This window comes from Microbacterium sp. NPDC056234 (assembly GCF_042267585.1).
In the GTDB taxonomy this organism is placed as follows: domain Bacteria; phylum Actinomycetota; class Actinomycetes; order Actinomycetales; family Microbacteriaceae; genus Microbacterium.
Genome location: NZ_JBHJTE010000004.1, coordinates 171,407 through 217,766 on the forward strand (window position 1 = coordinate 171,407; position 46,360 = coordinate 217,766).

Sequence of the window (46,360 nt, forward strand, 5' to 3'; positions counted from 1 at the left end):
GGATGTCGGCGAAGGGGCACGCGTTCGGACCGGACACCCCGTGGCAGCGCGAGCTGGAGGAGGCTTTCCCGTTCGCGGAGACGCCGGACCAGCTCCAGACGATCGACGAGATCAAGGCCGACATGGAGCGGCCGATCCCGATGGACCGCCTGCTCTCGGGCGATGTCGGGTTCGGCAAGACCGAGGTCGCCGTGCGCGCCGCGTTCAAGGCGATCCAGGACGGCAAGCAGGTCGCGATGCTGGTGCCGACGACGCTGCTCGTGAAGCAGCATCTCGAGACGTTCACCGAGCGCTTCGCCGGATTCCCGGTGAAGGTGCGTCCGCTGTCGCGCTTCCAGACCGACAAAGAGGCACGACTGACGCTGCAGGGTCTGATCGACGGCTCCGTCGACATGGTCATCGGCACGCACCGCATCCTCACCGATCAGGTCATGTTCAAGGACCTCGGCCTCATGATCATCGACGAGGAGCAGCGCTTCGGCGTCGAGCACAAGGATGCGCTGAAGAAGATGAAGACGAACGTCGACATCCTCGCGATGAGCGCGACGCCGATCCCGCGGACGCTCGAGATGGCGGTCACCGGCATCCGGGAGATGTCGACCCTGCAGACGCCTCCCGAGGACCGGCATCCGATCCTGTCGTTCGTCGGGGCCCGCAGCGACAAGCAGATCGCCGCGGCGATCCGGCGAGAGATCCTGCGCGAAGGGCAGATCTTCTTCGTGCACAACCGCGTGCAGTCGATCCAGCGGATCGCGAGCGAACTCGCCGAACTCGTGCCGGAGGCGCGCATCGCCGTCGCGCACGGCAAGATGGGCGAGCATCAGCTGGAGCAGGTCGTCGACGACTTCTGGGAGCGCAAGTACGACGTCCTCGTGTGCACGACGATCGTCGAGACCGGTCTGGACATCTCCAACGCCAACACGATCATCATCGACCGCGCGGACAAGTACGGTCTCAGTCAGCTGCACCAGCTGCGCGGTCGCGTCGGCAGAGGGCGCGAGCGCGCATACGCCTACTTCCTCTACGACGACGGCAAGGAGCTCTCTGAGACGGCGGCCGACCGGCTGCAGACCATCGCGATCAACAACGATCTCGGCTCGGGTATGCAGGTCGCCCTCAAGGACCTCGAGCTTCGCGGTGCCGGCAACCTGCTGGGCGCCGAGCAGGCAGGTCACATCGCGGGGGTCGGGTTCGATCTCTATCTGCGGATGATCGGCGAGGCCGTGGCGACCTTCCGCGGTGAGGAGACCGAGACCGGCGGCGAGCTGCGCATGGAGCTGCCGGTGGACGCCCGCATCCCCGAGACGTACATCGACAGCGAGCGTCTGCGCCTGGAGGCCTATCAGAAGCTCTCGGCGGCAGCGGCCGCGACGGCCAAGGACGACGCGATCGATCTCGTGCGCGAGGAGCTCGCGGACCGATACGGCACGCCGCCGGACGAGGTCGAGGGGCTGTTCGCCATCGCGCGCCTGCGTCGGAGGGCCGCCAAGGCCGGTCTGGCCGACGTCGTCGCGATGGGCTCGAACCTGCGCGTCGCACCCGCACGCCTGGAGGACTCGATGAAGGTGCGACTGCAGCGGCTGTATCCGAACGCGAAGCTCGTCGGCGGGGGAGAGGCGCTCGTCGTGCCTCTTCCGCGACCGGGCGGCGAAGCGCCGACGGACGCCGGGCTGCTGGAGTGGGTCGGTCAGCTGTTCACGGCGCTGTTCCCCGAGGCGGTGCCCGCGGCATCCTGAGCCCGGCCGGTCGCATCCGATTCGGCGCGGTCCGTCGCGCAGGGCGGATGCCGGAGTACGCTGACGGCATGCTGTACGAGCACCTCGGGGCTCGCCCCCGCATCGACGACACCGCCGTCATCGCGCCCACCGCCGTCATCTCCGGCGACGTGACGATCGGACCGGACTGCCAGGTGCTGCACGGCGCCGTGATCACGGCAGAGGGCGGATCGATCACGCTCGGCGAGAACGTGATCGTCATGGAGAACGCCATCGTCCGTGCGAGTTCGGCCAACCCGGTCCACATCGGCGATCATGTGCTGATCGGACCCGGCGCGTCGGTCTCGGGGGCGACGATCGGCGATGAGGTGTTCCTCGCGACCGGCACCAGGGTGTTCAACGGCGCGCACATCGGCGATCGAGCCGAGGTCCGCATCAACGCCGTCGTGCATCTGCGCACCACACTGCCGGAGGATTCCGTGGTGCCGATCGGGTGGGTGGCCGTCGGCGACCCACTCGTGGTCCTGCCGCCCGACCGGCACGAGGAGATCGCGGCCGCCCAGCAGGAGCTGGACTTCCCCGGGTACGTGTTCGGCGTGGACAGGGACACCCCGGACGTCATGGTCCAGCTCACCGAGCGCTACGCGCGGTCGCTCGCCAGGCACGCGGACGACGCGCCGGCGTGAGCGAGGCGGAGGACTAGGCGGTCGGCACCGCCGCCCACGCGATCATCACGCAGGTGAAGAGGCCGGCCAGCGCGATCGCGGCCATGGCGAGCATCAGCACGGCCAGCACCCTCAGGCGACGCGTGCGATCGCCGATCAGCACGCGCGCGGCGAGCAGACCGCCGTACAGCAGCACGATCGAGACCAGCGTCGCCCACGCGACGCCGGCAGCCCCGGCGGGGTCGGCCAGAATCATGATCAGCGGCACGGCGCACGCGATCGCGAACATGCCGGCCACGACCACCCAGACGGTGCCGTCCGAGGTCCGCAGCGCCGGTTGATTGCGCACCAGCGTCTCATCCTCCGTGTGGCGCCGGCGCGTACGATGCCGCGACGAGCCGGCGTGATCGGTCATCTCGGAGCTCCGCTCAGACACGGTCGACCAGTTGCGCTTCGCCCTGCAGGCGGGCGCAGTGCGCGCAGCAGAAGATCTGCGCGTCCGCTTCGACGCCGTGACCGATGATGCGGCATCCGCAGTGCGCACAGGTGGGCGCCATCGCCTGGATCGCGCACTCGAAGCTGTCGAATGTTCCGACGCGGTCGCCGCGGGCGACCGTGAACACCTTGTCGTAGACGTTCCCGCACGTGTCGCAGGTGGCCGTCATCGTCGCGGAACCGGGTACGGCGTTCATGAGAGTCTCCTTCGCCTCCAGGGGGACTCAGGATGCCGCAGCCAGGCGTGCGCGTCGAAGGGCTGGCGCGCGTGAGAACGGAGGCGTACCCTCGGACGCCGACTCGGACGTCAGCGCGATGCGAGACCGGCCAGCAGCTCGAGCACGCACAGCGCGGCCAGGCGGACGGTCCGCCCGTCCGCGGTGTCGGCGGTGGCGTCCACTTCGGCGATGTCGGCGCTGACGACGCGCGGATCGGATGCGACGGCGCGCGTGAGCGCGCGCAGCTCCCACGCGGCGAGTCCGCCGGGCACGCTCGCCGGGCACCCCGGGGCGACCGATCGGTCGCACACGTCGACGTCGATGTCGAGATGGATGCGCGCTGCGGCATCCGCCCCCGCCACATCCACGGCCTCGGCGACCACGTCGGCGATGCCGCGCCGGCGGAGCTCGTCCAGGGTGATCACGCGGATGCCCCAGTCGGCGGCCCGCTGGACGTACGCGGCCGAGTTCGCGAAGTCGGCGATGCCGATCTGCACGATGCGCGACCCGTCGATGCGCTCGCCGTCGGGGGCGTCCTGGATGAGGCGGCGTACGGGGGAGCCGTTGGAGACGCCGTCGCGCAGATCGAAGTGCGCATCGAACGTGATGAGTCCGCTCGCACCGGCGCCGCGCGCGACCGGGTAGGTGACGGAGTTGTCTCCGCCGAGCGCGATCGGGAACGCCGGTCGAAGGGCGCGCACACGTGCGACGACCCCCTCGACATCGGTGTCCGCGTCCGCGACGTCTCCGGCATCCGTGATCCGCAGCGCCTCGTTCAGATCCACCACCGTCGGACCGATCACGGTGGTGCTGTAGCGTCGCAGCGCCTCGCGGATCGCAGCCGGCGTCGCGTGGGCGCCGGTCGGTGAGAGGGACGTGCGCCACGCAGGGATGCCGATGATCGCGGCATCCGCTGCACCGTCCGGTGCGGGCCAGGAGCCGGCGCGGGGCCAGAGCGGATCGTGGGAGAGTGCCATGTCAGACTCCGGGGATCAGGTTGTGGGCGATGGTGAAGATGGCGAGTCCTGCGAGCGCACCGACGATCGTGCCGTTCAGTCGGATGTACTGCAGGTCCCGACCGACCATGAGCTCGATCTTCTCCGTCGTCTCCGCAGGGTCCCAGCGCTCGACGGTGTCGGTGATGATCGAGGCGATGTCGTGGCGATAGCGGTCGACGAGGAACACCGCCGCGTCCGTGATCCACGCATCGACGCGGCGCTGCAGCGATTCCTCGGTCGTCAGCCGCTCGCCGATCTCGCGGACCGCCTGCGCGGCTCGCTGACGCAGACCGCTCGCGGGGTCTGCCAGCGACGCCAGCAGCCCTGACTTGGCGGTGTGCCACGCGTCGGCGGCCAGAGCAGCGACGCGCGGACTGTCGAACAACGCCGACTTCGCGTTCTCGAGCTTCGCCCTCGTCGTCGGGTCGTGCTGCAGCCCGTCCGCGAGGCGGCCGAGATATCCGTCGATCGCGATGCGAGCCGGATGCCGGGGGTCGGACTGCACGGCACCGACGAACGTCACCGCCTCGCGATACACGGTGTCGTCGACGAAACGGTGCGCGAGCTTGGGCACCCACGACGGGAGCCGGCGGGAGACGAGTCCGGTGAAGGCCTCCGCGTTCGCGTCGAGCCAGGTCGCGATGCTGTCCACCGCGAGATCGACGGCGCCGAAGTGCGCGTCGGTCTCGACGATGCGCTGGAGCCAGACCCCCGCGGGCGTGCCCCAGTCCGGGTCGATCAGGTGCTCGCGGGCGAGGTCTCCGATGAGGTCGCGGACGTCGTCGTCGCTGAGCGCATTGAGCACCGCGGTCGCGACCGTGGCCCCCTCGGCGGCCACCCGGTCCGCATGCGCCGGAACGCGCAGCCACTCGCCGGCTCGTTCCGCGATGCGGGTCCGCGAGAGCTTCTCGCGGACGACGTCGGCTGCGAGGAAGTTCGTCTCGACGAACTCGCCGAGGGTGCGGCCGATCTCGTCCTTGCGGTTCGGGATGATCGCCGTGTGCGGGATCGGCAGCCCCAGGGGCCTGCGGAACAGCGCAGTGACCGCGAACCAGTCGGCGAGGGCGCCGACCATGCCGCCCTCGGCGGCTGCGCGCACGTACTGCAACCAGGTGTGGCGCTCCTGCAGCCAGAACGCGATCACGAACGCGATCGCCATCGCGATCAGTGCGCCGAGCGCGACGGCCTTCATCCGCCGAAGGGCTCTGGCGCGCTCCTGATCGGCTGGGGAGAGCAGAGCCATCGGTGTGCGCGCCATGTCGTCATCCTCGCACGCGAGCACCCACCTGTACGCGAGTACCCTCGGAAGGGTGATCGAAGACATCAAGAAGCGCGCCCTGCATCGCACCAGCATCCTCGAGGGGCAGCTGCGCGGCGTCGCGCGGATGATCGAGAACGAGGAGTACTGCATGGACATCATCACGCAGTCCCGCGCCATCCAGAAGTCGCTGGAATCCCTGAACCGGCTGCTGCTCGAGAACCACCTGCGCACGCATGTCACGCACATGTTCGAGCACGGCGGAGACGAGCGCGATCAGGCCGTCGCCGAGCTGCTCAAGGCGTTCGACTTCGACCGCAAGTAGGTCGTCTCAGCTCTCCAGCGGACCCAGCCACGCGCTCGCCGCGGTGGAATGCGCCGACTCGGGATCCGACGGGTGGAAAACACCGGCCAGCACGTCGCGGTACAGGCGCGACAGCTCGTTCGAGGAGAAGTACGCCCCGCCCCCGGCCGTCAGGATGGCGTCGTCGACGACGCTCTTCGCCATCGACACCGCTCGGTGCTTGACGCCGGACAGCAGCGTGAACCAGCATCCGCCGTGATCGACGAGGTCATCGACGTCGCGCGCGAGGGCCGCGATCTGCGGCGGCAGCGCGTCGTATGCGAGGCCCATGTCGGCGATGCGCCAGCGGATGTCCGGATCCTGGCTGTACGTCGTCCCGGTCTTCTTCGATCGACGCTTCTGCACGGTCTCGACGGCGAGATCCAGAGCGCGTCGCGCGATCCCGGTGTACACCGAGGCGAGCAGGATCTCGAACACGCTGAAGATCCCGAACACGATCGCGTCAGGGTTCGGTCCAGGCGCGATGCGCCGCACGATGTGCTCGGGCGTCGCGACCGCCCCGTTCAGCCGGGTCGTCCTGCTCTGCGTCCCGCGCATGCCCAGCGTGTCCCAGTCGTCGCTGGTCGTCACGGCATCCGTGCGATCGACGAAGGCGAACACGAGCCGGGGTGCGTCCGGCGAGGTGGTGTCGAGGCCGTGCAGACCCAGCTTCGTCCACACCGGAGCGAGCGAGGTGAAGATCTTGGTGCCGGTGAAGGCGTAGCCGCCGTCCGGCTGGGGCGCGGCATCCGTGTCGCTGCCGAACAGGACGAGATCGTTGCCGCCCTCGCTGATGCCGAAGGCGAACACCTCGCCGGCGACGGCGCCGTTCTGCACGAACTCGAGTCCTGGTACGCCGCGGTCGCTGAAGACCTTCGCGACGCCGGTCCACACCAGGTGCATGTTGATGGCCAGCGCGGTCGCCGGTGCGGCCGACGCGAGACGCTGCTGCAGCACGGCGGCCTGCTCCAGCCCGAGGCCGGCCCCGCCCCGCTCGGACGGAACCAGGATGCTGAGGTACCCCGCGTCGCGCAGCTCATCCAGGTCCTGTTGCGGGAATGTGTTCTCCCGGTCGTGGATCGGCGCCCGCTCGCGGATGCGCTCGAGGAGGTCGTCGGGGAGGTGTACGGCGGGGTCGAAGCTCACGAGAGGGCCTCCAGGATCTGCTGCATCGTGTCCTCCGGCTTATCGCGGTGCGGCGAGTGCCCTGCGCCGTCGACGATCGACATCGAGATGAGCGGGTTCGCCGAGAGCACGCCGTCGGCGACCGCACCGGTGAAGAGGCTGTAGACCGCGGGGTCTGCGCCGATGACGTGGGTCGGGATCGTCAGCCGCGACGCATCGACGCGGACATCCCAGGGCTGGTTCTGCGCGCTGGTCTCCTCGATGGCCCACCCGCTCGCGCGCGTCACCGCGTCGATCTTGAGCTCGAGATCCTGTTCGTGCCAGTGCGGATGCTCCTCACGGACCACCTCGATGCGGTTGTCGGCGAAGGCGCGCTCCTGGCTGCGTCGGACGATCGTCGCGTCGCGTCCGTCGACCAGGATCGCCGGGTCGATCAGGACCAGGCGCTTCGTCCAGGACGGATCGGATGCCGCGGCCACCGTGCTCGCGGCGCCGCCGAGAGAGTGGCCGATCACGGCATCCCACGACGCACGGCCATCGGGGCGGGTGAGCGCGAGATCCTCCGCGTACGCGCCCACCGTGTAGTCGAGGGTCCGAGGCGCATCGCCGTGACCCCGCAGATCGACGGCGACGGCATGCCAGCCCGCGTTCGCGAGGGCGTCGCCGACCCGCCACATGAGAGCGCCGGACGAGCCGAGGCCGTGCACGAGCAGGGCGGTCCTGGCGGAATCGGGGGCGCCCCAGGAGAGCCGGGGGAGAGTCACAGCAGCCACGCCCCTCAGCCTACTGACCGGTTCGCTCGCGTCTCAGGGGTGCGGCGGCATGTCCGCCGCGATGGTCAGCACGCGTGCGGCGGCCGCGTGACCGGCCGACAGCCGCTCCGCCAGGGGCAGACCATCGAGCGTTGCGGCCAGGAAGCCGGAGGCGAAGGCATCGCCTGCTCCGACGGGCTCCACGACGTCGACCACGGGAGCGGGGACGAACACCGGCTCGTCATCGCCCGCGTATGCGGTCGCCCCGACATCGCCGTCCTTCACGACGAGCAGGGCGCAGTTCGGCAGGAAGGTCCTGATGTCGTCGGCCGTGGCCGTGCCCCAGATGCGCTCGGCCTCGTCGCGTCCGACGAAGGCGATGTCCGTGGCATCCGCGAGCCGCGCGAGGGTCGCCGCTGCGTCCTCGAGAGACCAGAGCGCACGCCGGTCGTTGACATCGAAAGACACCAGGGCTCCGGCGGCACGAGCGTCGTCGAAGAGCCGATCGATCATCTCGCGGCACGAGGCCGACAGCGCCGGCGTGATGCCCGTGGTGTGCACGATGCGCACCCCTGCCAGCCGCTCGGCCGGCAGGAAGCCCGGCGCCATGCGGGACGCCGCCGAGCCGCGCCGGTAGTAATGCACGGTCGAGCCGTCGACCCCCGGGTCCTTGAACATGACGCCCGTCGGGGCCTCCGCATCGCGCTCGACCCACAGTTCGATGCCGCGGCGGGCCAGCTCCTCCGTGATGCGGGTGCCGAGCGGATCGTCTCCGACCCGCGACGCCCAGGCCACGCGGTGTCCTGCGGCGGCGATCCCCGCCGTCACGTTCGACTCGGCTCCGGCGAGTCCGACGGATGCTTCGGATGCCCAGGCGAGCGCGGCGTCCGTCGGGGTGATGAGGATCATCGTCTCGCCGACGCAGACGATCTCGGGGGATGCAGTGCTCATGAAGGGGTGACCGCCACAGGTTCGGTATCGGGGAAGGGGCTCGGATCGCGGTGACGCAGGTCGGGGAAGGACCGGACGAAGACGATCGCGACGACCACACCGACGATAGCGAACAGCGTCGCGGCCAGGTACGCGCCCTGCGGGCCTCCTGTGCTGTCGACGAGGAATCCGGCGATGGCCGAGCCCGCGGCGGCGCCGATCAGCTGCCCCGTGCCCGCCCAGCCGAACGCCTCGGCCGTCTCACTGAACTTCACGCTGGCGGTGGTGATGGCGAACAGCACAGCCAGTGCCGGCGCGATGCCGATGCCGGCGAGCAGGAGCGTCCCGCCGAGCCAGAAGATGTTCAGCGACACCATCGTGAGCGCGAGGCCCACCGCCACGATCACCAGTCGGCGCGCCATGGCCCACTGGCCGATCGGTATGTGGCCCATCGACAGGCCGCCCACGAGACTGCCGACCGCGAAGACCGCCAGCACGAGTCCCGCTTCCAGGCTGCCGTGCTCGAACGTCGCCACGACGCCGACCTCGACGGCCGAACAGGCGCCGATCAGGAGGAACCCGATCACGGTCGCCAGCAGCACCGGCGGCTTCAGCACGACGCGGCCGAACGCACGGCGGCTACGAGGGATGCGGACCCGTCCGACCTCGGGGGAGAGGATGAACCAGCCGCAGCCGACGACGAGGAATGCCGCGACGAGCAGAAGTCCCTGGGTCGTTCCGATCTGCGTGGACACGAGCGTGATGACCACCGGCGCGAGGATCCAGATGATCTCCTGCAGCGAGGCATCCAGGGAGAACAACGGCGTCAGCTGCGAGGAGTTGACGAGCTTCGGGTAGATCGTGCGCACGGCGGGGTGGACAGACCCGCGAGCAGCCCGAAGAACATGTAACCGGGCAGGTTCAGCGGCAGCGCCGCGAGGCAGAGCATGGCGCCGATGCACACCGCTGCTGTCAGGGTGAGCACGCGTCGCATGCCCCACGCGCCCATCCAGCGGCTGGTGACAGGGCCGGCGACCGCCTGGCCGACCGAGGTCGCGGCGAGTACGAGCCCTGCGGCGCCGTAGGAGCCGGTCTGCTGCTCGACGTGCAAGAGGATCGCGAGCGACGCCATGCCGTTGGGGAAGCGCGCCGTCAGCTGCGCCGCGATCATGCGCCCGACGCCAGGCGTGCGAAGAAGGTCCCGATATCCCGCCACCAGACAACGGTACCGGGGCGTCTCCCGACGGTCATCACGCGTGGTCCCGCGACACGCCGGGGACCTCTCTCCACAGGAAATCGGATGTCCGACCCCCGGCGTAACGTGCCGGCTGTGGATAGATTCTCGGCACTTGACCGCGAGGCGCGATTTGATGCGGTTCGAGGGCCTTCGAGAAAGGTCGCCGGCTGTGGATGAAACGGTGGACAACCTGTGTTGTATCAGTGGAGAGCGGTGGAAAACTACACGGATGTAACTACTATCCCTTGTGGTCGGTCCGAATGTCCGTCCCTATATGTAGTATTGAAGTCCCGGCGGGGGCCCTGCCGGAAAACCAGGATTTGAGGGGAAGCGATATGTCGATCACGGTCTACACCAAGCCTTCGTGCGTACAGTGCAATGCCACCTACCGGGCGCTGGATGCCAAGGGCATCGAGTACGAGATCCATGACCTCTCCGAGGACGCCGCGGCGCTCGAACAGGTCAAGGCGCTCGGCTACATGCAGGCTCCGGTCGTCGTGACCGACGAGGGCCACTGGTCGGGCTTCCGTCCCGACAAGATCGACGAGCTCGCCGCTCGCCTGGCGTAAGGAGAAGAAGTCATGAGCGCCGTCGCGACAGCAGCGCCGCTCCTGGTCTACTTCTCCAGCGTCTCAGGGAACACGGCGCGCTTCGTCGAGAAGCTGGGCCTCCGCTCTCGCCGCATACCTCTGCACCGCACCGAGGAGGATCTCGTCGTGGATGAGCCCTTCGTGCTCGTCACCCCGACGTACGGGGGCGGGCAGGGACGCGGAGAGGAGAAGGGCGCCGTACCCAAGCAGGTGATCCGGTTCCTCAACGACGAGCGCAACCGGCGCCACATCCGCGGGGTCATCTCCGCAGGGAACACGAATTTCGGCGACGCCTTCTGCGTCGCCGGCGACATCATCAGCCGCAAGTGCCACGTGCCTCACTTGTATCGGCTGGAAATCTTCGGCACACAAGACGATGTCGATCTGGTGACCGACGGATTGGAACGACGGTGGACTCTTCAGTGACCGAGACAGTGGCATTCAAGGCGAACCCCGCATACGAGGGTCTCGACTACCACGCGCTCAACGCGATGCTGAACCTCTACGACGCGAACGGCAAGATCCAGTTCGACGCCGACAAGCGCGCCGCGCGGGAGTACTTCCTGCAGCACGTGAACCAGAACACGGTGTTCTTCCACTCCCTCAAGGAGCGGCTGGACTACCTGGTGGAGAAGGAGTACTACGAGGGCGCCGTCATCGAGAAGTACTCGTTCGACTTCGTCCAGCGCCTCAACGATCTCGCCTACTCGAAGAAGTTCCGCTTCGAGACCTTCCTCGGCGCGTTCAAGTACTACACCAGCTACACGCTGAAGACATTCGACGGCAAGCGCTACCTCGAGCGCTTCGAGGATCGCGTCGTGATGACCGCTCTCGCCCTGGCTGACGGCGACGAGCAGGTCGCCATCGACCTCGTGGAGGAGATCATCTCCGGCCGCTTCCAGCCGGCGACCCCGACGTTCCTCAACGCGGGCAAGGCGCAGCGCGGCGAGCTCGTCAGCTGCTTCCTGCTGCGCATCGAGGACAACATGGAGTCGATCGCCCGTGGCATCAACTCCGCGCTGCAGCTGAGCAAGCGCGGCGGCGGCGTCGCACTGCTGCTGTCGAACATCCGTGAGGCGGGTGCGCCGATCAAGCAGATCGAGAACCAGTCCTCGGGCATCATCCCCGTGATGAAGCTCCTCGAAGACAGCTTCAGCTACGCCAACCAGCTCGGTGCCCGCCAGGGCGCCGGTGCGGTGTACCTCAACGCGCACCACCCGGACATCATGCGCTTCCTCGACACCAAGCGCGAGAACGCCGACGAGAAGATCCGCATCAAGACGCTGTCGCTCGGTGTCGTGGTGCCGGACATCACCTTCGAGCTCGCCAAGAACGACGAGGACATGTACCTGTTCTCGCCGTACGACGTCGAGAAGGTCTACGGAGTGCCGTTCGGTGATGTCTCGGTCACCGAGAAGTACCGCGAGATGGTCGACGACCCCCGCATCAAGAAGACGAAGATCAACGCGCGCGAGTTCTTCCAGACGATCGCCGAGATCCAGTTCGAGTCGGGCTACCCGTACATCATGTTCGAGGACACGGTGAACAAGGCCAACCCGATCAAGGGCCGCATCAACATGTCCAACCTCTGCAGCGAGATCTTGCAGGTGAACACGCCGACCACCTACAACGAGGACCTCTCGTACAAGGAGATCGGCAAGGACATCTCCTGCAACCTCGGTTCGATGAACATCGCCCTGGCGATGGACGGCGGCAATCTGGCCGCCACCGTCGAGACCGCGATCCGCGGCCTCACCGCGGTGAGCAACCAGAGCCACATCGCCTCGGTCCGCTCGATCGAGGACGGCAACGACCGTTCGCACGCGATCGGCCTCGGCCAGATGAACCTGCACGGCTACCTCGCCCGCGAGCACGTGTTCTACGGATCCGAAGAGGGTGTCGATTTCACGAACATCTACTTCTACACCGTGCTGTTCCACGCGCTGCGCGCGTCGAACAAGCTCGCGATCGAGCGCAGCCAGGCCTTCGACGGATTCGAGGACTCCACGTACGCGTCCGGCGAGTTCTTCGACAAGTACATCGATCAGGCCTGGGTACCCGCGACCGACAAGGTCAAGGAGATGTTCGCCGGCCACTTCATCCCGACGCAGGCCGACTGGGTCGAGCTGAAGGAGTCCATCCAGAAGCACGGCATCTACAACCAGAACCTGCAGGCGGTGCCGCCGACCGGCTCGATCTCGTACATCAACAACTCGACGTCGTCGATCCACCCGATCGCGTCGAAGGTCGAGATCCGCAAGGAAGGCAAGCTCGGCCGCGTGTACTACCCGGCGGCGTTCATGACGAACGACAACCTGGAGTACTACCAGGACGCGTACGAGATCGGCTACGAGAAGGTCATCGACACCTACGCCGCCGCCACCCAGCACGTCGACCAGGGTCTGTCGTTGACGCTGTTCTTCAAGGACACCGCCACCACGCGCGACATCAACCGGGCCCAGATCTACGCATGGCGCAAGGGCATCAAGACGATCTACTACATCCGTCTGCGTCAGCTGGCGCTCGAGGGCACCGACATGACCGAGTGCGTCTCGTGCATGCTCTGAGCCCGACCAGGAACCCGAGAGACGACGAAGAATGACCCCTCACGAACCGCTCAAGCTGGTCGACAGCGTCCAGGCGATCAACTGGAACCGCATCCAGGACGACAAGGATGTGGAGGTGTGGAATCGCCTCGTCAACAACTTCTGGTTGCCCGAGAAGATCCCGCTGTCCAACGACATCCAGTCGTGGAACACCCTCACCCCCGACGAGCAGCTGCTCACCATGCGCGTCTTCACCGGACTCACCCTGCTCGACACCGTGCAGGCCACGGTCGGTGCCGTCTCGCTGATCCCGGATGCGATCACTCCGCACGAGGAGGCCGTCTACACGAACATCGCGTTCATGGAGTCGGTGCATGCGAAGAGCTACTCGTCGATCTTCTCGACCCTGTGCTCGACGAAGGAGATCGACGAGGCGTTCCGCTGGTCGGTGGAGAACCCGAACCTTCAGAAGAAGGCTCAGATCGTCACGGACTACTACCGCGGCGACGACCCGCTCAAGCGCAAGGTCGCCTCGACCCTGCTCGAGAGCTTCCTGTTCTACTCCGGCTTCTACCTGCCCATGCACTGGTCCAGCCGGGCCAAGCTCACCAACACGGCTGATCTGATCCGTCTGATCATCCGCGACGAGGCCGTGCACGGCTACTACATCGGCTACAAGTTCCAGCGCGGTCTGGAGACGGTCGATCAGGCCAAGCGGGACGAGCTGAAGGACTACACCTTCTCGCTGCTGTACGAGCTCTACGACAACGAGGTGCAGTACACGCAGGACCTCTACGACGGCGTCGGCCTGACCGAGGACGTCAAGAAGTTCCTGCACTACAACGCCAACAAGGCGCTGATGAACCTCGGCTACGAAGCGATGTTCCCCTCCAGCGTCACCAACGTGAACCCGGCGATCCTGTCGGCGCTCTCGCCGAACGCGGACGAGAACCACGACTTCTTCTCGGGGTCCGGTTCGTCGTACGTCATCGGCAAGGCCGAGGCGACGGAAGACGACGACTGGGACTTCTGAGTCCGAGCACGAACGACGAAGGGCCTGCGAAGCGATTCGCAGGCCCTTCGTCGTGTCAGGTGTGACTGCTGGACGGACGGCGCAGCATGAACCACGCCGGGATCGAGCGAACGAACGCGACACCGCGCGCGGCGATGGCCTGTTGTCGCGCCGCTCGCGCGTCCAGCCGCTCCCATCGCATCTCCCGGATGCGGTCGCTGAACTCGCGGGCTTCGGCGGAGCTCATGATGTCGTTCCGCATGGCGGATCCTCTCGTCGGGGAAGGGCGGCATCGGCCGCCCTCGTCATCACCACGAACGACATCCGCACCTTTCGACACGGGCGTCCAGAAAAAGTTGCGACTTCTTTTCCCTCTCCTGTCGAATCGACGTGAACGTGTTCGTGGTGATGATGAGGATCGCCGCACGTGCGATCGAGAGGAGCGCCATGACCGCGCGACAGAAGTTCCTGGTCATCCACATGACAGATCCGGCGGGTGCCGAGTGGGATCCGGACCTCGACGGTGCCCGGCTGCAGCGCTGGCTGGATTTCCGCGACGGCCCCGACGGCTGGGAGCCCAACGGTCAGACGGTCTCAGGACCGGACCAGGCGCGACGCATCACGGCGCACGGTGGTGAGGTCGTGGTCACCGACGGCCCGTTCCCGGAGTTCACCGAGTGGTTCCTCGGCGTCGAATGGATCGAGGCCGCCGACATGGAAGAGGCGACGCGATTGCTCGCCGACCATTCGACAGCACGCATCGGTCGCATGTACGTCATCCCCGCGAGTGGCGACTGATGACCGGCAGGAGCGGGATGGTCGACGTCGACCACGCGATCTCCCGCACGCATCGCGAGGAATGGACCTTGATCGTGGCCGGGCTCGTCCGGCGCTACGGCGACCTGGACATCGCGGAGGAGACGGCCGCTGAGGCGTTCGCCACCGCCGTCGAGCGCTGGCCCGTCGACGGAGTGCCCCCGAATCCGGGCGCCTGGATCACCACCACCGCGCACCGCAAGGCGATCGATCGACTGCGCCGCGAGGCCAGACGAGACGACAAGCAGAGGGAAGCGTTCATGTTGCAGGGCGACTCGCCCGCCGAGCCCACGGGATACATCGACGACGATCGGCTGCGACTGATCTTCGCCTGCTGCCACCCCGTCCTCTCTATCCAGGACCGCATCGCGTTGACCCTGCGGATGGTCGGTGGTCTCACCGTCTCGGAGATCGCACGGGCGTTCCTGGTGCAGCAGGCGACGATGGGGCAGCGGATCAGCAGGGCCAAGGCCAGGATCAAGACTGCTGGGGTGCCCTTCACGGTCCCCGAGCGGGAGGACGTGCAGCCTCGTGTCGCCGGCGTGCTCGCGGTGCTGTACCTGATCTTCAACGAGGGGTACTTCGCATCCGGAGAGAATGTCGACCCGATCCGTCGCGATCTCACCGAGGAGGCGATCCGGCTGGCTCGGCTGGTCCGAGCGCTTCTTCCGAAGGACTCCGATGAGGATGCCGAGGCGACCGGGCTGCTGGTGCTGATGCTGCTCACGCAGGCGCGCTCGGATGCTCGGCTGTCCGCCGGGGGAGAGCTCGTTCGACTGGATGAGCAGGATCGCACCGCGTGGGATCGACTGCTGATCAACGAGGGCATCGCGCTCCTCGACGAGCGCCTCGAAGCCTGCGGGCGGGATATCCACGCTCTGGGGCGGTATCAGCTCCTCGCGGCGATCAATGCCGTCCATGCGTCGGCCCCTCGCGCGCAGGACACCGATTGGGCGCGGATCGTCGCTCTCTACGGCGCACTCGAGCGCATCGATCCGAGTCCGATCGTCCGCCTCAACCGAGCCATCGCGATCTCCGAGTACGACTCTCCGGACGTCGCGCTCGCGATCGTCGACCAGCTCGGCGATGACCTGGCCGGCCATCATGCCTTCCACGCGACGCGTGCGGAACTGCTGCGCCTGACGGGTCGGCCCGACGCCGCCCGCGGCGCTTACGACCGCGCGGTCGAGCTGGCGGTCAACGGCGCCGAAGCCGCCCACCTCATCCGTCGTCGGGACCAGATCCCGGCGACTCACGCAACCGATGGCACCACCACGCACGAAGGAGAGACCGCATGACCAGCACGTACCTCGTCATACACATGACCGATTCGCAGGGAACCGCCCTTCCCGAATCCGACGACCGCCAGAAGCTCGACGAGTGGGCCGAACGGGGCAAAGAGGCCGGAATGCTCGGCCCGGGCGCCCCGGTCGCCGGCCCCGAACAGGCGAAATCCGTCGCGATCCGCGACGGCGCGCTGCTCATCACGGACGGCCCGTTCCCGGAGTTCAAGGAGTGGTTCGCCGGTTACGACCTGATCGAGGCGGACTCGATCGAGCACGCCGCCGCGTACATGTCCGAGCATCCGACCGCGATCGCCGGGCGGATGTACATCCTCCCGGTCGTGACGCTGCCGTGGGAGCAGCCGCAGGATCCGGGTGCGGAGACATGATTCGAGCGCCGCGCGCGTAGTGTGCTCTTCATGGGAACCCTCGAGTACAACAGCGCACGCCCGGCGATCGGCGTGGACGACGAAACACTGGCGCATCTGAAGATCGTGATCGGAACGAAACTGCGCAGGCAGGAGAGCTTCATGATGACGTGGCTGCCCGAAGACCAGGACAAGGCACCGGGGCGGCTCACGATCTGGATGAATCCGAGCATCCCGCTGATCATCGCGTTCGACAGCCCGACGATGCCCGCGATCGATCCGGCGCGCGTGGAGCGCATGATGGAGAACCTGAACGTCCGAGGCGAACTCGTTCTCGACCAGCTCGGATAGCGCATGCGCCTCGTGCGAGGCAACCCCCTGAGCCCCATCGCCGAACGTGCGTATCGTGATGGTCGGAGTTGTTCGGGCGCTCTCGCGGGGGCGGGAGCACTTTCGGGTCTGAACTTCCGCGCGCCGGTGGCCCATCCATCCTGCCGATGGATGGGCCACCGGTCACTCGCGTGCGGGGCGCTCAGGCCAGGACGAACCAGACCGACGGCCTCACCCGATCGGATATCCCTGCCCGCGCAGCAGCCGAGCCAGATGCGCCGCGTTGGCTGCGGCGGTCGCGGTGGCCTGCGCGACCTTCTCGGGCGTCGCCGGCAGATCCTTGTAGTCGGTCTGCTGCATCGCCTCGCCGTTCCAGTACACCGAACCCTGGGCCGGGATGCTGAAGCCCACGTCATCCAGGGACTGGAAGAGGATCGCCGCGATGTGGTGCGCACCGTCCTCGTTGCCGACGATGCCGGCGATCGCCACCTTGTCGAAGAGAGTCGGGCGCCCGCGGGCGTCCGTCTCGCTCAGTTCCGCATCCAGCCGCTCGAGCACCCGCTGGGCGACGCTGGAATGCTGACCGAGCCAGGTCGGCGTCAGGAACACGAGGACGTCGGCCCCGAGCACCTTGGCGCGCAGGGCCGGCCATTCGTCGTCCTGCCCCATGTCCTTCCCGACTCCAGGAAGCAGCGTGTGATCGACGGCGCGGACCATCGTCCCGATGATGCCGTGCTCGGCGAGGGCCTTGAGGATCTGCCGACCGAGGACCTCCGAGCTCGAATCGGCGGGGGAGGGCTTGAGCGTGCAGTTGATCGCGAGTGCGGTGAGTTGTGCGTCCATGCCGGCACGATAGGCGCGGATCGCCTTCGCGCGGAGGGGGTTTCGTGCGTCGATCGCGTGCGCTACGCGGCGGCCGGTCGCGTCCCGGGTATCCTGGATGGAGCGAGATTTCCCGACGTCAGGAGCGCCCGATGATCCTCAGCTTCATCTTCTTCATGATCCTCTTCCTCGGAGGGTTCTGGCTGATGGGCATCTCGTTCGGCCTTCCCGAGTGGCAGGCGGCGGCGTTCCTCGGCGGCCTCGCGATGATCTGCATCGCTCTCGCGTTCATGATGCGCCAGGGGCGTTCGGGAGCGACGCGTCGCTCGAACAACTGGGATGGCGGCCCCGCCGCCAGCTGATCGCTCAGCCCCGCTTCGCGAGACGCATCTCCAGGTTCGCCTTCACAGCGGGCCATTCGGGCTCGATGACCGAGTACTCGACGCTGTCGCGCAGCGCGCCGTTGCGATGGCGCATCACCGCGCGCATCACGCCGTCCTGCTTGGCGCCGAGGCGTTCGATCGCCGTACGCGACTGGAAGTTGACCCACTGGGTCGTGAGCCCGACGCGGAACACACCGAGCGCTTCGAACGCGTGCCGCATGAGCAGGTACTTCGACTCCGCATTCGTTCCGGTCCCGTGTGCGGATGGACGATTCCAGGTGTAGCCGATGTGCAGTCGGGGGACGTCGGCCACGAGATCGTAGAACGACGTGAGGCCGATGATGCGCCCGGTCGCATCGAACGCGGTGAACGGGATCATCTCTCCGCGCTCGGCCTTCGACAGCCGCTCGTCGATCGCAGCGGCGACACCGTCGGGCGACGGCACCGACGTGTACCAGGCCGTCTTCCACAGCTCGCCCTCCTCGACGGCCTCGACGAGCCCGTCGTGGTGCGTCCGCTCGAGGGGGCGCAGTTCGACCAGGCGGCCGGTGAGAGTGAGCGGAGCAGGGGCGATGAGGAAGGCCATACGGCAATTCAACCAGTCTGCTGTCGCAGGTCCGCGCTAGCGTGGCATTCATGAAGACAGTGCCGTTCGCCACCGCATCCGCTCCCGCCGTCGTCGCCGGAATGATGCGCATCCATGACAAGGACGATGCCGAGATCCGCGGGCTGTACGATGCGGCGCGCGATGCCGGGATCGATTTCTTCGACCATGCCGACATCTACGGCGGTCGGATGCATCGATGCGAGGAGCGCTTCGCCGAGGCGCTGCAGCTCTCCTCCGCCGAACGCGACGAGATCACGCTGCAGACGAAGTGCGGCATCGTCCCGGCTGATGGCGCCTACGACTTCTCGTACGAGCACATCATGCGCCAGGTGGATGGTTCGCTCTCCGCGCTGCGCACCGACCGGATCGACGTCCTGCTGCTGCATCGCCCGGATGCCCTGGTCGAACCCGACGAGGTGGCCCGCGCCTTCGACGAGCTCCAGGCCTCGGGCAAGGTCCGTGCGTTCGGCGTCTCCAACCACACCCCGCGCCAGATCGATCTGCTGCGCACCGCGGTGACGCAGCCGTTCATCGCGAACCAGCTGCAGCTCTCGCTCACGCACGCGTCGATGATCGCCGGGCCCATCGCCGCCAACCGCGAGGCCACCCAGCAGAGCATCACCAGGGACGGCGGCGGCATCCTCGAGTACTGCCGCGCCCACGCGATCACGGTGCAGGCCTGGTCGCCCATGCAGGCGGGTGCCGGCCTCGGGCCGTTCATCGGCAGCCCCGACCATCCGGAGCTCAACGCGGCGCTCGACCGCATCGCCGAGGCGCATGACAGCACACCCATCGGCATCGCGGTGGCGTGGGTCACTCGGCATCCGGCGCAGATGCAGGTCGTCATGGGAACGACGACGCCCGAGCGACTCGTGGCGGCCGCGCACGGCTCGGACGTGCAGCTCTCGCGCGTCGAATGGTACGAGCTGTACAGGGCGGCCGGTCACCTGCTGCCCTGAGCCGAATCGTTTTCCGTCGTCTACCCTGTAGCCATGCCGTTCATCTTCATGCTGCTGACCGTCGCTCTGATGATCGGCGCCCTGATCGACATCATCACGCGCGACGATTCGCGAGTGCGCTTCCTGCCGAAGATGGTCTGGATCATCATCGTGATCCTGTTGCCGTTGATCGGCAGCATCCTCTGGTTCGCTCTCGGTCGTGAGCCCTCGTCCGAGGGCGTCTCGATGCCCAGGATGCCGCGACGCGAGCGTGCGCCCCGGCCGCCCTCCGGTCCGGTGTCGGCACCGCCGCGGCCTATGGACACGCGAAGCACCGAGCAGCAGATCGCCGACCTCGATCGAGAGATCGAGGAGTGGCGGCTGCGACAGGAGATCGAGAAGCGCAAGCAGGAGCGCGGCGAGGACTGACGGCGCTCAGCGTGCGGCTCGCTCGAGATCGAAGGACTCCCGCAGCGCCGGTTCGAGTGTCGGATAACGGAACTCATAGCCCGCCGCGATGAGCTTCTCGGGCAGCACCCAGCGGCTCTTGAGGATCAGCTCCGTCTCGGTGCGGATGCCGATGGCACCGAGCTCCAGCATCCAGCGCGGCATGGGCGGGCCGAACCGGACCCCGAGCAGCTCGCGCACCGTCGCCATGAACGTCGCGTTGTCGACCGGATTCGGCGACGCCGCGTTGACGGGGCCATCGATCTCGGGGTGCTCCTCGAGGAAGTCGATGATGCCGGCGACGTCGTCGACGTGCACCCAGCTGAACCGCTGCCGTCCGCGCCGAGCCCCGGGGAAGTGCGCCGTGCCGGCGTCACGGCGACGCCTCGTCACCGGCCACCGGCCGTCGTGCTGCGAGCCGCCGAGGCCGCGGCGCGCGAGTGAGCGCAAGGGACCGAGCACCCCGCCGTGGCCGAGGACGATCGCGCTGCGCAGCGCGACCCGTCGCGTGCGCGCGAGCTCGTCAGCGAAGAGCGCCCCCTCCCAGGCCTTCGCGACCTCGACGGAGAACCCCCTGCCGATCTCACCGGACGATTCGGTCATCGGACGATCCTCGGCGTGGCGATAGATCGTCGCGGTGGACGAATTCACCCACAGTGCGGGGGCATCGTCCGCACGGGCGATCGCCCGGCTCAGCGCGCTGGTCGTCTCCAGCCGAGAGGAGAAGATCTCGGCCCGATTGGCCGGGGTGTATCGGCAGTTCACGCTCTTGCCTGCGAGCCCGATCACGAGCTCGGATCCGTCGACGGCGGCATCGATGCCGTTCTGGTCCGTCCACGAGAGATCCGCGCCGGATCGTGAGATCGTGACGACCTCGCGTCCTGCGGCACGGTACTTCTCGACCAGATATCGCCCCATGAACCCGGATGAGCCGCCGATGATGGTGCGCCCGTTGCTCACGATTCCTCCTCGATCCGGTATGCGAAGGTGCCGGTGTACTCGTAGATGCGGCCGATCAGCGGAACGTCGATCGTCAATTCCACGCGCTGACGGCCGGAGTCCGCATCCAGTCCTTCGCGCAGGCGGATGCGAGGCACGAGCCGGCCGGAGATCCGCGGGCGAAGACGGCCGATGCGCATGCCGATCGCGTGGCTGGTGAGACGCAGCGCGCCACGATCAGTGCCGACATCGAAGCTCGCCGCGAACAGTGCCGGCTCGCCGAGCTCGTCGACCAGCCGTCCGTGGGGCTTCAGAGCGACGGCATCCCGCATCGTCCAAGCGCCGTCTGGCAGCGCCAGAGTGCGCTCGGCGATCGCGCGACCGGCCACGACGCGGTTCTCGATCCGGAAGGGCACGTCCGTGTACCATCCGGCGACCAGGATGCCGCGGCGATGCAGCGGACGCAGCAGCGGTGCGAGCCACCGCTGCCGTGTTCCGACGCCCGTGAACACGCCTTCGCCGATGCCCACGTGCCCCTCGGGGACACCCCGGAAGTACGTCTGCGTCGGGGGATCCAGCAACGGCATCCGCGATCCCAGAGCTCGGGCATACGGAGATATCGAGGGATGCCTCATGCTTCGAGCGTACTCGCGCGGACGGGTCGGTCCTGCCCGGTGCTGTTCGGTACTCCGCGGTGCTTCTCGGCCTAGAGTGAGAGAGCCGAGCGCGTGGCGCGGCGTGGACGGGAGCACCGATGCGCAGACACGAAGACGATCCGCACACGACCATGGTGCGGACGTGCTGACGCTGCCTGAGCCGTCCGTCGCACCGCTGCGCGGAGGCCCTGGACTGCGCTGGGGAGTGCTCGGGCCGGGCGGCATCGCGCACGACTGGGTGAGCACGTTGCACAGGAACACGGATCAGCGCGTCATCGCCGTCGCATCGCGGTCCATGGAACGCTCCAGGGCGTTCGCCGACCGTCACGCGATACCGCACGCGTTCGAAGGTCACGAGGCGCTGCTCGCCTCGGCGGATGTCGATGTCGTCTATGTCGCGGCCCCGCACGCGCAGCACCGTCCGCTCGCCCTCGCCGCGATCGCCGCCGGAAAGCACGTGCTGATCGAGAAGCCGATGGCGCTCGACGCCATTGAGGCCGAGCAGATCGCCGCGGCTGCGCGGGCCGCCGGTGTCTTCGCCATGGAGGCGATGTGGACCCGGTACCTGCCCCAGTCGGATCTGATCGCGCGACTGCTCGCTGACGGAGCTCTGGGCGACGTGCGCACGGTGACGGCTGATCTCGGGTGGCGGTGGGAGTTCGCGACGGGGGATCCGCGCTTCGACCCGATGGTCGGAGGCGGCGTGATGCTCGATGCCGGTGTCTACCCGCTCTGGTTCGCGCATTCCATCCTCGGATCCATCGATGGCGTGCATGCGATCGGCAGCATCGCGCCGACGACCGCGGAGGTCGAGGCGGTCATCTCGTTGCGCAGCGCGACCGGCGCATCGGCGTCGCTCACCGCATCCGCCACGGCGACGACGCCCGGACTGGCAGCGGTGTACGGGACGACCGGCAGCGTCCTGTTCGATTCGAGCTTCGTCTTCCCCGCGCGGCTGAGCGTCATCAGCGACGGGCGCGAGCACGAATGGGTCGATGACAGCGGGCTGGCCGGTCGCGACGGCCTCGCCTGGCAGGCTGCGGCGCTCGCCGCCTACGTGGCGGAGGGACGGATGCAATCGCCGCTGCATTCGCTCGACGACTCGATCGCGGTGCTGCGGGTGCTGGACGAGGTGCGTCGGCAGATCCGATCTCAGGCGGAATAGTCGGTCATCGCGCCCTCGGCGACGATCACACCGACCGGCCGGACACGATCAGGGCGCTGCCTCAGCGCTCGCGCAGCCGGACCAGCCGTTCGTGTCCGGTCTCCTCCAGCTCCGCGATGTCATCGCGGGACTTCAGGAAGTCCGAGAACGATCGATGGCCGAGGGCCTTCTCGCTGAACGACGGATCCATGCGGCGCATGTGCGTCTTGACGGCCGAGCTGTGCAGCCATTCGTCGGCGTCGGCCTTGTCATGGCCGAGGCGAAGGGCGCGCTCCAGCAGCTGGGTCGCCTCCTCCTGCTCGGTGAGCTGGGGGGCTTCCGGCTCGGCGGCCTTCGGCGCCTTCTTCGCGCGTGACCGAGGCGTCTTGGCCTTGACGGGGGTCTCGGCGACGGCATCCGGCTCCGGCTCCGGCTCGGGGGCGACGACGGCGGCCGGTGCTTTCGCGGTCGGACGCACCACGCCGGGAAGCGAGTCGTACGCCTCGAACTCGTCGCATGCGGCCGCCAGCGACTTCGCGGTGGAGCCGGCGACGCCGACGCCGATCACGTAGCGACCGAGGCGCTTGCAGCGCTGCGCGAGCGGTACGTAGTCGCTGTCGCCGGCCACGATCACGACGTGGGTGAGGTCCGGGAGGCGGAACATGTCCTCGACGGCATCCACGGCGAGGCGGATGTCTGCGCCGTTCTTGGCATATGCAGCCGCAGGGAACAGCTGCACGAGGTCCACGGCGCGGGCGACCAGCTGAGAGCGGTACACGGCGTTCACCGGCGACGACCAGTCCGCGTAAGCCCGTGTGAGCACGAGCGTGCCGAACGAGGCGGCATAGTCGATGATGGCGCCCACCTCGATCATCGCCCGCTTCAGGCGCTCGGCGACCTCCGGGTCGTTGGGATTCTCCGTGATGCGCTGACGGTCCTTGCCATAGGCGTTGCGCCCGTGGACGCGGTCGTACCAGGAGATGACGATGTTGTCGAAGTCCAAGTAGACGGCGACGCGGGTGTCCTGCGTTTCGGCCATGAAGTCATCCCTCGTTCGGGTACCGCACGCCGATCTGGGCGCGGATCTCATCCAGCGTCGCCATGATGGCGACGCTCTCGGCGATGGGCAGGATGTCGCCCTCGGGAGTGCCGCGGGCCACGAGTCGTTCGGCAGCCAGCGCCTGATACTGCATGCCGCGGCCGTCGATCGCGGATGCGTAGCTCTCGCGGACCGTGCCGTCGGGAGCCACCAGGCGGAACGAGGTCGGCGCGTACCAGACCCGGTCGATGTCGATGCGTCCCTCGGTGCCGATGACGGAGGCGCTGTTCGGCCCCACCGCTCGCGCGGAGGAGACGCTCGTGGACACGGCGCCGCCGGCGTGCGTCATCACGGTAGCGACCTCGGCATCCGCCCCCGTCTCGCCCAGGCGGGCGACGGCCTTGATCGTCTCCGGTTCGCCGAGGATGTCCCAGATGAACGAGATCGGATAGATGCCGAGGTCCAGCAGGGCACCGCCGCCGAGCTCGAGCGCGTTCAGCCGGTGAGCGGGGTCGGTCGTGATCTTCTGGGTGTGATCGGCGGTGACGGCGCGGATCTCACCGAGCGCGCCGTCGGCGATCAGCTCCCTGATGCGGACCATGTGGGGCAGGTAGCGCGTCCACATCGCCTCCATGACCAGCAGTCCCTTGTCCGCGGCGAGGCGCTGCAGGTCGTCGGCCTCGGCGCGGTTCACGGTGAACGCCTTCTCGACGAGGGCGTGCTTGCCGTTCTCCAGCGCGAGGCGGGCATCGGCATGGTGCATCGGGTGCGGGGTCGCGACGTAGATGATGTCGACGTCCGGGTCGGTTGCGAGCGCGTGATAAGAACCGTGCGCCCTGGGGATGTCGAACCGCTCGGCGAACGCGTCGGCGGAATCCTGCGAGCGCGACCCGACGGCGACGAGATCGAGTCCGGCGGTGCGCAGATCGGAGGCGAACGAGGCGGCGATGCCGCCGGTGGCGAGGATTCCCCAGCGCAGACCAGTCATGGTCTCAGCGTACCGGCCGCGCCGTCCGCGGATTCCGTCAGAGCAGGGCCAGCGCCTGGTTCAGGTCGGCGACGAGGTCGGCTGGGTCCTCCAGGCCCGCCGAGAAGCGGATCGTGTTCAGCGAGATGCCGGCCGCTGCGCGCTGCGCGGGGCTCAGGTGCGAATGGGTCATGGATGCCGGATGCGCCACCATGCTGCGGGCATCGCCGATGTTCGCGATCAGCCGGACCACCGTGAGATTGTCGATCACGCGCGCCGCGCGTGCGTGCGCCGCCGGGTCCTCGTCACCGTCGATGTCCCCGGCGAGGTCGAACGAGAACACCGAGGGCACGCCGCGCGGCAGGTAGCGCTGGGCGAGGGCGTTCCACGGGTTCCCCGTCAGACCGGGGTGGTGGACGGCGGCGACCTTCGGATGCTGCGCCAGGTGCTCGGCGATCGTCAGCGCCGTCGCGCTCTGACGCGCGACCCGCAGATCCAGCGTCTCGATGCCCTGCAGGATCTGCCACGCGTTGAAGGGAGACAGCGATGGTCCGAGATCGTGCACGTACTTGGACTTCACCAGCGCGCCGAATGCGAAGCCGATGCCGAAGCGCTCCCAGAGCACGAGCTCTCCGAACCGCGCGTACGGCGCGGTGAACTGCGGCCACCGCTGCGGCTCCGCTCCGAAGTCGAACGTGCCCTGGTCGACGACGACGCCTCCGAGGGAGGTGCCGTGGCCGGAGAGGAACTTGGTCGCCGAGTGGACGACGAAGTCGGCGCCGTGCTCGCCAGGGCGCACGAGATAGGGCGTGCCGACGGTGTTGTCGATCACGAGGGGGACGCCGGCCTCATGCGCGATGTCGGCGACGAGCCGGATGTCGAGCACCTGCGCGATCGGGTTCGCGACCGACTCTGCGAAGAGGACGCGCGTGTCGGGGCGGATCGCGGCGCGCCAGGCATCCGCGTCATCCTGGTTCACGAACGTCACCGGGATGCCGAAGTCGTCGAACGTCTCCTGCAGCAGGTCGACGGTTCCGCCGTAGAGCTGGTCGGCGGCGACGATGTGCCCGCCACGGCCTGCGAGCGCGAGCAGGGTCACCGCGACCGCGGCCTGCCCGGAGGCGACGGCGACCGCCGAGACGCCGCCCTCGAGAGCGGTGACGCGATCCTCGAGCACCTGCTGGGTCGGGCTCGCGTTGCGGCTGTACAGGTTTCCCGCCTTGCGCAGGGCGAACAGATCCGCGGCATCCGCCAAGGACGCGAACTGGAACGCCGCCGTCTGGTAGATCGGCGGGACAGCGCTGTTCTGCGGGGTGCCTGGCAGGTACCCCGCCTGGATCTGCCGGGTGGCGAAGGCGGTCGAGCCTGGGTCGGCGGAAGCGGTCATCCGTCCATTGTCACGGCGTGCGACACACGCACGCGTGCGTGTGTCGAAGTGTTGCGGGCCGTGCGCGTGCTTAAGAGGCCATGCTCACGGGACCAGGACGATCTTGCCCCTGGCGGCGTGCGCCTCGATCAGCTCGTGGGCGTGGGATGCCTCGGCGAGCGGGAGTTCGGGTCCGAGCTCGATCTGGAAGTCGCCGTCCGCGAGCAGTGCGATCGCGACCGGCACCGCCTCGGCGCGCCAGGCGAGCTCTTCGGCGGTCAGGGGCTGCGGGGCGCCGCCGCTGAAGGCACGGATGCCGAGCTCCGCCGCATCGGGGCCGCGGACGATCGTCGCGATGCGATCGTGATCGGCGACCAGCTGTTTGGATACCTCGATCGCCTCGTCGGTGCCGATGCAGTCCAGCGCCACGGTGATGCCGCCGGGGGCGGCCTCACGCACCCGGTCGGCGAGTCCTTCACCGTACGCCACCGGAATCGCGCCGAGATCACGCAGTTGCTCGTGACGCGACGGGCTGCCGGTGGCGATGACCGTGGCACCCCACGACACGGCGAACTGGATCGCGGCCTGCCCTACCGCGCCCGAGCCCGCGTGCACGAGCAGCGTGTCGCCCTGGCCGACTCCCAGGGAGCGGAGACACTGATACGCCGTACCGATCGGGATGCTGAGACTCGCGCCCTCGGCGGCGGTCACGGCATCCGGAAGCAGAGACAGTCGCTGAACCGGGACTGCCAGATGCGTCGCGTAGGTTCCCACGGTCTCGCGGATCGCGACGCGGTCGCCGACGGAGAAGCCCGTGACGTCGTCGCCGATGCTCTCGATGGTGCCCGCCCCATCGAATCCGACGCGGCGCGGCTCGGTGATCGGGGGAGAAGGGCGTGCGCCGCGGCGCAGCTTCGCATCGAGGGGGTTGACGCCGGCGGCTTCGATCCGCACGACCGCTTCGCCTGGTCCGGCGACGGGATCGGGGATCTCCACGAGCTGCAGGACGTCAGGGGTGCCGATTTCGGTGTAGACGATCGCGCGTGCCATGCAGCCAGGCTATCGCGCGCCGGCGAGCACCTTCTGGATCCGCTGCGGCGAGACCGGTTGCGCCGTCCCGAGGCGCTGCGCGAACACGCTGATCCGGTACTCCTCGAGCAGCCATCGGGTGTCGATGAGCGTCGGCGGCGCGTCCTCCGGCAGCGGGATCGTCCCGCCGGCGTCCTCGAACACGCGCGCCATCCGCTCGTACTCGGTCATCCGCGCACGATCCTTGCCCGGCTCGTTCGCGAGGATGTTGAGGCGGTCGAGCATCCCGTCGAGGTAGCGCGGCAGGTGCGCGAGGCGCTCCGTGCCGGTCGCCGAGATGAACCCAGGGCGCACGAGCCCGGCGAGCTGGGAGCGGATGTCGTTCAGCGGTCCGAGGAGGGCGAGCGAGTTCTGCGACTTGATGTCCCGTTCGATGTCACGGGCCTTCATCAGGATCTTCGCGACCAGCGACACGCAGGCGAAGAGCCGTTCGACGAGCCCGGCGTTGACCTCGTCGCGGACACGGGAGAACTCGGCTTCGGTGCGGACGATGCCGTCCGGTGCCGCGGCCTCGATCATGGCGCGGACGACGGCCGCTCTGGCGTCCTCGATCAGCGCTGCGACGTTCTGGTACGGAGAGGCGGCCAGCGCCAACTTCTCCTGGCTGGTCAGGTGCCCCTGGATGTACGACGACGGCGAAGGGACGTTCAGCAGCACCAGACGCAGGATGCCGTCGCGCGTCGCCTTCTCCGCGGCATCCGCCGTCGCCTCCACCCGGACGGACACGGTCTTGCCGGCATCGACGATCGCCGGGTACCCGCGCACGACGCCACCGGCGACGCGGGTGTCCAGGACCTGCGGCAGCGCGCCGAACGTCCAGGCGGTCAGGCCGTCCTGCTCGCGCACGGTCGGTGCGCTCGCGCTCTGCTCCGACGCCGGGCCTTCCGGAGAGCCCTGAGCCTGTCGAAGGGCCGCGGCCATCGCCGTCTCGGGGCGCCGTCCTCGTTCAGCCGCTGGACGCGCGATCGAACGGGCGACGCTGGCACGAGCCCGGTCGGCGAGCTCCTCCTGCAGGCGGGTGAGGTCGCGCGCGGAGCCGGCCACGCGGCCGCGCTCGTCGACGGCACGGAAGTTCATCCGCAGGTGCCCTGCGACGCGCTCATCGTCGAAGTCGGCGGCGGACACGGGCTGATTCGCCAGCGGCTGGATGAGCTTCGCCAGCGACTCCTTGAGAGACCGAGGCGGCAGGCCGTTGTGATGCTCCGGCCCGTCGGCAGCGAGAGCCTCGCCGAACTTGTCCGCCCAGTCGGCGGCAGGGACGACGTGTCGCCGGATTGCCTTCGGGAGCGCGCGCAGCAGGGCGGTGACGAGCTCGGCGCGCAGACCGGGCACCTGCCAGTCGAAGCCGCGGTCGTCGATCTGCGCGAGCAGGGCCAGCGGAACGACGACGCTCACGCCGTCGTCCGGGGCGCCCGGCTCGAAGCGGTAGGCGAGCCCGAGGACCTGATCCCCCTGGTTCCAGCGGGTCGGGAACTCGCTCTGGTCGGCACGGTCGGCGTCATCCAGCAGATCGCTCTCGCGCATGACGAGCATCTTCGGAGTCTTCTGCAGCGCCTCGCGCCACCAGCGCTCGAAGGATCGCACATCGAAGACGTCGGCGGGGATGCGCTCGTCGTAGAAGCGGTAGACGGCTTCGTCGCCGGCGAGGATATCGCGCCGTCGCTCGCGCTCTTCGAGTTTCTCGAGGCGCTTGCGCAGCTCGCCGTTGCTGCGCCAGAACGCGCTCACGCGCTTGTCGATCCGGCTCGGATCCCACTCGCCCTCGACGAGAGCGTGCCGAAGGAACAGCTCGCGGGCGGCCGCGCGATCGATGCGCGCGAACTGCACACGGCGACGGGGGATGATCTCGACGCCGAAGAGGATCACCTTCTCGAAGGCGACGGCCGCCCCGGCATCCTTGGACCAGTGCGGCTCCGAGACCTGACGCTTGGCGAGGTCGCCGGCGAGGGCCTCGGCCCACGCCGGGTCGATCGCGGCGGCCGTGCGGGCGAACAGGCGCGAGGTCTCGACGATCTCGGCGGCCATGACCGCGCTCGGGCTCTTCTTGCGCAGGGCGGAGCCGGGGAAGATCGAGAATCGGATGCCGCGGGCACCGCGATACTCCGTGACCCGCCGCTTGGCCTCTTTCGGTGGTGTCCTGTTCGTGCCCTTCACGGCCGCGGTGCGCTCGTCGAGGATGCCGATCTGCGACAGCAGCCCGGACAGCAGCGCGCGGTGCACGGCATCCGGGTCGGAGGCGGGGCGGCCGCCGACTTCCTTCTCGCGCACCAGAGAGCGCAGCTGGCGGTGCACGTCGAACCATTCCCGCACGCGTACATAGTTCAGGTGCTCGCTGCGGCACATCCGCCGGAAGGCGCTGGAGCCCAGCTCGCGCTGCTGTTCGCGCAGGTGGTTCCAGAGGTTCAGCACCGTCAGGAAGTCGCTGGTCGGGTCGGCGAAACGCGCGTGCGAGCGTTCGGCCTCGTCGCGTATTCCCTGCGGGGCATCCTGGGACGGGCGCTCCCGGACGTCCTGGATGGAGAGCCCTGCGACGATGGCGAGCACATCGGGGACGACGCCGGTCTTCGAGGCCTCGACCAGCATTCGAGCGAAGCGGGGGTCGATCGGCATCCGCGAGATGTCGCGACCGATGCGCGTGAGCCGTGGGGTGTCGTCGGTCAGCGTCACAGCGCCGAGCTCGGTCAGCAGATCGAACGCGGCCTTGATGCCACGCGAATCCGGCGGGGTCAGGAACGGGAAGGCCTGGATGTCACCGAATCCGAGGGAGAGCATCTGCAGCACGACCGAGGCGAGCGACGTCCGCAGGATCTCGGGTTCGGTGTATTCCGGACGTTTGTCGAAGTCCTCCTCGGAGTACAGCCGGATCGCGATGCCGTCGCTCGTGCGCCCGGCGCGGCCGGAGCGCTGGTTGGCCGAGGCCTGCGAGATCGGCTCGATCGGCAGACGCTGCACCTTCGAGCGATTGCTGTAGCGCGAGATACGAGCCGTGCCTACATCGATGACGTACTTGATGCCGGGGACCGTGAGGCTGGTCTCTGCGACGTTCGTGGCGAGGACGACGCGGCGTCGTACGCCGGCGACGCGGCTGCGCTCGAAGACGCGATGCTGCTCTGCGGCGGACAGCCGACCGTACAGCGGAAGGACCTCGGTGGGGGAGCGGTCCTTCGCGTACGCGGCACGGACCGCATCCGCAGCATCCCGGATCTCCGCCTCGCCGGGGAGGAAGACGAGCACGTCACCCTGCGCCTCGCGGTCGAGCTCGCGCAGGGCCGTGACGATCGCCGAGACCTCGTCGTCCGGTTCAGAGCTCCGAGGGGTCGGCTTCGCGCCGGCGGGTTTCGGCCGATTCGGCGTCGATCCGGGCGATTCCTGAGGCGTTGTGGACGCATCGACGAGCGGCCGGTACCGGATCTCGACCGGGAACGTCCGTCCGGACACCTCGATCACGGGGGCGGGAGTGCCGTCTGCGTCCGCGAAATGCCGAGCGAAGCTCTCCGGGTCGATCGTCGCCGAGGTGATGATGACCTTGAGATCCGGGCGCTCAGGCAGGATGCGCGTGAGGTAGCCGAGCAGGAAGTCGACGTTCAGCGATCGCTCGTGCGCTTCGTCGATGATGATCGTGTCGTAGCGGCGCAGCAGGCGATCACGATGGATCTCGTTCAGCAGGATGCCGTCCGTCATCAGCGCGATCTGCGTCGCGTCCGAGACCTGATCGGTGAAGCGGACCTTGTAGCCGACGAGCCCGCCGAGCTCCACGTGCAGCTCCTCGGCGACGCGCTCGGCGATGGTGCGCGCGGCCAGACGCCGCGGCTGGGTGTGCGCGATGCGCTCGCGCCCCAGCTCGACGCAGATCTTCGGCAACTGGGTCGTCTTGCCAGACCCGGTGGCACCGGCGACGATCACGACCTGATGCGCGCGGATGGCGTCGGCGATCTCCGCCCTGGCCGCGCTGACGGGCAGCTCGGCGGGATAGGCGATCACAGGGGAGGACATAGCCCTCCATCGTACGACGCGGAGCGTGTCCCTCGCCGCCGAGGTCTTGATATGCAAAGTACTTTGCGTTACAAAGTTAAACGTGCAGGAGCAGCGGAGGATCTCGGGGTGGGCCGTCGGCCTCCCATTGCTGCGGGTCGCGCTGGTCGCGACCGCCTCCGCCCTCACCTGGCTGGCGATCAACGGGATCGACCCCGGTGTCGTGTTCCCGCCGCCGCCGGTCATCGCCGTGATCGCGATGCTGCCGGTCAACCTCGTGTGCCTGATGATCGTCACCCGGCTGCTGCGCAGAGAAGGGCGCACGCTGCGCGAGCTGTTCGCGTACGAGCCTCGCCGCATCGCATCGGACCTGTGCTGGGGACTTCTCTGGGTGGTGGTGATGTACCTGCCCTTCGCCGGAGCGATCATCCTCGTCGTCTGGCTGCAGCACGGCGACCGGGTGTTCGCGGCCATGGAGACGGTGTTCTTCGACCCGGCGAGCATCCCGGCGCTCGACCCGGCCGTCTGGTCGGTCGTCGCCATCGTCGGCGTGCTCACCTTCGCGCCGTTGAACGCGCCGGTCGAGGAGCTCGTCTACCGCGGGTATGCGCAGGGGGCGCTGGCGCGGCGGGTGCCGACGTTCGTCGCGATCGTCGTCCCCGCGGCGATCTTCGCCCTGCAGCACGTCTGGTACGCACCGAGCCCCGGTGCCGTCGTCGCCTTCGTGTGCGCGTTCTTCGTGTGGGGCGTGGGGTCGGGGCTCATCTATCGATTCCAGCGGAGACTGATGCCGCTCGTGTTCGCGCACGGTCTGGTCAATCTCGTCTTCTCGCTTCCCGCCCTCGCGATCCCCGTCCTCGTTGCCTCGATCGGAGCCTGAAATGACCGAAGACGACTCTTCCCTCGATCCGGCAGCGATGCTGGAGCTGGCACGCGATCAGCAGCGCAGCGTGAACGGCAGGATGGGGGCCTTCGTGCCGTTCATCCTGCTCGCCTGGAGCCTCGCGTGGTTCGGCGGTTTCACCGCGCTGTGGCTGGCCGAAGGGCCGGCGGTGCTGCCGATGGCTGCGGCCGCGCCGATCTTCGTCGTGCTGATCGCCCTGGCCGGCGCTGCCTCGATCGTGCTGGCGGCCCGATCGAGCAGAGGAGTGCGCGCCGGCAAGGATGCGACGTTCGTCGGCGCCGTCTACGGCCAGGCCTGGTGGATCGGCAGCGTCGCGATCTTCGTCATCGGACAGGCGCTGGTCGTGAACGGAATGGATGCCGAGCTGCTCGGCATCCTCTATCCGTCCGCGTATGTGTTCTTCGTGGGACTCATGTACCTGGTCGGAGCGGCGCTGTGGCGTGCGATCCCGATGCTCGTCCTCGGCGTCTGGACCATCATCGTCAGTGCGGCCGCACCCTTCGCCGGTGCGCCGACCCACTACCTGGTCTTCGCGGTCGCCGGTGGCGGCGGATTCCTGATCGGTGCGGTCTGGACGCTCTGGTGGAGCGTCTCCGCGCGTCGTCGGGCGGGAAGGCGGAACAGCGCATGACCGAGCTCGACCCGGTCATCCACGCGGCGGCCCGCCTGCGGATCACGGCGGCACTGGCCACGCTGGCGGCGGACGAGAGCATCGCGTTCCCGCGCCTGCAGGACCTGCTGGACATGACGGCGGGCAACCTCTCGACGCACCTGCGCAAGCTCGAGGACGCCGAGTACGTCGTGGTGGAGAAGACGCATCGCGGACGCACTCCCGTCACGTACGTCGCGCTCTCCGTTCGGGGCCGTCGCGCGTTCGAGGACTACACGCAGGCGCTGCGCGAGGTGCTCGGCGGTGGCTCCTGAAACGTATCGTCGCGTCTGGTCATCCTGTCGTCACCGGTCCTAGGCTGGGTTCCATGACGATTCCCACGCTCTCCCTCAACGACGGCCACTCGATTCCCCAGCTCGGCTACGGCGTCTTCAAGGTCGACCCGGCCGACACCGAGCGTGCGGTCTCCGAAGCGCTCGAGGTCGGCTACCGCCACATCGACACCGCCGCGATCTACGGCAACGAGGAAGGCGTCGGCGCGGCGATCGCGTCCAGCGGCATCCCGCGCGACGAACTGTTCGTGACGACGAAGCTGTGGAACGACCGTCACGACGGCGACGACGCGCACGACGCGATCGCGGAGAGCCTCGACAAGCTCGGCCTCGATCGCGTCGACCTGTACCTCGTGCACTGGCCGACGCCCGCGAAGGAGAACTTCGTCAACGCGTGGGAGAAGCTGATCGAGATCCGCGAGAAGGGCCTGACCACCAGCATCGGGGTCTCCAACTTCCTCGTACCGCACCTCGAGCGGGTCGTCGCCTCGACTCAGGTGCTCCCCGCCGTCAACCAGATCGAACTGCACCCGGCGTACCAGCAGCGGGACGTCACCGCGTGGGCGGCCGACAAGGGCATCCGCATCGAGTCGTGGGGTCCTCTTGGTCAGGGCAAGTACGACCTGTTCGGAACGCCGGCGATCGCCGAAGCCGCGACCGCGCACGACAAGTCGCCGGCTCAGGTCGTGCTGCGCTGGCACCTGCAGAAGGGCTTCATCGTCTTCCCGAAGTCGGTGCGCATCGAGCGTCTCCGCGAGAACATCGACGTGTTCGACTTCACCCTGACAGATGCCGAGATGGCTGCCATCGACGGCATCGACCCGCTGGACGGAACGGGCCGCGTCGGCACGCACCCGAACGAATTCAACTGAGTCATCTTCCGTCACATGACGCCCCGTGTCGCCCCGTGCGTCACGGGGCGTCGTCGCGGGTACCGTCCTCAGACATGACAGCTCCTTATCGCATCGTGGCCGTGTCCGGTTCGCTCCACGAGCCCAGCAAGACGACCGCTCTCGTCCGTGCGATCGCGGATGCCGTGGCCGACCGGACGCCGGCCGAGATCACGGTCATCGAACTCACCGCGATCGGTCCGGCTTTCGCGGGCGCACTGCACCGCAAGGATCTCCCCGGCGACATCGAAGCGCACCTGGTCGCGATCGAGCAGGCGGATCTGCTGATCGTGGGAAGCCCGGTGTATCGCGCATCCTTCACGGGGCTGTTCAAGCACCTGTTCGATTTCATCGGCCAGTACGATCTGGTCGGCAAGCCCGTGCTGCTCGCCGCGACCGGCGGCGGTGAGCGGCACGCTCTCATCATCGAACACCAGCTGCGACCGCTGTTCGCGTTCTTCCAGTCGCTCACGCTGCCGATCGGCGTGTACGCAAGCGACACCGACTTCGACCGGTACACGATCACGTCGGAGATCCTGCAGAATCGGATCGCGCTCGCCGCCGACCGTGCACTGCCGCTGGTCGGCTACGCCGCCTCGCGTTCGGTCGAGGTGCTCGCCGGCTGAGGCGGGGCGCTGCACACGACAGAGGCGTACCGTGGGGTCATGACGAACAGGCTCGCCGACACCCTGAGCCCGTATCTGCGCTCGCACGCCGAGAACCCCGTCGATTGGTACCCGTGGGGTCCCGAGGCGTTCGCTGAGGCGCAGCGCCGTGACGTTCCGATCCTGCTGAGCATCGGCTACTCGACCTGCCACTGGTGCCACGTCATGGCGAGGGAGTCCTTCTCGGACCCGATGATCGCGGCGGTCATGAACCGCGATTTCGTGAACGTCAAGGTCGACCGCGAGGAGCATCCGGATGTCGATGGTGCGTACATGGCGGCAGCATCCGCCTTCACCCAGAATCTCGGCTGGCCGCTGACCGTCTTCGCGACCGGCGAGGGCCATACGTTCTTCGCCGGGACGTACTGGCCGCCCGAGGGGCGTGGGCAGCTGCCGGCCTTCCGCGACGTGCTCGCCGCGGTGCAGGAGGCATGGACGGTTCGTCACGACCGGGTGGTGGAGTCGGCGGATGCTGTGGCGCACGCGCTCGCCGAAGCATCCGTCTCGGCGCCGACGGACCTGCCGTCCGTGGCGGATCTGGCCGCGGCTGCGCGGTCGATCGCGGCGCAGGAGGACCGCTCGTTCGGCGGCTTCGGTGGCGCTCCGAAGTTCCCGGTGGCCACCACGCTGGGCTTCCTGCAGTCTCCGGTCGTGCGGGCTGAGGCGACGGATGCCGCGGCATCGGCATCCCGTGCGCTGGCGGCGATGGCGGACTCCGCGCTGCGCGACGTCGACGGCGGGTTCTTCCGGTACGCGACCCAGCGCGATTGGACTGTTCCGCACTACGAACGGATGCTGACCGACAACGCCCAGCTGCTGGACGTGGCCCTGCGTGAGGGGGCAGTGGATCTCGCGCGAGGAATCGGCGCGTTCCTGCTCGATGTGCTGCGCCGCGAGGGCGGCGGCTTCGGCGCCGCGCAGGATTCGGAGTCCTGGATCGATGGAGAGCGCAGTGAGGGCGGGTACTACCTGCGCGAGATGCCGGAGCGTGCGGGGCTGGAGCCGCCGGCTGTCGACGGCAAGGTGATCACGGGCTGGAACGGATTGGCGATCGGCGCGCTGGCCCGCGCCGGGGCTGCCCTCGGAGAGCCGGCGTGGGTGGATGCCGCGGCCGCGGGCGCATCCTTCGTGCTGACCGCCAACCGTGCTGACGACGGCCGACTCGTGCGCCTGTCACTGGACGGCTCGGCATCGCGCGCCGTCGCGACGGCCGCCGATCTCGGATTGCTCGCAGACGGCCTTCTCTCGCTCGCGGTCGCGACCGGCGAGGTCTCCTGGGCGGTGACGGCGCGGTCGCTGCTCGACGGCATCCTGACAGAAGGAGCGGACATCGACCCGGTGCTGTCGGCACAGGGCATTGCGGCGGCTCCGGATCAGACGGACGGCGATCTGCCGTCCGGCGTCTCGGCCGTCGCGCAGGCGGCGTCGACCGCGTGGCGGTTGGGCGCGGGGGAGCGCTATCGTGCGGCGGCAGAGGATCGGGTGCGGCAGCACGGGGAGGGCGCGCTGCGGCATCCGTTCGGGCACGGCAGCCTGCTCACGGTTGCGGGGGCGCTCGCGGACGCACCGCGTCAGCTGGTCGTGGTGACGTCGGATTCGGACTCTGCGCTGGCGGTGGCCGCGCGCGGAGCGGATGCCGATGTGATCGCCGTGGTCGCACCGGCGCAGGCGCGGGCATTCGCCGATGCCGGATTCGAGCTGTTCGAGGGGAAGGCGGACGCGGACGGCCTCGCATACGACTGCCGCTCCTTCGTGTGCCGACTGCCGACGTCCGATCCCCTCGGGATTCAGCAGTCGCGCTGATCTCGCCTCGTTCGTCGGGTGAGGCGTCGTCGCACGGCGTGCACCGCCCGAGCCATGCATAGGATCGGCAGATGATCGCGTCGCCGGAACCCGGACCGCTCGTCGGCGGCAACATGAATGACGTCGTCCGCGTCGGCGACGAGGTCTGGCGCCCGACCGGCCCCTGGACACCGAACGTGCACGCGCTCCTCGGCACTCTCGCACGAGCGGGGATCGACAGGGTGCCTCGCCTCCTCGGCGTCACGGAGGACGGGCGGGAACGGCTCTCCTTCTTACCCGGCGATGTCGCCCACTATCCGCTCCCGGACTGGCTGTGGCGCGAGGAGAATCTGCATGCGGCCGGGAGACTGCTCCGCCGTATCCACGATGCGAGCATCGACCTTGCGCGGACGCCGGCCGGTTGGCGGTTGCCTGCGCGGGAGCCGATCGAGGTGGTCTGTCACAACGACTTCGCGCCGTACAACTTCGTCTTCGCACAGGAGCGTCTCGTCGGCGTCATCGATTTCGACACCGCATCGCCTGGGCCTCGGCTCTGGGACCTCGCCTACCTCGCGTACCGGCTCGTGCCCTATGCCGAGGATGCCGATGCTCCAGCCGAGATCCTCGCGGCCGAGCGCGGCCGCCGCGAGGCATTGATGTCCGCCTACGGGTCGGACGCCGATGCCGAACGACTGTGGACGATGATGGCAACGCGCCTGGATTCGCTCGCGGTGCATTCCAGAGCGCACGCATCGACCAGGCCCGAGCTGGCGGACCACGCCGCCATGTACGACCGCGATGCGACTCGGCTGCGCACCCGAGCGCGTCCGGTGTGATCGTGCTGAGCCGCGATCACACCGAGTCGCGCGGATGCCGCTTCGACCCCCGCTCGTCGCCGTGTCGGTAGTTCCCCGTCGCTGTGGCCATGAGCAGCTGCGCACCGCCACCGTCCACCGTCACACCCACCCCGGAAGCCAGTTGTGAATGAGCCAGAAGGTGTACGGGACGTTGATCCCCGTCCAGATCGGGTAGAAGAAGGCCGACACGAGCACGGCGAGCACGAGATACACCATGACCGTCCGCTCGCCGGCCTGACGGCGATGCAGCGGGTTGCGCCGTCGTCCTGCCAGGTCGCGCAGCGCGAGCGCGAGCGCGATCACGAGGAACGGCATCATCGCGACCGTATAGAACTGGAAGATCGTTCGGCCGGGCGTCAGCAACCACGGCACATACGTGACCGCGAGTCCGACCAGCGGAATCCCGTACTGCCACGGCATCGGTGTCCGCTGGACGAGCCCGCGGACGAAGCGGTACAGCAGGTAGATGGCTGCTGCGATGCCGCCGTACCAGATGAGCGGATTGGGGACCGCCGTGATGACCGCGATGCAGTGGTCGGTACCCCAGCAGGACTGATCGCTGCTGTCCACCCAGACAGCCGTCGGTCGCAGCAGCAGCGGCCATTGCCAGGCGGGACTCGCGTACGGATGCCCGGTCGCGAGTCCGACGTGGAATCCATACATCGCCTGGTGGTAGTTCCACAATGCGGTCAGGGGGTTCGCATCGCTCGCGCGATCGTATCCGCTGCTCGTGACCAGCCACCCTGTCCAGGACACGATGTAGACGAGCAGCGCCGGTGGAACGAGCAGCAGGAATGTCACCGGACCCTGGCGCGCAGCGGCATCCATCGGCCAGAACACGACTCCGGCGCGACGGCGGGCGAGGGCGTCCGTGACGACCAGGTAGATGCCGAGCCCGGCCAGCACGTACAGGCCCGACCATTTGACGGCGGTGGCTGCTCCGAGCGCGAGACCGGCTGCGACGATCCATGGGCGTCGCCAGAGCACGCGTCCCCAGAACGGGTCGGGTGCCTCGGCATCCCTTCTTTCCAGCTCCGGAATGGTCCGGCGACGATCCAGCACGACGAACAGGAAGCCCAGCATGACGAAGAAGGTGAGGATGCCGTCGAGCAGCGCGATCCGGCTCATCACGATGCTCAGCCCATCGATCGCCAGCAGTCCGCTCGCGATCGCCGCGACCGGCATGGACCTCGTCATCGCGAGCGCGATCAGGTAGACCACGAGGACGGTCGCGGCCCCGAGGACGGCCGTCGTGAGTCGCCATCCGCCACTCGAGCCGGGGCCGAACACCGCCATGCCGAGCGCGATGATCCACTTGCCCAGCGGTGGATGGACGATGAAGCTGCCCTGCTCGCCGAGTGCGCTCGCGTCGCCGGTGAGGAGCTGCTCGTTCGCGCCGTCGCCCCAGGTGCCCTCGTAGCCGAGCGTCCAGAGAGCCCAGGCGTCCTTGACGTAGTAGGTCTCGTCGAAGGCCAGAGTGTGTGGGCGATCGAGGTTGACCAGCCGCAGAACCGCTGCGATCGCCGTGATGATCAGCGGCACGAACCAGCGGAGCAGCCCGGTCCACTCCGGGTCCTCGAGGAATCGCGAACGGAAGCGTCCCCACAGCGTCGATCGCTGGGCCGGAGGCGGCAACAGGGGCACGGGCGCGGTCACGGCACCAGCCTATGTCTCACGACCTAAGCTGAACGTGTGATCATCCTCGCCGCCACTCCGATCGGCAATCTCGGCGACGCATCGCGGCGCCTGATCGAGGTGCTCGAGAACGCCGAAGTGGTCGCCGCCGAGGACACCCGTACGACGCAGCGGCTGCTGCAGGCGCTGCAGATCGCGAATCGGCCACGGCTGATCGCACTCCACGACCACAACGAGAAGCACAAGGCGGCCGAGCTCGTCGCGCTCGCGGCCGATCAGGACGTCGTGCTCGTCAGCGACGCGGGGATGCCGGCTGTCAGCGACCCCGGCTACGGCGTCGTCGCTGCGGCCGTCGCCGCCGGTGTGACGGTCACGGCGATCCCCGGCCCCAGCGCGGTGCTCATGGCCCTCGCGATCTCGGGCCTGCCGACGGACCGGTTCACGTTCGAGGGCTTCCTGCCGCGGAAGCCGGGGGAGCGGCGGTCGACGCTCACCGCCCTCGCCGGTGAGCAGCGCACGATGGTCTTCTTCGAGTCTCCGTCGCGATTGGCCTCGTCGCTGGCCGACATGGGCGCCGCCTTCGGTCCGGAGCGGCGCATCGCGGTGTGTCGTGAGCTGACGAAACTGTTCGAGGAAGTACGTCGGGGGACGGCATCCGAGCTCGTCGAATGGGCCGAGCAGGGCGTCAAGGGCGAGATCGTCGTCGTCGTCGAAGGTGCGGCGCCCGTCGAGACCTCGGCCGAGGATGCGGCGGCGCAGGTCCAGGCGCTCGTCGCCTCCGGCATCCGATTGAAGGATGCCTGCGCCGAGGTCGCCGCTGCCACAGGGCTGAGCTCGCGCGACCTGTACCAGCAGGCGTTGGCGTCCCGCGCGCGCTGATGATGCAGGTCGACTCCTCGGTCTCCGCCGCCTACGACGCGCGCGCAGCCGAGTACATCGAGATCGCCGGCTCCATCGAGCAGATGGACGCCGATGACCGGCGCCTCATCGAAGCCTGGCGTGACGCCACCGCCGGACCGCTCCTGGACGCCGGTTGCGGACCGGGGCACTGGACGCGATTCCTCCACGAGGAGGACCGTGACGTCATCGGGGTCGACCTGTCTGCGCAGTTCCTGGCGGCGGCGCGGTCACGCTACCCGGAGCTGCGGTTCGAGCAGGCGTCGTTCAGGGCGCTTCCTTTCGACGATGCCTCGCTCGGCGGCATCCTGGCCTGGTACTCGCTCATCCACACGCCACCGGAGGAGCTCGGTGCGATCCTCGCCGAACTCGCCAGGGTGCTCAGACCAGGTGGCTCGATGCTGATCGGCTTCTTCGACGGCACCCCTCGGGAGCCGTTCGCGCATGCCGTGACGACCGCGTACTTCTGGGATGCCGATGCCCTCGGCATCCTGCTGGGGGATGCCGGATTCATCGTCACCGCGCACGAACGCCGTGAGCGGAGCGCCGGGGAGGTGAGCGCGCGTCCGCATGGTTCGGTGACGGCGACGCGCCTCGAGGGTGCCGCGGCGACCGGCGCGTAACGCACCGGTGATCGCACCTAGAATTGACCCCATGCCCGCAGGCGAAACCTTCTACATCACCACGCCCATCTACTACCCCTCCGATGTGCCGCACATCGGTCACGGGTACACCTCGGTGGCGGTGGACACGCTCGCACGCTGGCACCGCCAGGCCGGGGACGACACCTGGATGCTCACCGGAACCGATGAGCACGGTCAGAAGATGCTGCGGGCTGCGGCGGCCAACAACGTCACCCCGCAGGAGTGGGTGGACAAGCTCGTCACCGAGAGCTGGTTCCCGCTGCTGAAGACGCTGGATGTCGCCAACGACGACTTCATCCGCACCACGCAGGAGCGGCACGAGACCAACGTGCAGGTGTTCTTCCAGCGCCTGTACGACGCCGGCTACATCTACGCGGGCGAGTACGAGGCCCTGTACTGCGTCGGATGCGAGGAGTTCAAGCCGGAGTCCGAGATCGTCGACGGCACCGGTCCCTTCGAGGGGCTGAAGGTCTGCGCGATCCACTCCAAGCCGCTGGAGCTGCTGCAGGAGAAGAACTACTTCTTCAAGCTCAGCGAATTCCAGGACCGTCTGCTCGAGCTGTACAAGACCGAGCCGGACTTCGTGCGCCCGCACTCCGCGCGCAACGAGGTCGTCTCGTTCGTGAGCCAGGGGCTGAAGGACCTCTCGATCTCGCGCTCGACATTCGACTGGGGCATCCCGCTGCCGTGGGACGAGTCGCATGTCATCTACGTGTGGGTGGATGCTCTGCTCAACTACGCGACCGCCGTCGGCTACGGCTCGGACGAGGCGCAGTTCGAGCGCCGCTGGCCCGCCTATCACGTGGTCGGCAAGGACATCCTGCGTTTCCACGCCGTCATCTGGCCCGCACTGCTGATGGCAGCTGGGCTCGAGGTGCCCAAGGGCGTCTTCGCGCACGGCTGGCTGCTCGTCGGGGGCGAGAAGATGTCCAAGTCCAAGCTCACCGGCATCGCGCCGACCGAGATCACGGACGTCTTCGGCTCCGACGCGTACCGCTTCTACTTCCTGTCGGCCATCGCGTTCGGTCAGGACGGCTCGTTCAGCTGGGAGGATCTGTCCGCCCGGTACCAGGCCGAACTCGCGAACGGCTTCGGCAACCTCGCATCCCGCACGGTCGCCATGATCGAGCGCTACTTCGAGGGGATCGTGCCGCCCGCCGCGGACTACTCCGACGCGGACCTCGCGATCCAGAAGATCGTCGCGGATGCCGCGTCGGCTGCGGATGCCGCGATCGAGCAGTTCCGCATCGACGAGGCGATCACGCGGATCTGGACGATCGTGGATGCGCTGAACGGCTACATCACCGAGAACGAGCCCTGGGCGCTGGCGCGCGATGAGGATCAGCGCGCCCGTCTCGGCACCGTGCTGTACACCTGCGCCGAGGGTCTTCGTGCGCTCGCCGTACTGCTCTCCCCGGTCATGCCGCAGGCGACCGAGAAGCTGTGGATCTCGCTGGGCGCCGCCGAGAGCATCGGCCGACTGCAGGATCAGCTGATCCGCGAGGCCGGCGCCTGGGGCATCCTGAAGCCGGGAACGAACGTCAACGGACTCGCCCCGCTGTTCCCCCGCGTGGAGTCGCAGGCTTGACCGAGACCCCCGACACGTACGTCCGCGAGCGTTCGACGAGCGGACGCAAGGATCTGCGTTACCCGGCCGCGCCGGAGCCGCTCACAGTGCCGGTGTACGACAACCATGCGCATCTCGAGATCCTCGACGGCGACGATCCGTTGAGCCTCGCGGAGCAGCTCGATCGTGCCTCGGCCGTCGGCGTCGCCGGTGTCGTGCAGGCATCCGGCGACATCGAGTCGTCGCGATGGGCTGTCGCGGCGGCCGAGCAGGACTCCCGTGTCCTCGCGGCCGTGGCGATCCACCCGAACGACGCACCGACGTACGCCGCCGCCGGTCGGCTGGATGAGGCGATCGCCGTCATCGACGAACTGGCCGAGCACCCGCGCACGCGGGCGATCGGTGAGACGGGGCTCGACTTCTTCCGCGCGGAGGAGCCAGGGCGCCCCGCCCAGTTCGAGAGCTTCGAGGCGCACATCGCCCTCGCGAAGAAGCACGGCATCGCGATGCAGATCCACGATCGCGACGCCCACGACGCCGTGCTCGAGACCCTGACGCGCGTCGGAGCCCCCGACCGGACGGTGTTCCACTGCTTCTCCGGCGATGATGCGATGGCGCGGATCGCGGCGGATGCCGGGTACTACCTCTCGTTCGCCGGCAACGTGACGTTCAAGAACGCCCAGAACCTGCGCGATGCGCTGAAGGTCACGCCGCTGGAGCGGATCCTCGTCGAGACCGACGCCCCGTTCCTCACCCCGGTGCCGCTGCGCGGGCGGCCCAATGCGCCGTACCTGATCCCGCACACGCTGCGATTCATGGCCGCCGAGCTCGAGATCGAGGTCGACGAGTTCGCCGCCCGGATCGCCGCGAACACGCTCGCGGTCTACGGTTCCTTCGAGAACTGACACTCACGCCACGGGATCAGGCTGCGGGTCTTCCGCGGCGTCGTCCAGCGCGGGCTTCGCGCTGACGATGTGCGAAATCGGACGCCACACCAGCAGCAGCGTGATCGCTGCGCCCACGAATGCGAACCACCACGGGGCGGTGAGCCCCCAGAACTGGGCGATCACGCCGCCGAGCGCCTGGCCGAGCACCATCCCGCCGAAGACGCCGACCATGTTCACCGAGGCGATCCGGCCCTGCAGCTCGGTCGGGACGAGGCGCTGGCGCACCGTCGTCGAGATCGTGCCCCAGATGAAGGCGTAGAACCCGAACACGGCCATGATGGCCAGGGCGACCCATCCGGTGCTCGTCAGGGCGAACGCCAGATGCATCAGCACCTCCAGCGACAGACAGGCGCGCATGAGCGTGGCGAAGGACACGCGCTTCTCGAGCCATCCGAAGCTCATCGTCGCGAGAAGGCCTCCGGCGGCGGATGCTGTCGTCAGCGCTCCGTAGCCCACGGCGCCCATGTTCAGGTGCTCGGTCGCGTAGAGCACGAGCACGCCCCATGGCGCAGCCCACGTCACGTTGAAGACCAGGATGATCAGCACGAGCGTGCGCACCGGCGGGTTGCGCCACAACCACCTCAGGCCCTGTGCGATGTCGGTGTGCACCGGTGCGTGCTCCTCGCGCGGCGGGACCGGCGTGCGGGCCATCCGCGAGACGAGCACGATCGCGAGTGTGACGCACAGCACCTCGATCAGGAACGGCCACGCCGTGCCGGCGGCGAACAGGAATGCCCCCAGTGGCGGCCCTGCGAACTGGTTCGCGACGAGATATCCCGCCTGCAGGCGGGCGTTGCCGATGCCGAGATCCGCCGGCTTCACGATCATCGGCAGCAGCGTGCTGCCCGCTGTGTCGACGAAGACTTCGGCGGTGCCGTAGAGGAATGCGACGGCGAGCACGATCCAGATGTTCGCCGTCCCGGTGATCAGGAACACGCACAGGGCGGCGAGGACGATCGCACGGGCGGCGTTGGCGAACATCACCAGCCGACGTCGGTCGAACCGGTCGGCGATCGCTCCGGCGTGCAGGCCGAACACGAGCCAGGGGAGGAACTGCAGGATGGCGCCCGATGCGACCAGGATCGGCGACGAGGTCATGGAGGCGATCAGCAGCGGTGCTGCCGCGAGCGCCACGCCGTCGCCCACGTTGCTCGTCCACGAGGACGCGAGCAGCCAGCGGAAATCCCGGCCCATCCGGCGCGGCGCGATCAGGTCACCGAGGCTGGGCATCCGTACAGCGTATCCCGGTAGGGGAGAATGGGGGGATGACCGTCACTCTTCTCGGTGCGACCGAGATCCGCAGGCTCGCCGCAGACCTCGATGTGACCCCGACGAAGAAGCTCGGACAGAACTTCGTCGTCGACGCGAACACCGTCCGCAAGATCGTGCAGGCCGGCGCGGTCGAGGCCGGAGAGCGTGTCGTCGAGGTCGGGCCAGGGCTGGGGTCCCTCACCCTCGCGATCCTCGAGACGGGAGCGACGGTCACCGCCGTCGAGATCGACCATCGCCTCGCCGCACGGCTGCCGCAGACGGCCGCGGACCACGGCGTCGCGGCGGATGCGCTGACTGTCGTCGACGCCGACGCGCTGCGGGTCACCGAGCTCCCCGGCGCCCCGACCGTCCTCGTGGCGAACCTGCCGTACAACGTCTCGGTGCCGGTGCTGCTGCATTTCATGGAGACGTTCCCGAATCTGCAGCGCGGTGTCGTCATGGTGCAGGCCGAGGTCGGCGAACGTCTCGCAGCCCCTCCCGGGAGCAAGGCGTACGGCGCGCCCAGTGCGAAAGCGGCCTGGTACGGTCCGTGGCGGCTCGCCGGAACGATCTCGCGTCAGGTGTTCTGGCCGGTGCCGAACGTCGACAGCGTTCTGGTGGCGTTCGAGCGCGCCGCCGAGATGCGAGGAGGCGAGGATCTTCGCCGCGCGACCTTCCGGATCGTCGATGCCGCTTTCCAGCAGCGTCGCAAGATGCTGCGCCAGGCGCTCTCCGGGCTGTTCGCGGGGTCGTCGGCCGAGGCGACGGCGGTGCTCGAGCGCGCCGGAGTCGCGCCGACCGCCCGCGGCGAGCAGCTGACGATCGACGACTTCGTGAGAATCGCGCACGCGCAGGCGACTAGCCTGGAATCGTGACCGAGAACCCGCGCTTCCGCCCAGACGTTCCAGAACTCCACCGTCCGTACGTGGCGGATGCCGACCGGTACGGCCGCTTCGACTACCGACAGGTCGGCTCGTCAGGTCTCTACCTGCCCCCGATCTCGCTGGGGCTGTGGTGGAACTTCGGCGACAACATCCCGATGGACAACCAGCGCGCGCTGCTGCGCCACGCGTTCGATCTGGGCATCACGCACTTCGACCTCGCGAACAACTACGGACCGCCCTACGGTTCGGCGGAGAAGAACTTCGGACGCATCCTCGCCGAGGACCTGAAGCCGTACCGCGATGAGCTGATCATCTCGTCGAAGGCCGGCTGGGACATGTGGCCGGGGCCGTACGGCGATCTGGCGAGCCGGAAGTACATCCTCGCCAGCGCGGAGCAGTCCCTGACGCGCATGGGTCTCGACTACGTCGACATCTTCTACTCGCACCGTGTCGACCCGGTGACCCCCATCGAGGAGACCGTCGGCGCGTTGGACGCCCTGGTGCGCCAGGGCAAGGCCCTCTATGTGGGCATCTCCTCGTACAGCGCAGAGCGCACCGAGAAGGCCGTCGCCGTCGCCCGCGACCTCGGCACGCCGCTGGTGATCCACCAGCCGTCGTACTCGATCCTGAACCGGTGGATCGAGGACGGTCTGACCCAGACGCTGCGCACTGAGGGAGTCGGTGCCATCGCCTTCACCCCGCTCGCTCAGGGCCTGCTCACCGACAAGTACCTCTCCGGGGGCGCCGCGGAGCGCGCGCAGAAGCGTCGCTCGCTTCCGGACCGTCCGCTGAGCGAAGAGGGCCTGTCGATCCTCCGCGCGCTCAACGACATCGCGGTGGAGCGCGAGCAGTCCCTCGCCCAGATGGCGCTGCAGTGGACGCTGCGCGACCCGGTGGTCGCTTCCGCCCTGATCGGAGCTTCGCGCCCTGAGCAGCTCGACGAGAACGTGGCTGCCCTGGACGGCCCCGAGTTCACTGCGGACCAGCTCTCCCGGATCGATGCGCTGTCCAGCGGCATCGACGTCGACCTGTGGGCCAAGTCGTCCACACTCTGACAACGCTCTGCGTCGAGAGGATCCCGAGATGACCCTGTTGCCCTTTCCGGATGCGGTGCACGTGCGCGCGCCGGGCAAGATCAACGTCTATCTCGGCGTGGGCGATCGGCACGATGACGGCTATCACGCCCTCGCGACGGTCTTCCAGGCGGTCTCGCTGTACGAGGACGTGATAGCCCGCCAGGCGGACGACTTCTCGATCATCGTGAAGGGCGCGGCGGACCCGGCATCCGTGCCGCTGGACGATCGCAACCTGGCGATGGGGGGGGGCCAACACGGAGCCCGCCGGCCCCGGGCCCCCGGGGGGGGGGGGGGGGTGATTGGTGAGAGAAGGGAAGGAGACGGGGGGGGGGGGGTGTGTTTGGTGGGGTGAGCCCGCCCCCCGCGAGA

At 68.3% G+C, this 46,360-nt stretch carries 48 protein-coding genes and 1 pseudogene (1 of these 49 only partly in view); 29 read left to right on the top strand and 20 right to left on the bottom strand.

Annotated features, from left to right (window positions below):
- Both mfd and ACFCYE_RS12720 read left to right on the top strand, forming a co-directional pair.
- Positions 1-1,736, top strand: the 3' portion of a protein-coding gene (gene mfd / locus ACFCYE_RS12715) for a transcription-repair coupling factor (protein WP_376179231.1). The gene continues 1,813 nt to the left of window position 1, outside the view; 1,736 of the gene's 3,549 nt are visible here — the last part of the coding sequence; its start codon lies off the left edge, out of view; the stop codon is at positions 1,734-1,736.
- A 68-nt stretch (positions 1,737-1,804) separates the two neighbouring features.
- Positions 1,805-2,401 carry a gamma carbonic anhydrase family protein gene (locus ACFCYE_RS12720; protein WP_376179574.1) on the top strand — a complete coding sequence of 199 codons (597 nt, stop codon included), beginning with the start codon at positions 1,805-1,807 and terminating at the stop codon, positions 2,399-2,401.
- A 13-nt stretch (positions 2,402-2,414) separates the two neighbouring features.
- Here ACFCYE_RS12720 and ACFCYE_RS12725 read toward each other — a convergent pair whose 3' ends face one another.
- From ACFCYE_RS12725 to ACFCYE_RS12740, 4 genes are all read right to left on the bottom strand, one after another.
- Complete coding sequence (locus ACFCYE_RS12725) at positions 2,415-2,795, bottom strand: hypothetical protein (RefSeq protein ID WP_376179232.1); 381 nt, start codon at positions 2,793-2,795, stop codon at positions 2,415-2,417.
- Between the two features lie 13 nt (positions 2,796-2,808).
- Positions 2,809-3,072, bottom strand: coding sequence for a hypothetical protein (locus ACFCYE_RS12730; RefSeq protein ID WP_376179233.1), 264 nt, complete (start codon positions 3,070-3,072; stop codon positions 2,809-2,811).
- Positions 3,073-3,182: 110 nt separating this feature from the next.
- Positions 3,183-4,070, bottom strand: coding sequence for an arginase family protein (locus ACFCYE_RS12735; protein WP_376179234.1), 888 nt, complete (start codon positions 4,068-4,070; stop codon positions 3,183-3,185).
- Between the two features lies 1 nt (position 4,071).
- Positions 4,072-5,349, bottom strand: coding sequence for a DUF445 domain-containing protein (locus ACFCYE_RS12740; RefSeq protein ID WP_376179236.1), 1,278 nt, complete (start codon positions 5,347-5,349; stop codon positions 4,072-4,074).
- Between the two features lie 52 nt (positions 5,350-5,401).
- Here ACFCYE_RS12740 and ACFCYE_RS12745 point away from each other — a divergent pair, with 52 nt between their 5' ends.
- Positions 5,402-5,674 (top strand): metal-sensitive transcriptional regulator, encoded by a 273-nt coding sequence (locus ACFCYE_RS12745; protein ID WP_376179237.1) that lies wholly within the window; start codon positions 5,402-5,404, stop codon positions 5,672-5,674.
- A gap of 6 nt (positions 5,675-5,680) precedes the next feature.
- Here the strand turns inward: ACFCYE_RS12745 and ACFCYE_RS12750 are convergent, their stop codons facing one another.
- The 4 genes and pseudogenes from ACFCYE_RS12750 to ACFCYE_RS12765 all read right to left on the bottom strand — a co-directional run bounded on the left by ACFCYE_RS12750 (position 5,681) and on the right by ACFCYE_RS12765 (position 9,670).
- Positions 5,681-6,838 (bottom strand): acyl-CoA dehydrogenase family protein, encoded by a 1,158-nt coding sequence (locus tag ACFCYE_RS12750; protein ID WP_376179238.1) that lies wholly within the window; start codon positions 6,836-6,838, stop codon positions 5,681-5,683.
- Positions 6,835-7,590 (bottom strand): alpha/beta fold hydrolase, encoded by a 756-nt coding sequence (locus tag ACFCYE_RS12755; protein WP_376179240.1) that lies wholly within the window; start codon positions 7,588-7,590, stop codon positions 6,835-6,837. The genes ACFCYE_RS12750 and ACFCYE_RS12755 overlap by 4 nt, the downstream gene beginning before the upstream one ends.
- A 33-nt stretch (positions 7,591-7,623) precedes the next feature.
- Positions 7,624-8,520, bottom strand: a complete 897-nt coding sequence (locus ACFCYE_RS12760; protein WP_376179242.1) for a sugar kinase — start codon at positions 8,518-8,520, stop codon at positions 7,624-7,626.
- Positions 8,517-9,670, bottom strand: a pseudogene (locus ACFCYE_RS12765) (MFS transporter). Before ACFCYE_RS12765 ends, ACFCYE_RS12760 begins: the two are co-directional and overlap by 4 nt.
- Positions 9,671-10,071: 401 nt before the next feature.
- Here ACFCYE_RS12765 and nrdH point away from each other — a divergent pair.
- Genes nrdH through nrdF form a run of 4 tightly spaced genes read left to right on the top strand, consistent with a single transcriptional unit; the run spans position 10,072 to position 13,905 of the window.
- The gene (gene nrdH, locus ACFCYE_RS12770) at positions 10,072-10,305 is read left to right on the top strand and encodes a glutaredoxin-like protein NrdH (protein ID WP_120228032.1); all 234 of its coding nucleotides are present in this window, start codon (positions 10,072-10,074) and stop codon (positions 10,303-10,305) included.
- Between the two features lie 12 nt (positions 10,306-10,317).
- Entirely contained in the window at positions 10,318-10,752 is a 435-nt protein-coding gene (gene nrdI, locus ACFCYE_RS12775; protein WP_376179244.1) for a class Ib ribonucleoside-diphosphate reductase assembly flavoprotein NrdI, read from the top strand.
- Positions 10,749-12,893, top strand: coding sequence for a class 1b ribonucleoside-diphosphate reductase subunit alpha (gene nrdE, locus ACFCYE_RS12780; protein WP_376179245.1), 2,145 nt, complete (start codon positions 10,749-10,751; stop codon positions 12,891-12,893). Before nrdI ends, nrdE begins: the two co-directional genes overlap by 4 nt.
- Positions 12,894-12,924: 31 nt before the next feature.
- On the top strand, positions 12,925-13,905 hold the full coding sequence (nrdF, locus tag ACFCYE_RS12785) for a class 1b ribonucleoside-diphosphate reductase subunit beta (RefSeq protein WP_376179246.1): 981 nt from the start codon (positions 12,925-12,927) through the stop codon (positions 13,903-13,905).
- 55 nt (positions 13,906-13,960) lie between these two features.
- On the opposite strand, the gene ACFCYE_RS12790 is transcribed toward nrdF, so the two are convergent.
- Positions 13,961-14,146, bottom strand: a complete 186-nt coding sequence (locus tag ACFCYE_RS12790) for a hypothetical protein (protein WP_376179247.1) — start codon at positions 14,144-14,146, stop codon at positions 13,961-13,963.
- A gap of 185 nt (positions 14,147-14,331) precedes the next feature.
- Between ACFCYE_RS12790 and ACFCYE_RS12795 the strand changes: the two genes are divergently transcribed.
- The 4 genes from ACFCYE_RS12795 to ACFCYE_RS12810 are packed head-to-tail and all read left to right on the top strand — an operon-like array spanning position 14,332 to position 16,702.
- The gene (locus ACFCYE_RS12795; protein ID WP_376179249.1) at positions 14,332-14,682 is read left to right on the top strand and encodes a YciI family protein; all 351 of its coding nucleotides are present in this window, start codon (positions 14,332-14,334) and stop codon (positions 14,680-14,682) included.
- On the top strand, positions 14,682-15,998 hold the full coding sequence (locus ACFCYE_RS12800; RefSeq protein ID WP_376179251.1) for an RNA polymerase sigma factor: 1,317 nt from the start codon (positions 14,682-14,684) through the stop codon (positions 15,996-15,998). Before ACFCYE_RS12795 ends, ACFCYE_RS12800 begins: the two co-directional genes overlap by 1 nt.
- Entirely contained in the window at positions 15,995-16,372 is a 378-nt protein-coding gene (locus ACFCYE_RS12805) for a YciI family protein (protein WP_376179252.1), read from the top strand. The genes ACFCYE_RS12800 and ACFCYE_RS12805 overlap by 4 nt, the downstream gene beginning before the upstream one ends.
- Before the next feature lie 30 nt (positions 16,373-16,402).
- Positions 16,403-16,702 carry a hypothetical protein gene (locus ACFCYE_RS12810; protein WP_376179254.1) on the top strand — a complete coding sequence of 100 codons (300 nt, stop codon included), beginning with the start codon at positions 16,403-16,405 and terminating at the stop codon, positions 16,700-16,702.
- 210 nt (positions 16,703-16,912) lie between these two features.
- On the opposite strand, the gene ACFCYE_RS12815 is transcribed toward ACFCYE_RS12810, so the two are convergent.
- Positions 16,913-17,524: a flavodoxin family protein gene (locus ACFCYE_RS12815; protein ID WP_376179256.1), complete on the bottom strand. Its 612-nt coding sequence runs from the start codon at positions 17,522-17,524 to the stop codon at positions 16,913-16,915.
- Positions 17,525-17,655: 131 nt separating this feature from the next.
- Here ACFCYE_RS12815 and ACFCYE_RS12820 point away from each other — a divergent pair, with 131 nt between their 5' ends.
- A complete protein-coding gene (locus ACFCYE_RS12820; RefSeq protein WP_376179257.1) occupies positions 17,656-17,865 on the top strand; it encodes a hypothetical protein in 210 nt (69 codons plus the stop codon).
- Between the two features lie 4 nt (positions 17,866-17,869).
- Here the strand turns inward: ACFCYE_RS12820 and ACFCYE_RS12825 are convergent, their stop codons facing one another.
- Positions 17,870-18,472: a GNAT family N-acetyltransferase gene (locus ACFCYE_RS12825; RefSeq protein ID WP_376179258.1), complete on the bottom strand. Its 603-nt coding sequence runs from the start codon at positions 18,470-18,472 to the stop codon at positions 17,870-17,872.
- A 50-nt stretch (positions 18,473-18,522) separates the two neighbouring features.
- Here ACFCYE_RS12825 and ACFCYE_RS12830 point away from each other — a divergent pair, with 50 nt between their 5' ends.
- Both ACFCYE_RS12830 and ACFCYE_RS12835 read left to right on the top strand, forming a co-directional pair.
- Complete coding sequence (locus ACFCYE_RS12830) at positions 18,523-19,452, top strand: aldo/keto reductase family oxidoreductase (RefSeq protein ID WP_376179260.1); 930 nt, start codon at positions 18,523-18,525, stop codon at positions 19,450-19,452.
- A gap of 33 nt (positions 19,453-19,485) precedes the next feature.
- A complete protein-coding gene (locus ACFCYE_RS12835) occupies positions 19,486-19,860 on the top strand; it encodes a PLDc N-terminal domain-containing protein (RefSeq protein WP_376179261.1) in 375 nt (124 codons plus the stop codon).
- A 6-nt stretch (positions 19,861-19,866) separates the two neighbouring features.
- Here ACFCYE_RS12835 and ACFCYE_RS12840 read toward each other — a convergent pair whose 3' ends face one another.
- Positions 19,867-20,838: an epimerase gene (locus tag ACFCYE_RS12840; RefSeq protein WP_376179263.1), complete on the bottom strand. Its 972-nt coding sequence runs from the start codon at positions 20,836-20,838 to the stop codon at positions 19,867-19,869.
- Entirely contained in the window at positions 20,835-21,452 is a 618-nt protein-coding gene (locus ACFCYE_RS12845) for a DUF4166 domain-containing protein (protein ID WP_376179265.1), read from the bottom strand. Before ACFCYE_RS12845 ends, ACFCYE_RS12840 begins: the two co-directional genes overlap by 4 nt.
- Positions 21,453-21,615: 163 nt before the next feature.
- On the opposite strand from ACFCYE_RS12845, the gene ACFCYE_RS12850 reads away from it, so the two are divergent.
- The gene (locus ACFCYE_RS12850) at positions 21,616-22,638 is read left to right on the top strand and encodes a Gfo/Idh/MocA family protein (protein WP_376179266.1); all 1,023 of its coding nucleotides are present in this window, start codon (positions 21,616-21,618) and stop codon (positions 22,636-22,638) included.
- 61 nt (positions 22,639-22,699) lie between these two features.
- On the opposite strand, the gene ACFCYE_RS12855 is transcribed toward ACFCYE_RS12850, so the two are convergent.
- The 5 genes from ACFCYE_RS12855 to hrpA form a co-directional block, all read right to left on the bottom strand.
- The gene (locus ACFCYE_RS12855; protein WP_376179268.1) at positions 22,700-23,656 is read right to left on the bottom strand and encodes an NYN domain-containing protein; all 957 of its coding nucleotides are present in this window, start codon (positions 23,654-23,656) and stop codon (positions 22,700-22,702) included.
- Between the two features lie 4 nt (positions 23,657-23,660).
- Positions 23,661-24,644, bottom strand: coding sequence for a Gfo/Idh/MocA family protein (locus tag ACFCYE_RS12860; protein WP_376179270.1), 984 nt, complete (start codon positions 24,642-24,644; stop codon positions 23,661-23,663).
- Positions 24,645-24,681: 37 nt separating this feature from the next.
- Positions 24,682-26,010 carry an O-acetylhomoserine aminocarboxypropyltransferase/cysteine synthase family protein gene (locus ACFCYE_RS12865; RefSeq protein ID WP_376179272.1) on the bottom strand — a complete coding sequence of 443 codons (1,329 nt, stop codon included), beginning with the start codon at positions 26,008-26,010 and terminating at the stop codon, positions 24,682-24,684.
- Positions 26,011-26,094: 84 nt separating this feature from the next.
- Entirely contained in the window at positions 26,095-27,039 is a 945-nt protein-coding gene (locus ACFCYE_RS12870) for a zinc-binding alcohol dehydrogenase family protein (protein ID WP_376179274.1), read from the bottom strand.
- Positions 27,040-27,048: 9 nt separating this feature from the next.
- Entirely contained in the window at positions 27,049-31,071 is a 4,023-nt protein-coding gene (hrpA, locus tag ACFCYE_RS12875) for an ATP-dependent RNA helicase HrpA (RefSeq protein WP_376179275.1), read from the bottom strand.
- 82 nt (positions 31,072-31,153) lie between these two features.
- On the opposite strand from hrpA, the gene ACFCYE_RS12880 reads away from it, so the two are divergent.
- From ACFCYE_RS12880 to ACFCYE_RS12910, 7 genes are all read left to right on the top strand, one after another.
- Positions 31,154-31,930: a lysostaphin resistance A-like protein gene (locus tag ACFCYE_RS12880; protein WP_376179276.1), complete on the top strand. Its 777-nt coding sequence runs from the start codon at positions 31,154-31,156 to the stop codon at positions 31,928-31,930.
- Position 31,931: 1 nt separating this feature from the next.
- Positions 31,932-32,585 (top strand): hypothetical protein, encoded by a 654-nt coding sequence (locus ACFCYE_RS12885; protein ID WP_376179278.1) that lies wholly within the window; start codon positions 31,932-31,934, stop codon positions 32,583-32,585.
- Positions 32,582-32,878, top strand: coding sequence for a transcriptional regulator (locus ACFCYE_RS12890; protein WP_376179279.1), 297 nt, complete (start codon positions 32,582-32,584; stop codon positions 32,876-32,878). The genes ACFCYE_RS12885 and ACFCYE_RS12890 overlap by 4 nt, the downstream gene beginning before the upstream one ends.
- Before the next feature lie 53 nt (positions 32,879-32,931).
- Entirely contained in the window at positions 32,932-33,768 is an 837-nt protein-coding gene (locus ACFCYE_RS12895) for an aldo/keto reductase (RefSeq protein WP_376179280.1), read from the top strand.
- A 74-nt stretch (positions 33,769-33,842) separates the two neighbouring features.
- Positions 33,843-34,412, top strand: a complete 570-nt coding sequence (gene msuE / locus ACFCYE_RS12900; protein ID WP_376179281.1) for an FMN reductase — start codon at positions 33,843-33,845, stop codon at positions 34,410-34,412.
- Positions 34,413-34,451: 39 nt separating this feature from the next.
- Positions 34,452-36,254 carry a thioredoxin domain-containing protein gene (locus ACFCYE_RS12905; protein ID WP_376179283.1) on the top strand — a complete coding sequence of 601 codons (1,803 nt, stop codon included), beginning with the start codon at positions 34,452-34,454 and terminating at the stop codon, positions 36,252-36,254.
- Positions 36,255-36,325: 71 nt separating this feature from the next.
- Positions 36,326-37,069, top strand: coding sequence for a phosphotransferase enzyme family protein (locus ACFCYE_RS12910; RefSeq protein WP_376179285.1), 744 nt, complete (start codon positions 36,326-36,328; stop codon positions 37,067-37,069).
- A gap of 120 nt (positions 37,070-37,189) precedes the next feature.
- Here ACFCYE_RS12910 and ACFCYE_RS12915 read toward each other — a convergent pair whose 3' ends face one another.
- Complete coding sequence (locus tag ACFCYE_RS12915) at positions 37,190-38,746, bottom strand: dolichyl-phosphate-mannose--protein mannosyltransferase (RefSeq protein WP_376179286.1); 1,557 nt, start codon at positions 38,744-38,746, stop codon at positions 37,190-37,192.
- A 36-nt stretch (positions 38,747-38,782) separates the two neighbouring features.
- Between ACFCYE_RS12915 and rsmI the strand changes: the two genes are divergently transcribed.
- Genes rsmI through ACFCYE_RS12935 form a run of 4 tightly spaced genes read left to right on the top strand, consistent with a single transcriptional unit; the run spans position 38,783 to position 42,738 of the window.
- Entirely contained in the window at positions 38,783-39,604 is an 822-nt protein-coding gene (gene rsmI / locus ACFCYE_RS12920; protein ID WP_376179288.1) for a 16S rRNA (cytidine(1402)-2'-O)-methyltransferase, read from the top strand.
- Positions 39,604-40,245: a class I SAM-dependent methyltransferase gene (locus tag ACFCYE_RS12925; protein ID WP_376179289.1), complete on the top strand. Its 642-nt coding sequence runs from the start codon at positions 39,604-39,606 to the stop codon at positions 40,243-40,245. The genes rsmI and ACFCYE_RS12925 overlap by 1 nt, the downstream gene beginning before the upstream one ends.
- A gap of 31 nt (positions 40,246-40,276) precedes the next feature.
- Positions 40,277-41,854, top strand: a complete 1,578-nt coding sequence (metG, locus tag ACFCYE_RS12930; RefSeq protein WP_376179290.1) for a methionine--tRNA ligase — start codon at positions 40,277-40,279, stop codon at positions 41,852-41,854.
- A complete protein-coding gene (locus ACFCYE_RS12935; RefSeq protein ID WP_376179292.1) occupies positions 41,851-42,738 on the top strand; it encodes a TatD family hydrolase in 888 nt (295 codons plus the stop codon). The genes metG and ACFCYE_RS12935 overlap by 4 nt, the downstream gene beginning before the upstream one ends.
- 3 nt (positions 42,739-42,741) lie before the next feature.
- Here ACFCYE_RS12935 and ACFCYE_RS12940 read toward each other — a convergent pair whose 3' ends face one another.
- Positions 42,742-44,010, bottom strand: coding sequence for an MFS transporter (locus ACFCYE_RS12940; protein WP_376179293.1), 1,269 nt, complete (start codon positions 44,008-44,010; stop codon positions 42,742-42,744).
- A 35-nt stretch (positions 44,011-44,045) separates the two neighbouring features.
- On the opposite strand from ACFCYE_RS12940, the gene rsmA reads away from it, so the two are divergent.
- The 3 genes from rsmA to ACFCYE_RS12955 are packed head-to-tail and all read left to right on the top strand — an operon-like array spanning position 44,046 to position 46,343.
- A complete protein-coding gene (gene rsmA, locus ACFCYE_RS12945; protein ID WP_376179294.1) occupies positions 44,046-44,906 on the top strand; it encodes a 16S rRNA (adenine(1518)-N(6)/adenine(1519)-N(6))-dimethyltransferase RsmA in 861 nt (286 codons plus the stop codon).
- On the top strand, positions 44,903-45,970 hold the full coding sequence (mgrA, locus tag ACFCYE_RS12950) for an L-glyceraldehyde 3-phosphate reductase (RefSeq protein ID WP_376179296.1): 1,068 nt from the start codon (positions 44,903-44,905) through the stop codon (positions 45,968-45,970). The genes rsmA and mgrA overlap by 4 nt, the downstream gene beginning before the upstream one ends.
- Positions 45,971-45,998: 28 nt before the next feature.
- Entirely contained in the window at positions 45,999-46,343 is a 345-nt protein-coding gene (locus ACFCYE_RS12955) for a hypothetical protein (protein ID WP_376179297.1), read from the top strand.
- Positions 46,344-46,360: the final 17 nt, after the last annotated feature.

Bases quoted from the DNA above. Each gene is read 5' to 3' on its own strand.
- ACFCYE_RS12720 (WP_376179574.1), top strand. From the start codon at position 1,805: ATGCTGTACGAGCACCTCGGGGCTCGCCCCCGCATCGACGACACCGCC.
- ACFCYE_RS12725 (WP_376179232.1), bottom strand. From the start codon at position 2,795: ATGACCGATCACGCCGGCTCGTCGCGGCATCGTACGCGCCGGCGCCAC.
- ACFCYE_RS12730 (WP_376179233.1), bottom strand. From the start codon at position 3,072: ATGAACGCCGTACCCGGTTCCGCGACGATGACGGCCACCTGCGACACG.
- ACFCYE_RS12735 (WP_376179234.1), bottom strand. From the start codon at position 4,070: ATGGCACTCTCCCACGATCCGCTCTGGCCCCGCGCCGGCTCCTGGCCC.
- ACFCYE_RS12740 (WP_376179236.1), bottom strand. From the start codon at position 5,349: ATGGCGCGCACACCGATGGCTCTGCTCTCCCCAGCCGATCAGGAGCGC.
- ACFCYE_RS12760 (WP_376179242.1), bottom strand. From the start codon at position 8,520: ATGAGCACTGCATCCCCCGAGATCGTCTGCGTCGGCGAGACGATGATC.
- nrdH (WP_120228032.1), top strand. From the start codon at position 10,072: ATGTCGATCACGGTCTACACCAAGCCTTCGTGCGTACAGTGCAATGCC.
- nrdI (WP_376179244.1), top strand. From the start codon at position 10,318: ATGAGCGCCGTCGCGACAGCAGCGCCGCTCCTGGTCTACTTCTCCAGC.
- nrdF (WP_376179246.1), top strand. From the start codon at position 12,925: ATGACCCCTCACGAACCGCTCAAGCTGGTCGACAGCGTCCAGGCGATC.
- ACFCYE_RS12790 (WP_376179247.1), bottom strand. From the start codon at position 14,146: ATGCGGAACGACATCATGAGCTCCGCCGAAGCCCGCGAGTTCAGCGAC.
- ACFCYE_RS12795 (WP_376179249.1), top strand. From the start codon at position 14,332: ATGACCGCGCGACAGAAGTTCCTGGTCATCCACATGACAGATCCGGCG.
- ACFCYE_RS12800 (WP_376179251.1), top strand. From the start codon at position 14,682: ATGACCGGCAGGAGCGGGATGGTCGACGTCGACCACGCGATCTCCCGC.
- ACFCYE_RS12805 (WP_376179252.1), top strand. From the start codon at position 15,995: ATGACCAGCACGTACCTCGTCATACACATGACCGATTCGCAGGGAACC.
- ACFCYE_RS12810 (WP_376179254.1), top strand. From the start codon at position 16,403: ATGGGAACCCTCGAGTACAACAGCGCACGCCCGGCGATCGGCGTGGAC.
- ACFCYE_RS12815 (WP_376179256.1), bottom strand. From the start codon at position 17,524: ATGGACGCACAACTCACCGCACTCGCGATCAACTGCACGCTCAAGCCC.
- ACFCYE_RS12820 (WP_376179257.1), top strand. From the start codon at position 17,656: ATGATCCTCAGCTTCATCTTCTTCATGATCCTCTTCCTCGGAGGGTTC.
- ACFCYE_RS12825 (WP_376179258.1), bottom strand. From the start codon at position 18,472: ATGGCCTTCCTCATCGCCCCTGCTCCGCTCACTCTCACCGGCCGCCTG.
- ACFCYE_RS12830 (WP_376179260.1), top strand. From the start codon at position 18,523: ATGAAGACAGTGCCGTTCGCCACCGCATCCGCTCCCGCCGTCGTCGCC.
- ACFCYE_RS12835 (WP_376179261.1), top strand. From the start codon at position 19,486: ATGCCGTTCATCTTCATGCTGCTGACCGTCGCTCTGATGATCGGCGCC.
- ACFCYE_RS12845 (WP_376179265.1), bottom strand. From the start codon at position 21,452: ATGAGGCATCCCTCGATATCTCCGTATGCCCGAGCTCTGGGATCGCGG.
- ACFCYE_RS12855 (WP_376179268.1), bottom strand. From the start codon at position 23,656: ATGGCCGAAACGCAGGACACCCGCGTCGCCGTCTACTTGGACTTCGAC.
- ACFCYE_RS12860 (WP_376179270.1), bottom strand. From the start codon at position 24,644: ATGACTGGTCTGCGCTGGGGAATCCTCGCCACCGGCGGCATCGCCGCC.
- ACFCYE_RS12865 (WP_376179272.1), bottom strand. From the start codon at position 26,010: ATGACCGCTTCCGCCGACCCAGGCTCGACCGCCTTCGCCACCCGGCAG.
- ACFCYE_RS12870 (WP_376179274.1), bottom strand. From the start codon at position 27,039: ATGGCACGCGCGATCGTCTACACCGAAATCGGCACCCCTGACGTCCTG.
- hrpA (WP_376179275.1), bottom strand. From the start codon at position 31,071: ATGTCCTCCCCTGTGATCGCCTATCCCGCCGAGCTGCCCGTCAGCGCG.
- ACFCYE_RS12885 (WP_376179278.1), top strand. From the start codon at position 31,932: ATGACCGAAGACGACTCTTCCCTCGATCCGGCAGCGATGCTGGAGCTG.
- ACFCYE_RS12890 (WP_376179279.1), top strand. From the start codon at position 32,582: ATGACCGAGCTCGACCCGGTCATCCACGCGGCGGCCCGCCTGCGGATC.
- ACFCYE_RS12895 (WP_376179280.1), top strand. From the start codon at position 32,932: ATGACGATTCCCACGCTCTCCCTCAACGACGGCCACTCGATTCCCCAG.
- msuE (WP_376179281.1), top strand. From the start codon at position 33,843: ATGACAGCTCCTTATCGCATCGTGGCCGTGTCCGGTTCGCTCCACGAG.
- ACFCYE_RS12905 (WP_376179283.1), top strand. From the start codon at position 34,452: ATGACGAACAGGCTCGCCGACACCCTGAGCCCGTATCTGCGCTCGCAC.
- ACFCYE_RS12910 (WP_376179285.1), top strand. From the start codon at position 36,326: ATGATCGCGTCGCCGGAACCCGGACCGCTCGTCGGCGGCAACATGAAT.
- ACFCYE_RS12925 (WP_376179289.1), top strand. From the start codon at position 39,604: ATGATGCAGGTCGACTCCTCGGTCTCCGCCGCCTACGACGCGCGCGCA.
- metG (WP_376179290.1), top strand. From the start codon at position 40,277: ATGCCCGCAGGCGAAACCTTCTACATCACCACGCCCATCTACTACCCC.
- ACFCYE_RS12940 (WP_376179293.1), bottom strand. From the start codon at position 44,010: ATGCCCAGCCTCGGTGACCTGATCGCGCCGCGCCGGATGGGCCGGGAT.
- rsmA (WP_376179294.1), top strand. From the start codon at position 44,046: ATGACCGTCACTCTTCTCGGTGCGACCGAGATCCGCAGGCTCGCCGCA.
- ACFCYE_RS12955 (WP_376179297.1), top strand. From the start codon at position 45,999: ATGACCCTGTTGCCCTTTCCGGATGCGGTGCACGTGCGCGCGCCGGGC.